48 protein-coding genes (2 of these 48 running past the window's edge) are annotated in these 57671 nt (G+C 72.6%); 26 read left to right on the forward strand and 22 right to left on the reverse strand.

Annotated features, from left to right (window positions below; translation table 11 throughout):
- The 3 genes from AC069K_RS11410 to AC069K_RS11420 form a co-directional block, all read left to right on the forward strand.
- On the forward strand, positions 1 to 741 hold the 3' portion of the coding sequence (locus tag AC069K_RS11410) for a molybdopterin molybdotransferase MoeA (protein WP_478614694.1). It extends 603 nt beyond the left edge of the window; 741 of the gene's 1344 nt are visible here — the last part of the coding sequence; its start codon lies off the left edge, out of view; it ends in the stop codon at positions 739 to 741.
- 145 nt (positions 742 to 886) lie between these two features.
- Positions 887 to 1966, forward strand: coding sequence for a potassium channel family protein (locus AC069K_RS11415; protein ID WP_478615216.1), 1080 nt, complete (start codon positions 887 to 889; stop codon positions 1964 to 1966).
- A gap of 10 nt (positions 1967 to 1976) precedes the next feature.
- On the forward strand, positions 1977 to 2954 hold the full coding sequence (locus AC069K_RS11420) for an NAD(P)H-quinone oxidoreductase (protein WP_365112189.1): 978 nt from the start codon (positions 1977 to 1979) through the stop codon (positions 2952 to 2954).
- Positions 2955 to 3151: 197 nt separating this feature from the next.
- On the opposite strand, the gene AC069K_RS11425 is transcribed toward AC069K_RS11420, so the two are convergent.
- From AC069K_RS11425 to AC069K_RS11435, 3 genes are all read right to left on the reverse strand, one after another.
- A complete protein-coding gene (locus AC069K_RS11425; RefSeq protein ID WP_358833742.1) occupies positions 3152 to 3682 on the reverse strand; it encodes a bacterial proteasome activator family protein in 531 nt (176 codons plus the stop codon).
- A gap of 93 nt (positions 3683 to 3775) precedes the next feature.
- A complete protein-coding gene (locus AC069K_RS11430; RefSeq protein WP_365113678.1) occupies positions 3776 to 4201 on the reverse strand; it encodes a hypothetical protein in 426 nt (141 codons plus the stop codon).
- Between the two features lie 74 nt (positions 4202 to 4275).
- Complete coding sequence (locus tag AC069K_RS11435; RefSeq protein ID WP_478614699.1) at positions 4276 to 5898, reverse strand: protein kinase domain-containing protein; 1623 nt, start codon at positions 5896 to 5898, stop codon at positions 4276 to 4278.
- 300 nt (positions 5899 to 6198) lie between these two features.
- On the opposite strand from AC069K_RS11435, the gene AC069K_RS11440 reads away from it, so the two are divergent.
- A complete protein-coding gene (locus AC069K_RS11440) occupies positions 6199 to 7938 on the forward strand; it encodes a protein kinase domain-containing protein (RefSeq protein WP_478614702.1) in 1740 nt (579 codons plus the stop codon).
- Between the two features lie 49 nt (positions 7939 to 7987).
- On the opposite strand, the gene AC069K_RS11445 is transcribed toward AC069K_RS11440, so the two are convergent.
- Positions 7988 to 8989 (reverse strand): phosphotransferase, encoded by a 1002-nt coding sequence (locus AC069K_RS11445; protein WP_478614705.1) that lies wholly within the window; start codon positions 8987 to 8989, stop codon positions 7988 to 7990.
- A 422-nt stretch (positions 8990 to 9411) separates the two neighbouring features.
- On the reverse strand, positions 9412 to 10071 hold the full coding sequence (locus AC069K_RS11450; protein ID WP_478614708.1) for a response regulator: 660 nt from the start codon (positions 10069 to 10071) through the stop codon (positions 9412 to 9414).
- 344 nt (positions 10072 to 10415) lie between these two features.
- Between AC069K_RS11450 and pdhA the strand changes: the two genes are divergently transcribed.
- The 5 genes from pdhA to AC069K_RS11475 all read left to right on the forward strand — a co-directional run bounded on the left by pdhA (position 10416) and on the right by AC069K_RS11475 (position 16380).
- A complete protein-coding gene (gene pdhA, locus AC069K_RS11455; RefSeq protein WP_365113668.1) occupies positions 10416 to 11567 on the forward strand; it encodes a pyruvate dehydrogenase (acetyl-transferring) E1 component subunit alpha in 1152 nt (383 codons plus the stop codon).
- Between the two features lie 2 nt (positions 11568 to 11569).
- A complete protein-coding gene (locus tag AC069K_RS11460; RefSeq protein WP_365113666.1) occupies positions 11570 to 12550 on the forward strand; it encodes an alpha-ketoacid dehydrogenase subunit beta in 981 nt (326 codons plus the stop codon).
- A 14-nt stretch (positions 12551 to 12564) separates the two neighbouring features.
- Positions 12565 to 13980, forward strand: coding sequence for a dihydrolipoamide acetyltransferase family protein (locus AC069K_RS11465; protein WP_478614713.1), 1416 nt, complete (start codon positions 12565 to 12567; stop codon positions 13978 to 13980).
- 319 nt (positions 13981 to 14299) lie between these two features.
- Positions 14300 to 14983, forward strand: coding sequence for a GntR family transcriptional regulator (locus tag AC069K_RS11470; protein ID WP_478614716.1), 684 nt, complete (start codon positions 14300 to 14302; stop codon positions 14981 to 14983).
- Positions 14980 to 16380 (forward strand): MFS transporter, encoded by a 1401-nt coding sequence (locus tag AC069K_RS11475; protein WP_478614719.1) that lies wholly within the window; start codon positions 14980 to 14982, stop codon positions 16378 to 16380. The genes AC069K_RS11470 and AC069K_RS11475 overlap by 4 nt, the downstream gene beginning before the upstream one ends.
- A 46-nt stretch (positions 16381 to 16426) precedes the next feature.
- Here the strand turns inward: AC069K_RS11475 and AC069K_RS11480 are convergent, their stop codons facing one another.
- Complete coding sequence (locus AC069K_RS11480; RefSeq protein WP_358833731.1) at positions 16427 to 17251, reverse strand: maleylpyruvate isomerase family mycothiol-dependent enzyme; 825 nt, start codon at positions 17249 to 17251, stop codon at positions 16427 to 16429.
- Positions 17252 to 17391: 140 nt separating this feature from the next.
- Between AC069K_RS11480 and AC069K_RS11485 the strand changes: the two genes are divergently transcribed.
- On the forward strand, positions 17392 to 18171 hold the full coding sequence (locus AC069K_RS11485) for a carbon-nitrogen family hydrolase (RefSeq protein WP_365113659.1): 780 nt from the start codon (positions 17392 to 17394) through the stop codon (positions 18169 to 18171).
- An 84-nt stretch (positions 18172 to 18255) separates the two neighbouring features.
- Positions 18256 to 20091, forward strand: coding sequence for an NHL domain-containing thioredoxin family protein (locus tag AC069K_RS11490; RefSeq protein WP_478614724.1), 1836 nt, complete (start codon positions 18256 to 18258; stop codon positions 20089 to 20091).
- Between the two features lie 284 nt (positions 20092 to 20375).
- Here AC069K_RS11490 and AC069K_RS11495 read toward each other — a convergent pair whose 3' ends face one another.
- Positions 20376 to 21665 carry a M18 family aminopeptidase gene (locus AC069K_RS11495; protein WP_365113655.1) on the reverse strand — a complete coding sequence of 430 codons (1290 nt, stop codon included), beginning with the start codon at positions 21663 to 21665 and terminating at the stop codon, positions 20376 to 20378.
- 121 nt (positions 21666 to 21786) lie between these two features.
- Positions 21787 to 23616: an acyl-CoA dehydrogenase gene (locus AC069K_RS11500; RefSeq protein ID WP_358833727.1), complete on the reverse strand. Its 1830-nt coding sequence runs from the start codon at positions 23614 to 23616 to the stop codon at positions 21787 to 21789.
- A 121-nt stretch (positions 23617 to 23737) separates the two neighbouring features.
- On the opposite strand from AC069K_RS11500, the gene AC069K_RS11505 reads away from it, so the two are divergent.
- The 3 genes from AC069K_RS11505 to AC069K_RS11515 all read left to right on the forward strand — a co-directional run bounded on the left by AC069K_RS11505 (position 23738) and on the right by AC069K_RS11515 (position 26905).
- Positions 23738 to 24187, forward strand: coding sequence for an SseB family protein (locus AC069K_RS11505; RefSeq protein ID WP_358833726.1), 450 nt, complete (start codon positions 23738 to 23740; stop codon positions 24185 to 24187).
- Positions 24188 to 24364: 177 nt separating this feature from the next.
- Positions 24365 to 25321: a pirin family protein gene (locus AC069K_RS11510; RefSeq protein ID WP_358833725.1), complete on the forward strand. Its 957-nt coding sequence runs from the start codon at positions 24365 to 24367 to the stop codon at positions 25319 to 25321.
- Positions 25322 to 25837: 516 nt separating this feature from the next.
- On the forward strand, positions 25838 to 26905 hold the full coding sequence (locus tag AC069K_RS11515) for an AI-2E family transporter (RefSeq protein WP_365100626.1): 1068 nt from the start codon (positions 25838 to 25840) through the stop codon (positions 26903 to 26905).
- Here AC069K_RS11515 and AC069K_RS11520 read toward each other — a convergent pair.
- Positions 26869 to 29004, reverse strand: coding sequence for a SpoIIE family protein phosphatase (locus tag AC069K_RS11520; RefSeq protein ID WP_365100625.1), 2136 nt, complete (start codon positions 29002 to 29004; stop codon positions 26869 to 26871). The genes AC069K_RS11515 and AC069K_RS11520 overlap by 37 nt on opposite strands.
- Positions 29005 to 29111: 107 nt before the next feature.
- Here AC069K_RS11520 and aspS point away from each other — a divergent pair, with 107 nt between their 5' ends.
- On the forward strand, positions 29112 to 30890 hold the full coding sequence (gene aspS / locus AC069K_RS11525; protein WP_478614731.1) for an aspartate--tRNA ligase: 1779 nt from the start codon (positions 29112 to 29114) through the stop codon (positions 30888 to 30890).
- Positions 30891 to 30997: 107 nt separating this feature from the next.
- On the opposite strand, the gene AC069K_RS11530 is transcribed toward aspS, so the two are convergent.
- The 4 genes from AC069K_RS11530 to AC069K_RS11545 all read right to left on the reverse strand — a co-directional run bounded on the left by AC069K_RS11530 (position 30998) and on the right by AC069K_RS11545 (position 35767).
- The gene (locus AC069K_RS11530) at positions 30998 to 31144 is read right to left on the reverse strand and encodes a hypothetical protein (RefSeq protein WP_358834272.1); all 147 of its coding nucleotides are present in this window, start codon (positions 31142 to 31144) and stop codon (positions 30998 to 31000) included.
- A 153-nt stretch (positions 31145 to 31297) separates the two neighbouring features.
- Positions 31298 to 32914, reverse strand: coding sequence for a methionine--tRNA ligase (metG, locus tag AC069K_RS11535; protein WP_365100619.1), 1617 nt, complete (start codon positions 32912 to 32914; stop codon positions 31298 to 31300).
- A gap of 119 nt (positions 32915 to 33033) precedes the next feature.
- Positions 33034 to 34542, reverse strand: coding sequence for a VWA domain-containing protein (locus tag AC069K_RS11540; protein WP_478614735.1), 1509 nt, complete (start codon positions 34540 to 34542; stop codon positions 33034 to 33036).
- 271 nt (positions 34543 to 34813) lie between these two features.
- Positions 34814 to 35767 carry a LysR family transcriptional regulator gene (locus AC069K_RS11545; RefSeq protein WP_365100615.1) on the reverse strand — a complete coding sequence of 318 codons (954 nt, stop codon included), beginning with the start codon at positions 35765 to 35767 and terminating at the stop codon, positions 34814 to 34816.
- Between the two features lie 175 nt (positions 35768 to 35942).
- Between AC069K_RS11545 and snpA the strand changes: the two genes are divergently transcribed.
- On the forward strand, positions 35943 to 36620 hold the full coding sequence (gene snpA, locus AC069K_RS11550) for a snapalysin (RefSeq protein ID WP_478614737.1): 678 nt from the start codon (positions 35943 to 35945) through the stop codon (positions 36618 to 36620).
- A gap of 79 nt (positions 36621 to 36699) precedes the next feature.
- Positions 36700 to 36921, forward strand: a complete 222-nt coding sequence (locus AC069K_RS11555) for a hypothetical protein (protein ID WP_478614741.1) — start codon at positions 36700 to 36702, stop codon at positions 36919 to 36921.
- Positions 36922 to 37489: 568 nt separating this feature from the next.
- On the opposite strand, the gene AC069K_RS11560 is transcribed toward AC069K_RS11555, so the two are convergent.
- On the reverse strand, positions 37490 to 37912 hold the full coding sequence (locus tag AC069K_RS11560; RefSeq protein ID WP_478614743.1) for a hypothetical protein: 423 nt from the start codon (positions 37910 to 37912) through the stop codon (positions 37490 to 37492).
- A 343-nt stretch (positions 37913 to 38255) separates the two neighbouring features.
- A complete protein-coding gene (locus AC069K_RS11565) occupies positions 38256 to 39605 on the reverse strand; it encodes an aminotransferase-like domain-containing protein (protein WP_478614745.1) in 1350 nt (449 codons plus the stop codon).
- A gap of 137 nt (positions 39606 to 39742) precedes the next feature.
- Between AC069K_RS11565 and AC069K_RS11570 the strand changes: the two genes are divergently transcribed.
- The 6 genes from AC069K_RS11570 to AC069K_RS11595 all read left to right on the forward strand — a co-directional run bounded on the left by AC069K_RS11570 (position 39743) and on the right by AC069K_RS11595 (position 48958).
- Positions 39743 to 40504: an alpha/beta fold hydrolase gene (locus AC069K_RS11570; RefSeq protein WP_478614748.1), complete on the forward strand. Its 762-nt coding sequence runs from the start codon at positions 39743 to 39745 to the stop codon at positions 40502 to 40504.
- 261 nt (positions 40505 to 40765) lie between these two features.
- Positions 40766 to 41695: an NADP-dependent oxidoreductase gene (locus tag AC069K_RS11575; protein WP_478614751.1), complete on the forward strand. Its 930-nt coding sequence runs from the start codon at positions 40766 to 40768 to the stop codon at positions 41693 to 41695.
- Positions 41696 to 41838: 143 nt separating this feature from the next.
- On the forward strand, positions 41839 to 43812 hold the full coding sequence (locus AC069K_RS11580) for an FUSC family protein (RefSeq protein ID WP_478614754.1): 1974 nt from the start codon (positions 41839 to 41841) through the stop codon (positions 43810 to 43812).
- 913 nt (positions 43813 to 44725) lie between these two features.
- On the forward strand, positions 44726 to 45700 hold the full coding sequence (trpS, locus tag AC069K_RS11585; RefSeq protein ID WP_478614757.1) for a tryptophan--tRNA ligase: 975 nt from the start codon (positions 44726 to 44728) through the stop codon (positions 45698 to 45700).
- A 176-nt stretch (positions 45701 to 45876) separates the two neighbouring features.
- Positions 45877 to 47124 (forward strand): PucR-like N-terminal domain-containing protein, encoded by a 1248-nt coding sequence (locus AC069K_RS11590; protein ID WP_478614759.1) that lies wholly within the window; start codon positions 45877 to 45879, stop codon positions 47122 to 47124.
- A gap of 436 nt (positions 47125 to 47560) precedes the next feature.
- Complete coding sequence (locus AC069K_RS11595; RefSeq protein ID WP_478615219.1) at positions 47561 to 48958, forward strand: MFS transporter; 1398 nt, start codon at positions 47561 to 47563, stop codon at positions 48956 to 48958.
- A 79-nt stretch (positions 48959 to 49037) separates the two neighbouring features.
- On the opposite strand, the gene AC069K_RS11600 is transcribed toward AC069K_RS11595, so the two are convergent.
- From AC069K_RS11600 to AC069K_RS11615, 4 genes are all read right to left on the reverse strand, one after another.
- Positions 49038 to 49592, reverse strand: a complete 555-nt coding sequence (locus tag AC069K_RS11600) for a hypothetical protein (RefSeq protein WP_358834290.1) — start codon at positions 49590 to 49592, stop codon at positions 49038 to 49040.
- A 119-nt stretch (positions 49593 to 49711) separates the two neighbouring features.
- The gene (locus AC069K_RS11605) at positions 49712 to 50995 is read right to left on the reverse strand and encodes an MAB_1171c family putative transporter (protein WP_478614762.1); all 1284 of its coding nucleotides are present in this window, start codon (positions 50993 to 50995) and stop codon (positions 49712 to 49714) included.
- Positions 50996 to 51125: 130 nt separating this feature from the next.
- Positions 51126 to 51671: a toxin gene (locus AC069K_RS11610; protein ID WP_478615222.1), complete on the reverse strand. Its 546-nt coding sequence runs from the start codon at positions 51669 to 51671 to the stop codon at positions 51126 to 51128.
- 147 nt (positions 51672 to 51818) lie between these two features.
- Positions 51819 to 52262, reverse strand: a complete 444-nt coding sequence (locus AC069K_RS11615) for a hypothetical protein (protein WP_365100593.1) — start codon at positions 52260 to 52262, stop codon at positions 51819 to 51821.
- A gap of 468 nt (positions 52263 to 52730) precedes the next feature.
- Here AC069K_RS11615 and AC069K_RS11620 point away from each other — a divergent pair, with 468 nt between their 5' ends.
- Entirely contained in the window at positions 52731 to 53168 is a 438-nt protein-coding gene (locus AC069K_RS11620; protein WP_365100591.1) for a pyrophosphohydrolase domain-containing protein, read from the forward strand.
- Positions 53169 to 53273: 105 nt separating this feature from the next.
- Positions 53274 to 54638: a cryptochrome/photolyase family protein gene (locus tag AC069K_RS11625; protein WP_478614767.1), complete on the forward strand. Its 1365-nt coding sequence runs from the start codon at positions 53274 to 53276 to the stop codon at positions 54636 to 54638.
- Here the strand turns inward: AC069K_RS11625 and AC069K_RS11630 are convergent, their stop codons facing one another.
- Together AC069K_RS11630 and AC069K_RS11635 are read right to left on the reverse strand one after the other, a co-directional pair.
- Positions 54639 to 54953, reverse strand: a complete 315-nt coding sequence (locus tag AC069K_RS11630; RefSeq protein ID WP_365100587.1) for a DMT family transporter — start codon at positions 54951 to 54953, stop codon at positions 54639 to 54641. It lies immediately after the preceding gene.
- Between the two features lie 2 nt (positions 54954 to 54955).
- Positions 54956 to 55627: an FMN-dependent NADH-azoreductase gene (locus AC069K_RS11635; RefSeq protein WP_478614770.1), complete on the reverse strand. Its 672-nt coding sequence runs from the start codon at positions 55625 to 55627 to the stop codon at positions 54956 to 54958.
- Between the two features lie 132 nt (positions 55628 to 55759).
- On the opposite strand from AC069K_RS11635, the gene AC069K_RS11640 reads away from it, so the two are divergent.
- Positions 55760 to 56431, forward strand: a complete 672-nt coding sequence (locus AC069K_RS11640) for a helix-turn-helix domain-containing protein (RefSeq protein ID WP_478614773.1) — start codon at positions 55760 to 55762, stop codon at positions 56429 to 56431.
- 701 nt (positions 56432 to 57132) lie between these two features.
- On the opposite strand, the gene AC069K_RS11645 is transcribed toward AC069K_RS11640, so the two are convergent.
- On the reverse strand, positions 57133 to 57671 hold the 3' portion of the coding sequence (locus AC069K_RS11645; RefSeq protein WP_478614776.1) for an ANTAR domain-containing protein. The gene runs 193 nt beyond the window's last position; the window shows 539 of its 732 coding nt (coding positions 194–732); its start codon lies beyond the right edge, outside the window; it ends in the stop codon at positions 57133 to 57135.

Genomic DNA, 57671 nt, shown 5'->3' on the forward strand with positions numbered 1-57671 from the left:
GCGGCGGCCGGGTACGACGAGCTGAGCACCGTGCCACGGCCCCGCGTCGAGATCTTCGTCCTCGGAGACGAGCTGCTGGCCGAGGGGCTGCCGCGCGAGGGGCTGATCCGGGACGCGCTCGGCCCGATGCTCGGGCCCTGGCTGCGCATGCTCGGCGCCGAGGTCGTCGCCATGCGGCGGCTCAAGGACGACGCCGGGGTGCTGCTCGCGGCCGTGGAGGGCTCGACGGCGGACCTGGTGGTGACGACCGGCGGCACGGCGGCCGGGCCCGTCGACCATGTGCATCCCGTGCTGCGGACACTGGGGGCCGAACTGCTGGTGGACGGGGTCGCCGTCCGTCCCGGACATCCGATGCTGCTGGCCCGGATCGCCGCCGGAAAACACCTGGTGGGGCTGCCCGGCAATCCGCTCGCGGCCGTCTCCGCGCTGCTCACTCTCGCCGAGCCCCTGCTGCGGGAGCTCGCGGGATACCCGGGCGGCGCCGCAGCCACCGGCCCGTACACCGCCGTATTGCGCGACGAGGTGCACGGGCATCCGTACGACACCCGACTCGTGCCCGTGGTGCACCGGGGCGAGCAGGCCGTGCCGCTGCACTACAACGGCCCGGCCATGCTGCGTGGGATCGCGGCGGCGGACGGACTGGCGGTCGTACCGCCGGGCGGGGCCAAGGCGGGGCAGGGCGTCGAGGTCCTGGATCTGCCGTGGGGGCAACTGGGAGCGGGGGAAGGGTGTTTCACGTGAAACATGCGGAGTCGGCGGTCGCTGCCGACTGCGGGTCGGCGCGGTGGTCACGTCGCACCGGCTCAAGTCGGCTGTGGCGGGCGGGTGTTTCACGTGAAACCACGCGGGCCTGCCTCAACTCCCATACGTGCTGGCGGTGTTTCACGTGAAACTGCCCGGCCAGGACGTGATGGCCCGGCAGGCGGGCGAGAATCTGGTCACGCGGCGGGTGAAGCTGCCGCGCCGGGTGGTGGAACGGCCGCTGCGGCAGGTCGGCAAGCGGCTGCTGATGGCGCTCGGCGTGCTGGTGCTGACCGCGTTCCTCGTCTGGATCGACCGGGCCGGTTACCACGACAACGCCGACGGCAGGCTGGATCTGCTGGACGCCTCGTACTACGCCACCGTGACGCTCTCCACGACCGGATACGGCGACATCGTCCCGTACAGCGACAGTGCCCGGCTCACCAACATCCTGCTGATCACGCCGCTGCGCGTGCTCTTTCTGATCATCCTGGTCGGTACGACTCTCGAGGTCCTCACGGAGCGGACCCGGGAGGAGTGGCGGCTCAACCGCTGGAAGGCGAACTTGCGAGACCACACCGTCGTCGTCGGCTTCGGGACGAAGGGCCGTTCGGCGATCCAGACGCTCTGCGCGACCGGGCTGAAGAAGGAACAGGTCGTGGTCGTCGACCCGAGCGCGAAGGTGATCGAGGCGGCCAACGCCGAGGGATTCGTCGGGGTGATCGGGGACGCCACGCGCAGTGATGTGCTGGTGCGCGCGGAGGTGCCCCGGGCCCGTCAGGTCGTGATCGCCACCCAGCGCGACGACACGGCGGTGCTGGTGACGCTGACGGCGCGCCAGCTCAACCGGGGGGCGAAAATCGTCGCGGCGGTGCGGGAGGAGGAGAACGCGCCCTTGCTGCGGCAGTCCGGGGCGGACGGGGTGATCACCAGCGCGAGCGCGGCGGGACGGCTGCTCGGGCTCTCCGTGCTCAGCCCGAGCGCGGGCACGGTGATGGAGGACCTCATCCAGCAGGGCAGCGGGCTCGACATCGTGGAGCGGCCCGTGCGGAAGAGCGAGGTGGGGCGGGGGGTCCGGGAGACGGAGGACCTCACGGTCAGTGTGCTGCGCGGACACCGGCTGCTGGCCTACGACGACGTGCGGGCCAGCCCGCTCCAGCTGACGGACCGGCTGATCACGATCGTACGGGCGGGCAGCGGGCACTCGGAGGGTGCGGCGGAGTAGCGTCGGCCGCATGCATGCGATCACGATTCCTGAGCCGGGTGGTCCCGAGGCGCTGGTGTGGGCCGAGGTGCCCGATGCCGTGGCGGGTGAGGGCGAGGTCCTCGTCGAGGTGGCGGCGGCGGCCGTCAACCGTGCGGATGTGCTCCAGCGGCAGGGGCACTACGAGCCGCCGCCGGGGGCGTCTCCCTATCCGGGGCTGGAGTGCTCCGGGCGGATCGTCGCGGTCGGGCCGGGGGTGTCCGGGTGGTCCGTGGGCGACGAGGTGTGCGCGCTGCTGAGCGGCGGCGGGTACGCGGAGAAGGTGGCGGTGCCGGCGGGGCAGTTGCTGCCGGTGCCCGACGGGGTGGAGCTGACGGTGGCGGCGTCGCTGCCGGAGGCCGTCTCGACGGTGTGGTCCAACGTGTTCATGGTGGCCCATCTGCGGCCCGGCGAGACGCTGTTGGTGCACGGGGGTGCGAGCGGGATCGGGACGATGGCGATCCAGCTGGCCAAGGCGGTGGGTGCGCGGGTCGCCGTCACGGCGGGCGGGCCCGAGAAGCTGGCGCGGTGCGCGGAGCTGGGGGCGGACATCCTCATCGACTACCGCGAGCAGGACTTCGTGGAGGAGGTCCGCAAGGCGACGGACGGGGCGGGGGCGGACGTCATCCTCGACATCATGGGGGCGAAGTATCTCGACCGGAATGTACGGGCGTTGGCCGTCAACGGGCGGCTGGCGGTCATCGGGATGCAGGGCGGGGTGAAGGGCGAGCTCAACCTCGGGGCGCTGATGGCGAAGCGGGCCGCGGTGACGGCGACGACGTTGCGGGGGCGGCCCGCGGGGGAGAAGGCGGCGATCGTGGCGGCCGTTCGGGAGCATGTGTGGCCGCTGGTTGCCGCGGGGCGGGTGCGGCCGGTGGTGGATCGGGTTGTGGGGATGGGGGAGGCTGCGGAGGGGCATCGGGTGTTGGAGGCGGGGGGGCACGTGGGGAAGGTGTTGTTGGTGGTTTGAGCCCCTCCCCGCCCCTTCCCTAAACCCTCCGGGGGTGGGTGGGGGTGGAGGGGGTCGGTTTTCCCGGGGACTCCGTCCCCGGACCCCTGAGCGGGGGCTCCGCCCCCTGCACCCCCGGCGGGGGCTGCGCCCCCTGCACCCCGGCGGGGGCTGCGCCCCCTGCACCCCCAGCGGGGGCTGCGCCCCCGCCCGACCTCCTACAAGTACGGGCCCCCCGTCCGTACCCCAGGGCCCTCCTCGTCGTCGTGGGAGGTGCCTGGGGGGAGGGCTCGGCGCATTTGTTCCAGTTGGGCTCGGGCCGCCATCTGCTGGGCGAACAGGGCCGTCTGGATGCCGTGGAAGAGGCCCTCCAGCCAGCCCACCAACTGGGCCTGTGCGATGCGGAGTTCCGATTCGGAGGGGATCGCCTCGTCCGTGAAGGGGAGCGACAGGCGTTCCAGCTCCTCGACCAGTTCGGGGGCCAGGCCGTCCTCCAGTTCCTTGACGGAGGAGGCGTGGATGTCCTTCAGGCGTACACGGCTCGCCTCGTCCAGAGGCGCCGCGCGCACTTCTTCCAGAAGTTGCTTGATCATGCTGCCGATCCGCATGACCTTCGCGGGCTGTTCGACCATCTCCGTCACCGGGACCTCGCGCGACTCGTCGTCACCGCCGCCGATGGCCATGCCGTCCTGTCCGACGACCAGGATGTGGGGGCTGTCCGGCGACTGTTCGTTCCTCGGCATCTCCATGCCGCCCATTCTCTCGCACACGTGCCTCACATCACGTTGTGCCCCCGGGGAGCGGTGATCCACCCCCTGGAGGGCGGTGGAGTGGGAGCCGCTTCACGGGCGGCGCAGGCGCAGGGCCAGGAACGCGAGGCCCAGGCCCGTCAGGGTCAGGCCCGCCCCCATCGACAGCACGTGGACCCGCAGGTCCGACGTGCTGGACAGGCCGGAGGGGCGGCCCTTGGGTGCCACCGCGGGCTGCGCGCTCGGCGGCGGCGGGGGCGGCGTGGGCGACGAGAACGCGTCCGCGATCGGCTGCGCCGACTCGTCCGGTACGAAGGGGAGGGTGCCCGGCGGGCGGCCGGGCCGGGCGCGGCCCTCACCGGCCCGGTTGCCCGCGAACCGCTGGTCGAGGGGGGCGGACGGCGGCGCCGGGTCCTCCGCGTACGCGGGCGGGGCGACGAGCAGCAGGCCCGCCAGCGCCGCACCCGCGCCGAGCGGCCCGAGCGCCGCCCGGAGCCGTGTCCCAAGCCCTGAAGCCATGCGGTCAGCGTCACACGGGGCGCCGGGGCGGGCACCCCGGGTGCGTCAGGCGGGTGCACCCCGCCCGGCCCGTCCTACTGCTGCGGCGGGTTGCCGGAGGAGAGCGTCAGCGTGAACTGGGCCGTCTTGGGGTCGACGTCGGTGCCGGAGGCCGGGAACTGCGTCACGACCGTGTCCTGGCCCCACTGGCCGTTGTCCACGGTGGTGGTGTCGACCTTCCAGCCCGCCGCCTGGATGCACAGCTTCACCGACAGGATGTCCTTGTAGGTGAAGTCGGGCGCCTGGACCTTCGACGGGTCGAGGGCGGACTTCTGCGGGCTGGTGCACTTGGTGGTGTCCAGCGTGCGGCTGCGCTCGGGGCCCTTGTGGCCCGCGACGGCCGCGCCCGTGGCCTTGTCGCCGCCGTCCTTGGCGTCGTCGCCCTGGTTCATCACCACCGCCGTGATCAGACCGCCGACCGCGAGCAGCGCCACCGCGATCGCACCGACGATCACCGGGGTGTTCCGCTTCGAGGAGGCGCCGGAGCTCGACGCGTTCCCGGAGGGGCCGCCGGACGGCGGGACGTTCGGGGAGATCGTGTACGGCGGCGGGGTGTGCTGCGCCGGCATCGGCGCCTGTTGCGGGTAGCCGTAGGAGGGCTGCGGCGTGGGGGCCGGCGTCGGCGGGCCGTACGGGCTCGGCTGGTACGGCGTCTGCACGCCGCCCGGGTAGCCCTGCTGGGCGGCGGAGGCGTCCAGCGGCGGGAAGACCGTCGAGCCGACGCCCTGGCCGCTGGAGACCGGGCCGCCGCCGGTGATCACCGGGGCGGCGCCCGTCTGGCCGCTGGCGGAGATCCGGGCGATCTCGTCGCGCATCGCGGCGGCGCTCGGGAAGCGCTCGTTCGGGTTCTTCTTCAGCGCGCGGGCCACCAGCGCGTCCACGGCCGGCGGGATGGACCGGTTGACCGAGGAGGGCGCGACCGGCTCCTCCTGGACGTGTGCGTACGCGATCGCCAGCGGGGAGTCGGCGTCGAACGGGATCCGGCCGGTGATCAGCTGGAAGAGCATGATGCCGACCGAGTACAGGTCGGAGCGGGCGTCCACGCCCCGGCCCAGGGCCTGCTCCGGCGAGAGGTACTGCGGGGTGCCGACGACCATGCCGGTCTGGGTCATCGAGGTGACACCCGACTGCATGGCGCGCGCGATGCCGAAGTCCATGACCTTGACCACGCCGCGCTTGGTCACCATCACGTTGCCGGGCTTGATGTCGCGGTGGACCAGGCCCATCTCGTGGCTGACCTCGAGGGCGGCGAGCACGTCGGAGGTCATCTTCAGCGCCTTGTCGGCGGGCATCGCTCCGTACTGCTGGATGTCGCTGTGCAGCACCGAGCCGAGCGGCTGGCCCTCCACGTACTCCATGACGATGTACGGCATCGTCGCGCCGCCCAGCTCGTCCTCACCGGTGTCGAAGACCGACACGATGTTGGTGTGCTGGAGCTTGGCGACGGCCTGCGCCTCGCGGCGGAAGCGCTCGCGGAACGACGCCTCCCGGCCGAGCTCGGTGTGCAGGGTCTTGATCGCGACCTGGCGGTCCAGCGCGGCGTCGTACGCGAGGTAGACCGAGGCCATGCCGCCTTCGCCGAGGAGGTCGCGCAGCTGGTAGCGCCCGCCCGCGATGGAGCCGCCCGCATAGCGGCCCTGTGCGCCGTCCTGGCTCATGACTGTGCATCCCCCTTGGCCGCGGTGGCCAGCGATGATCCTGCGAAATTTTCGAGCCAAGTCTGCCCGAGGGGTACGACACGTCAAGCCGGGTGCCCGTTCCGTGACCGTACGCGCAAGAAGCGTCTCGTAAGCGTTACAGGAATCGCATGGAATTTGCATGGGTACACGCGGAACCGATTGGATGGCCGGTCCATCCCGAACCGGCGTCCTGTACGAACGCTGTAGCGTGCACTACTGCACAACCGTAAGACCCTATGGAACCACCGCTGACGCGGCCAGACACGACGGCGAGGACTGATGGCACCCGAACCCGAGGGAAGCGGCGCCGGGATGCCCGATGCGCAGGACCACGAGTCGTGGGTCGGCGGACTCGTCGGTGACGGCCGCTACCGGCTGACGCACCGGCTCGGCCGGGGCGGTATGGCCGAGGTCTTCGCGGCGGAGGACGTGCGTCTGGGCCGTACGGTCGCGGTGAAGCTGCTCCGCGCCGACCTCGCCGAGGACCCGGTCTCCAAGGCCCGCTTCACGCGCGAGGCGCAGTCGGTGGCCGGACTCAACCACCACGCGGTGGTCGCGGTGTACGACTCGGGCGAGGACGTGGTGGGCGGCCAGACCGTCCCCTACATCGTGATGGAGCTGGTCGAGGGCCGCACCATCCGCGACCTGCTGGTGCAGGCGGAGGCTCCGCCGCCGGAGCAGGCGCTGATCATCGTCTCCGGTGTCCTGGAGGCACTGGCGTACTCGCACCAGCACGGCATCGTGCACCGTGACATCAAGCCCGCGAACGTGATCATCACGCACACCGGTGCCGTGAAGGTGATGGACTTCGGCATCGCGCGCGCCCTGCACGGCGCGCAGTCGACGATGACGCAGACCGGCATGGTCATGGGCACGCCCCAGTACCTCTCGCCGGAGCAGGCGCTCGGCAAGGCCGTCGACCACCGCTCCGACCTGTACGCGACGGGCTGCCTGCTGTACGAACTGCTCGCGCTGCGCCCGCCCTTCACCGGTGAGACACCGTTGTCGGTGGTCTACCAGCACGTGCAGGACACCCCGGTGCCGCCGTCGCAGGTGGCCTCCGTGGCGCCGCCGGAACTCGACGGCCTCGTCATGCGTTCTCTCGCCAAGGACCCCGACGACCGTTTCCAGTCCGCCGAGGAGATGCGCGGCCTGGTCCAGTACGGCCTCCAGATGCTCCAGGCGCAGGGCGGCCACACCGGCACCTGGAACACCGGTCCGGTCGAGGTCATGCACGACGTCGGCCGTACCGCGGCCATGGGCATGACCGGGGGGACCGGTGCCATGGGCCACCCCGGGCACGGGGAGACCTCGCAGTTCCACGGCCCGATCCTGCCGCCGATGAACCCGGACGACGGCGGCTACGACGGGGGTTACGGCTCCGGTGGCTACAACAACGGCGGCTACAACGGCAACGGAAAGTCCGGCGGCCGGGGCAAGGTCATCCTGTTCGTGGTGCTCGCGATCATCGCGATCGCGGCGGGTGTCGCGTTCGCGATGAAGGCGGGGGACAAGAAGGACGGCGACCAGACGCCGAAGAAGCCGGCCGTCTCGCACTCCCCCTCGCCGTCCGACGAGTCGAAGTCGTCGCCGTCGCCCGACGACCAGGCCAGCCGCGGCCAGGAGCAGACGTCGACGACCGGCGGCAACTACCCGCCGCCGTACACGCCGTCGCCCAGGCACAGCAAGAAGCGCTCGCCGTCGCCCGGCACCGACCAAGGCACGACGTCCGGGACGAGCCAGGGCACGACGTCCGGCACCGATCAGGGCACGACGTCCGGCACCGACCAGGGCACGACCTCCGGCACCGACGAGGGCACGACGTCCGGGACGACCTCGGGCACGGACCAGGGGACGACGTCGGGCACCACCTCGGGGACGAGCGCGGGCACGACGGCCGGCACCACCACCGGGACCAGCGCGGGCACCACCGCCGGGACGACCGACGGCGGGAACGGCGACACCAAGGGCACGACCGCCGGTGGCGCGACGACGGGCGGCCCCTCCCCGAAGCCCTGACCGGGGCCGCGGGCAGGCGGTGCGGGCGGGCGGTGCGGACGGTGCGGGGCTAGTCCGCGAACGCCTCGCACACCGCCTCGTACTCGCGGGTCCACCAGACCGCCAGGGCCGACGCCGCGGGGAACTGCGGGTCGGCCCTTCGGTCGTGCAGCAGATAGCGCCAGCGCAGGATCCAGAAGTCGTTGAGCCGCTCCCACCACACCCGGTGGACGGCGGCGGCGAGCTCCGCCGGGTCCGCGCCGGTCGCCTGCCGGTACGCGCGGGAGTACGCGCGCACCTTGTCCAGCTCCAGCTCCCCCGCCGGGCGTACGAAGAAGATGACCGCGGCCCGTACCGCCTCCTCCGCGCGGGGCTGGACGCCCAGGCGGTCCCAGTCGACGATCGCGGCGGGCTCCTTGCCGCGGTAGAGCAGGTTCAGCGGGTGGAAGTCGCCGTGCACCCAGGCCCCGGCCTCCTGCGGGGGCGGGCGGCGGTGGGCGTGCCGCTCGATGAGATCGCGGCGCTCGCGCAGCCGGTGCTCGGCGAGTTCGTCGAAGCTGTCGCGGGGGCGGCGCCCGCGGGCGCGGGTGAGCAGGTCGTCGATGAGGGCGAAGGTGTCGGCGGGGTCGGCGCTGGGGTGGTCGGCGGCCGGGCCGCGCCCTTCCATGACCTGCTCCAGGCAGATGTGGACGAGCCCGAGCAGCGCGCCGAGCCGCCCCGAGCCGACGGCGCCGAGCTGGGCGCCGTCGCGGTGGCGGCCGTGGACCCAGGGGTGCAGGGCGTAGCAGCGGCCGCCGAGGACGGTGACGGTGTCGCCATCGGCGTCCGGTACGGGGGGCGCGACGGGGACGCCGAGCGCCTGGAGGCGGCGGGTGGCGTCGTGCTGGCGGACGATGGCCTCGCGGTCGCCGTCGAGGTGGTGCTTGAGGAAGAACTCGCCGCGGGTGGTGGCGAGGCGGTAGCCGCGGTTGAGGAGGCCCTGGGCGACGGGTTCGCAGGTGAGGGGCTCGCCGAGGGAGGCGTATCGGCGCAGCAGGTTCCTCACGGGCGGTGTTGCATATGAGCGCGGCACGCGCCAGATGTTAGATCACGGGGCGTGGTGGGGGTGTGGCTCTAGGGAATCGGGTGGTGGTGGGGGTGGGAGGGGGTGTAGTGGGGCTGGCTGTTCGTCTGCGGAGCGCTGGGGCCTGAGTTTCGTCTGCGGGGCTGTGGTGGGTGGCTCGCGCCGTTCCCCGCGCCCCTCAAGGGTTGCATTGGCTCCGGGTGGGTTCGCCGCCCCGGGGTTTGATTTTCGTCTGCGGGGCGGTGGGGGCTTGTCGCGCAGTTCCCCGCGCCCCTGGAGGGGGTTGCGGGGCTCGGGCGGGACAGGCGTCCCCGGGGGCTTGTTGGGCGTCTGCCGACCGGTGGGGGCCTGTCGCGCCGTTCCCCGCGCCCCTGGGCGGGCGTGCTCGGGGTGCTGGAAAGGTGCGGCGTGGGGGGGCTTCCGGGCCCGGGCTAGTGGCGTTCTGCCTGGAGGCGGGCTACGTAGGCCGCTGCCTGGGAGCGGCGTTCCATTCCCAGTTTGGACAGGAGCGAGGAGACGTAGTTCTTGATCGTCTTCTCCGCCAGGTGCAGCCGCTCGCCGATCACCCGATTCGTGAGGCCCTCGCCGATCAGGTCGAGGATCTTGCGTTCCTGGTCCGTGAGGCTCGCCAGGCGGTCGTCGCCCTTGGCGGCGCCGCCGTCGCGCAGCCGCTCCAGGACGCGGGCGGTCGCGACCGGATCGAGCAGGGACTTGCCCGCCGCCACGTCCCGTACCGCCGAGAGCAGCTCACTGCCCCGGATCGCCTTGAGGACATATCCGGACGCACCCGCCATGATCGCGTCGAACAGGGCCTCGTCGTCCGCGAACGAGGTCAGCATCAGGCATTTGATGTCCTCGTCCTGCGAGCGGATCTCGCGACAGACCTCCACGCCGCTGCCGTCGGGCAGCCGGACGTCGAGGACGGCGACGTCCGGACGGGTCGCCGGGATCCTGACCAGGGCATCCGCCGCGGTACCGGCCTCGCCGACCACCTCGATATCGTCCTCGACGGAGAGCATTTCGTGGACGCCGCGGCGGACCACTTCGTGGTCGTCGAGCAGGAATACGGTGATTTTGCCTGGTTCGCGCACGGAATCAGTCTCACACATTCGCTCTTCCCGTGTCGTAGGTCACCGGGATAACGTGCCGTTGTTCCGGCGGCCTGCAAGGCTGTCATCAGTGCTGTGACCAGTGGTTGTTCCCCACTTTCTCGATTTACTTGGAAATCCAAGCAAAATCGCAGGTCAAATGGGGTTTCGCAGGAATGCGCAGCACTGGGTAACGTGCCTATGACAGGGCGCTCGCCGGGGCACCTGTCACGCCTGGTTCCCGGTGAGGCGCACCCACCCCCGTGCACCGCGACCGGAAGCAGGCGAGGAGCCGCAACTGGCCACACCGGCGAACCCGGGGGCCGGACAGACGGAGGAGCACGCACGTGACCGTGGAGAGCACTGCCGCGCGCAAACCGCGACGCAGCAGCAAGCGCACCGGTAGCAGCGCCGGGAAGGCTGTGGCCGACCCTCAGCTCGTACAGCTGCTGACGCCCGAGGGCCAGCGGGTCGAGCACCCTGACTACGACGTTGACCTGACCCCCGAAGAGCTGCGCGGGCTCTACCGCGACATGGTGCTGACCCGGCGCTTCGACGCCGAGGCCACCGCACTGCAGCGCCAGGGCGAGCTGGGCCTGTGGGCCTCGCTGCTCGGCCAGGAGGCCGCCCAGATCGGCTCCGGCCGTGCCCTGCGCGACGACGACTACGTCTTCCCGACCTACCGGGAGCACGGTGTCGCCTGGTGCCGGGGGGTCGACCCCACCAACCTGCTCGGCATGTTCCGTGGCGTCAACCACGGCGGCTGGGATCCCAACAGCAACAATTTCCATCTGTACACGATCGTCATCGGCTCGCAGACGCTGCACGCGACCGGTTACGCCATGGGCGTGGCCAAGGACGGCGCGGACTCGGCCGTGATCGCGTACTTCGGCGACGGCGCCTCCAGCCAGGGCGATGTCGCGGAATCGTTCACCTTCTCCGCCGTCTACAACGCCCCGGTCGTGTTCTTCTGCCAGAACAACCAGTGGGCGATCTCGGAGCCGACCGAGAAGCAGACCCGGGTGCCGCTTTACCAGCGCGCCCAGGGCTACGGCTTCCCCGGCGTCCGGGTCGACGGCAACGACGTGCTGGCGTGCCTGGCGGTGACCCGGTCCGCCCTGGAGCGGGCCCGGCGCGGCGAGGGCCCGACCCTGGTCGAGGCGTTCACGTACCGGATGGGCGCGCACACCACCTCCGACGACCCGACCAAGTACCGGGCCGACGAGGAGCGCGAGGCCTGGGAGGCCAAGGACCCGATCCTGCGTCTGAGGACGTACCTGGAGAACGAGGGCCACGCCGACGAGGCGTTCTTCGCCTCCCTGGAGGAGGAGTCCGAGACGCTCGGCAAGCGGGTCCGCGAGGCGGTCCGCGCCATGCCCGACCCGGACCGGATGGCCATCTTCGAGAACATCTACGCCGACGGGCACGCGCTCGTCGACGAGGAGCGGGCCCAGTTCGCGGCCTACCAGGCGTCCTTCGCCGACGGGGAGGGCAAGTAGCCATGACCGTACAGAAGCTTCCCATCGCCAAGGCGATCAACGAGTCGCTGCGCAAGGCGATGGAGACCGACCCCAAGGTCCTCATCATGGGCGAGGACGTCGGCAAGCTCGGCGGTGTCTTCCGGGTCACCGACGGGCTCCAGAAGGACTTCGGCGAGGGCCGGGTCATCGACACCCCGCTCGCCGAGTCCGGCATCGTCGGCACCGCGATCGGCCTGGCCCTGCGCGGCTACCGCCCGGTCGTGGAGATCCAGTTCGACGGGTTCGTCTTCCCGGCGTACGACCAGATCGTCACCCAGCTCGCCAAGATGCACGCTCGCGCGCTCGGCAAGATCAAGCTGCCGGTCGTCGTGCGCATCCCCTACGGCGGCGGCATCGGCGCGGTCGAGCACCACAGCGAGTCCCCGGAGGCGCTCTTCGCGCACGTCCCCGGCCTCAAGGTGGTCTCGCCCTCCAACGCCGCCGACGCGTACTGGATGATGCAGCAGGCCATCCAGTCCGACGACCCGGTCATCTACTTCGAGCCCAAGCGCCGCTACTGGGACAAGAGCGAGGTCGACACCGAGGCCATCCCGGGCCCCCTGCACAAGGCCCGCACGGTCGTGGAGGGTTCGGATCTCACCCTCGTGGCGTACGGTCCGATGGTGAAGGTCTGCGTGGAGGCCGCCGCGGCCGCCGCCGAGGAGGGCAAGTCGATCGAGGTCCTGGACCTGCGCTCGATGTCCCCGATCGACTTCGACGCGGTGCAGGCGTCGGTGGAGAAGACCGGCCGCCTGGTCGTGGTCCACGAGGCGCCGGTGTTCTACGGCGCCGGCGCGGAGATCGCCGCGCGGATCACCGAGCGCAGCTTCTACCACCTGGAGGCACCGGTGCTCCGGGTCGGCGGCTACCACGCCCCGTACCCGCCGGCGCGCCTGGAGGAGGAGTACCTGCCGGGTCTGGACCGGGTGCTCGACGCCGTCGACCGCTCGCTGGCGTACTGAGGAGACCCGTGACCATGACTGAAACTTCCGCCCGCTTCCGCGAGTTCAAGATGCCGGACGTCGGCGAGGGGCTCACCGAGGCGGAGATCCTCAAGTGGTACGTCCAGCCCGGTGACACCGTCACCGACGGCCAGGTCGTGTGTGAGGTGGAGACGGCGAAGGCGGCCGTCGAGCTGCCGATCCCGTTCGACGGGGTGGTGCATGAGCTGCGCTTCCCCGAGGGCACCACGGTGGACGTCGGCGAGGTGATCATCTCGGTGGACGTGGCTCCGGGCTCCGGCGAGCCGGCCCCCGAGGCCGCCGCCCCCGCCCAGACCCCGGTCGCCGAGGCGCCCGCCGAGCCCGGGAAGCCCCAGGGCCGCACGCCCGTCCTCGTCGGCTACGGCGTCGCCGAGTCCTCCACCAAGCGCCGCCCCCGCAAGGGCGCCCCGGTGCCCGGCCAGGCCACGGCCGCGGTGCAGGGCGAGCTCAACGGCCACGGCTCCGCGCCCGTCGCCCGCCCGCTGGCCAAGCCGCCGGTCCGCAAGCTGGCCAAGGACCTGGGCATCGACCTGGCGAGCGTGGTCCCGACCGGACCCGACGGGGTCATCACCCGCGAGGACGTCCACGCGGCGGCCGCCCCGGCCGTCGAGCAGGCCCAGCAGACCGGGCAGGCCGCGCCGGTTGCGACGGCCGGTGTTTCACGTGAAACAACTCCCGCGCCCGTCGCGGCGGTTGCGTCCCCGGGCGCGCGTGAGACCCGTATCCCCATCAAGGGCGTACGCAAGGCGACCGCGCAGGCGATGATCGGATCGGCGTTCACCGCGCCGCACGTCACCGAGTTCGTGACGGTCGACGTGACGCGCACGATGAAGCTGGTCGAGGAGCTCAAGGGCGACAAGGAGATGGCGGGCCTGCGGGTCAACCCGCTCCTGATCATCGCCAAGGCGCTGCTCGTCGCCATCAAGCGCAACCCCGACGTCAACGCGGCGTGGGACGAGGCGGCGCAGGAGATCGTCCTCAAGCACTACGTGAACCTGGGCATCGCGGCCGCCACCCCGCGCGGCCTGATCGTCCCGAACATCAAGGACGCCCACGACAAGACGCTGCCGCAACTGGCGTCGGCGCTGGGCGACCTGGTCGCGACGGCCCGCGAGGGCAAGACCTCGCCCGCCGCGATGCAGGGCGGCACGGTCACCATCACCAACGTCGGCGTCTTCGGCGTCGACACCGGCACGCCGATCCTCAACCCCGGCGAGTCGGCGATCCTGGCGGTCGGGGCGATCAAGCTCCAGCCGTGGGTCCACAAGGGCAAGGTGAAGCCCCGTCAGGTCACCACCCTGGCCCTGTCGTTCGACCACCGCCTGGTCGACGGCGAGCTGGGCTCCAAGGTGCTGGCCGATGTGGCGGCGATCCTGGAGCAGCCCAAGCGGCTGATCACCTGGGCGTAACCACACCGCCCTGAGCGCACGCCTCCGTGCCCCCGGCCGCTTCGGCGCCCGGGGGCACGGTCGTGTGGTGGTGCGGTCACGCAACCGGGTGGTGGTGTGGGCGTGCGGCGGTGCAGCCGTGCGGCGGTGCAGCCGTGCGGCGGTGCAGCCGTGCGGCGGTGCGGTGGCGTCGCCCGGCTGGCGGGCCGGCGGGCTGGCGGGCAGGCGAGGAGGCAGGCAAGCAGGCGGCAGACGGGCGGCCAGGCAGGCAGGCTACGGGGGTGTTCCGGCATCCGGACGCCCCTTTCTCACGTACACCTGTTGTATCTATCCTGTGCGCATGCCGTCCGCTCCCGCCTCCGCCGTCCCGCCCGTGCCCGCCCCCGTCAAGCAGCCGCCCGCCGCCGACCGCGTGTACATGCACGTCAAGCAGGCCGTCCTGGACCGGCGCTACGAGGGGGGCACGCTCCTCACCGAGGGCGAGCTGGCCGAAGCTGTCGGGGTGTCGCGCACGCCCGTGCGCGAGGCGCTGCTCAAGCTCGAAGTGGAAGGGCTCATCCGGCTCTACCCCAAGAAGGGCGCCCTCGTCCTCGCCGTCTCCGCGCAGGAGACCGCCGACGTGGTCGAGACGCGGCTGCTGGTCGAGGAGTTCGCCGTCCGCAGGGCGGTCCCCGCGCCCGCGCGGCTGATCGCCCGCCTGGAGGAGCTGCTCGCGGAGCAGAAGGAGAACGCGGCCACCGGCGACCTCGCCGCCGTCGCCGTCACCGACCGCTGCTTCCACGCCGAGATCGTCCGCAACGCCGGCAACGAGATCCTCTCCCGCCTCTACGACCAGATGCGCGACCGCCAGCTGCGGATGGGCGTCGCCGTGATGCACGCCCAGCCCGACCGGATCGCCAAGAACATCACCGAGCACCAGGAGATGCTGGACGCCATCAGGGCCGGGGACGCCGACCGCGCCGCGCGCTGCGTGCGCCAGCACCTGAGCTGGGTCAAGGTCCTGGTCCGGGGTGAGGAGCGATGAGTTCCGCCTCCTCCGGCTCGTCCTCCTCGTCCGACTCCTCCTCTTCCGGCTCCTCCTCTTCCGGCTCCTCCTCGTCCGGCTCCTCCTCGTCCGGCTCCTCCGGCTCCCCCGCCGGGCCCGTGCGCGCGGCCCTCGGCGGACGCCGCGCGGCCCTCGTGTGGGGCATCGGCGTCAGCGTCTACTTCGTCGCCGTCATCTTCCGCACCAGCCTCGGCGTCGCCGGACTCGACGCCGCCGACCGCTTCGGCGTCAACGCCTCCGCGCTCTCCACCTTCTCCATCCTCCAGCTGCTCGTGTACGCGGGGATGCAGATACCCGTCGGCCTCATGGTCGACCGCCTCGGCACCAAGAAGGTGCTCACCCTGGGCGTCGTCCTCTTCACCGCCGGGCAGCTCGGCTTCGCGCTCTCGCCCTCCTACGGCACCGCCCTCGCCTCCCGCGCCCTGCTCGGCTGCGGCGACGCCATGACGTTCATCAGCGTCCTGCGGCTCGGCTCCCGCTGGTTCCCCGTCCGGCGCGGACCGCTGATCGCCCAGGTCGCCGCGCTCTTCGGGATGGCGGGCAACCTCGTCTCCACCATCGTCATCTCCCGCGCGCTGCACGGGATCGGCTGGACCGCCACCTTCGCGGGCAGCGCGCTCGCGGGCGTCGTCGTCCTGGCCCTGCTGCTGCTCTTCCTGCGCGACCACCCCGAGGGCCACGAGCCGCCGCCCGTCACACACGCCGGGGCCGCCTACGTACGCCGCCAGATCGCCGAGTCCTGGCGCGAGCCCGGCACCCGCCTGGGCATGTGGGTGCACTTCACCACGCAGTTCCCGGCCATGGTGTTCCTGCTGCTGTGGGGGATGCCGTACCTGGTCAAGGCCCAGGGGCACTCGCGGGGGACGGCCGGCGAGCTGCTGACCCTGGTGGTGCTCTCCAACATGGTGGTGGGCCTGGTGTACGGGCAGGTCATCGCGCGCCACCACGCCGCCCGCGCGCCCCTCGCCCTCGGCACGGTCGGGGCGACCGCCGTCCTGTGGGCCGCCGCCGTCGCCTACCCCGCACCGCACACCCCGATGTGGCTGCTGATCGTCCTGTGCGTGGTGCTGGGCGCCTGCGGCCCGGCCTCGATGATCGGGTTCGACTTCGCCCGCCCCGCCAACCCGCCCGAGCGCCAGGGCACCGCCTCCGGCATCGTCAACATGGGCGGCTTCACGGCCTCCATGACGACCCTGCTGGCGATCGGCGTGCTCCTCGACGCCACCGGCGACAACTACCGGATCGCGTTCGCCTCGGTCTTCGTCCTCCAGGCGCTGGGCATCGCCCAGATCCTGCGGCTGCGCGGCCGGGCGGCCCACCGCGAACGGGAGCGGCTGGTCGCGAGCCGGGTGGAGGCGGTCCACGTACCGGCGTGACGCACGCGGGGGCCGGGGCGGGACGACGCCCGGCCGGCGTCCGCGCCTACGGCGTGACCGCGAAGTTCCGCAGGATCGCCGCCGCCAGCTCCTGGTCGCCCTCGGTCTTCACCCGGTCCGCAACCGCGTGCGGACGCACCCGGCCGCAGGCCAGCCGTACGAACGTCTCCCAGTCCATCGCGATCGTCACCAGCGGGCCGAGCGAGGGCGCGCCGTCGATCGTGCCGTGCCCCTCGGCGTCGACCCGTACCGTCCGCAGGAACTCCACCGGCCCGTGGATGTCGAAGACGACGGCCGAGTTCGCCGGGGCGCCCGCGTCCTTGGCGACGACCTTCGGCAGGGTGTGCAGCAGGATGTCACGGGCGACGTACGCACCCGGGGAGTCCAGGTTGCCCGGCCGGCCCAGCGCCCACCGCAGGTCCTGCTCGTGCACCCACACGTCGAACGCCCGCATCCGCAGGGCCAGTTCCAGGGTCTGCTCGGTGCCGAGCGGCGCGCGGACCAGGGTGCCGGGATCGCGGGTCTCGTTGCGCAGCTGACGCGCCCGGCGGATGACCGTGTACTCCAGCTCCGAGGTCATCTCCGGCGCGGTGTGGTGCCGGCGCACATCGACCTGCATCTCCATGTAGCGCGCGAACTCACTCTGCACATGGTAGAGATCGCGCGGCAGGGTGTGGATCGGACGCGGGTCGCCGAGCTGTTCGCACTCCATCCCGATGATGTGCGACACGATGTCGCGCACCGACCACGCCGGACACGGCGTGGCACGGTTCCACTCCCCCTCGACGAGCGGCATCACCAGCTCGGATATCGCCTCGATGGAATGGGTCCAGGCATCGGCGTAGGTCTGGAGGCTGGGATGGACGGTCACGGGACCCCTCGGCGGTTCTGTACGTACGCGGGCTGGGCGCTGTGGCAGTTAAGTTACGCTGCCGAAAGGCACCCCGGCAGTGCTTTCGTGTGACGATCGTAGGCCCGTGTTGACAACTCGAATGCCAGGACGGTGGTAGTGTGCGCGCCTCCCTCATCCAATTCGGTGTAGACCCCCAGGAATCGGTGGATTCCCGCAGGCGGCGCGCGGCGGCGCTGGTACGGGAGCAGTCGGGCAGCGACCTCGTCGTCCTGCCGGAGCTGTGGACGGTGGGGGCGTTCGCGTACGAGAGCTTCGCGGCCGAGGCGGAGAAGGCGGCTGACGGGCCGACGCATGAGGCCATGTCAGAGGCCGCGCGGGACGCGGGAGTCTGGCTGCACGCCGGCTCGGTTCCCGAACGGGGCGCGGACGGCGGCCTCTACAACACCTCCCTGGTCTTCTCGCCCGAGGGCGAACTGGCGGCCGTCTACCGCAAGATCCACCGCTTCGGCTTCGACCAGGGCGAGGCGGTCCTGATGAGCGCGGGCACCGATCTGGTGACCGTGGCCCTGCCGCAGACCACCCTCGGCCTCGCGACCTGCTACGACCTGCGCTTCCCCGAGCTGTTCCGGGGCCTGGTCGACGCGGGCGCCCAGACCTTCGTCGTCCCGGCCGGCTGGCCCGCCCGACGCCTGGCCCACTGGACCCTGCTCGCCCGGGCGCGCGCGGTCGAGAACCAGGCGTACGTCCTGGCCTGCGGCACCGGCGGCACCCACGCGGGCGTCCCGCAGGCGGGCCACAGCATCGTGGTCGACCCCTGGGGCGAGGTCCTGGGCGAGGCGGGCGAGGGCGAGGAGGTCCTCACGGTCGAGCTGGACCCGGAGAAGGTGGCGGCGACGCGGGAGCAGTTCCCGGCCCTGAAGGACCGCCGCCTGCCCTGAACCGGCCCCGCCCCATACCTCCGCGGGGCCACGGCGTCGTACGGCCGTGATCCGGTGTTCACGGGCCAATGGCAAGCTTGAAGGATGAACGATGCTGCCCCGGCGCCCACCCCCGCGCCCCGCCGTGCCCGCCTCCGTGCTCCTGAGCTGATCGGCAAAGGGGGCTGGATCAACACCGGCGGGAAGGATCTGAAGCTCGCCGACTTCCGAGGCCGCGTATTGATCTTGGATTTCTGGACCTTCTGCTGCATCAACTGCCTGCACGTCCTGGACGAGCTGCGGGAGCTGGAGGAGAAGCACCGGGACACCGTGGTGATCGTCGGGGTGCACTCGCCGAAGTTCGTGCACGAGGCCGAGCACCAGGCCGTCGTGGACGCCGTGGAGCGCTACCAGGTGCACCACCCGGTCCTGGACGACCCCGAGCTCGCGACCTGGAAGCAGTACGCCGTGCGGGCCTGGCCCACGCTCGTCGTGATCGACCCCGAGGGCTACATCGTCGCCCAGCACGCCGGTGAGGGCCATGCGCACGCCATCGCGAGGCTGGTGGAGGAGCTGGAGGCCGAGCACGCGGCGAAGGGGACGCTGCGGCGCGGGGACGGGCCGTACGTGCCGCCGGAGCCGGTGGCGGGCGGGCTGCGCTTCCCGGGCAAGGCGGTCGTGCTGCCGGGCAGCGGGAACTTCCTGGTCTCGGACACCACGCGGCACGAGCTGGTCGAGCTGGAGCCGGACGGGGAGAGCGTCGTCCGGCGGATCGGCGGCGGCGCGTTCAAGGAGCCGCAGGGGCTGGCGCTGCTGCCGGACGGGCGGGTGGTCGTCGCGGACACCGTCAACCACGCGCTGTGCGTCCTCGACCCGGTGAGCGGGGCCGTGGAGCGGGTCGCGGGCACCGGCAAGCAGTGGTGGCAGGGCTCGCCCACCTCCGGGCCGGCCCTGGAGGTCGACCTGTCCTCGCCGTGGGACGTCGCCTGGTGGCAGGGCAGGGTGTGGATCGCCATGGCCGGGGTGCACCAGCTGTGGACGTACGACCCGGAGAGCGGGACCGTCGAGGTCGCCGCCGGGACGACGCAGGAGGGCCTGGTGGACGGCCCGGCCGCCGAGGCGTGGTTCGCGCAGCCGTCCGGCCTGGCGGCGACCGAGGACAGGCTGTGGGTGGCCGACTCGGAGAACTCCGCGCTGCGGTACGTGGAGCGCGCGGATTCCGGGTCCGGGGCCGGGTCCGGACCCGGGTACGTCGTGGGGACGGCCGTCGGGACCGGGCTCTTCGACTTCGGGCACCGGGACGGCGAGGCGGGGCAGGCGCTGCTCCAGCATCCGCTGGGGGTGACGGCGCTGCCGGACGGGTCGGTGGCGGTGTCCGACACGTACAACCACGCGCTGCGCCGGTACGACCCGGCGTCGGGTGAGGTCACCACGCTGGCCACGGACCTGCGGGAGCCCAGCGACGCGGTGCTCGTCGGGGACGACATCGTGGTGGTGGAGTCGGCGCGGCACCGGCTGACGCGGCTGCGGCTGCCGGAGGAGGCGGTACGGGTGGACGCGGTGGCGCACCGTACGCGGCGGGAGGCGACCGAGGTCGCCCCGGGGGTGCTCCGGCTGGACGTGGTCTTCCAGGCGCCGGCGGGCCAGAAGCTGGACACCCGGTACGGCCCGTCGACGCGGCTGATCGTGTCCTCCACGCCGGTGGAGCTGCTGGTGGCCGGGGAGGGTACGGGGACGGACCTGTCCCGTGACCTGACGCTGGACCCGTCCGTTCCGGAGGGTGTTCTGCACGTCTCCGCGATGGCGGCGTCGTGCGACGACGACCCGGCGAACGAGTACCCGGCGTGCCATGTGCACCAGCAGGACTGGGGGGTCCCGGTCCGTCTGGTCCCGGGCGCGACGTCCCGCTTGCCGCTGGTCCTGGCGGGCCTGGACGGGTGAGCCCCTCCCCGCCCCTTCCCTGAGCCCTCCGGGGGTGGGTGGGGGCGGAGGCGGTTCTCCCGGTAGCCATGCCCCCGGACCCCTTTTGTCTGCGGACCGTGGGTGGCTGGTCGCGCAGTTCCCCGCGCCCCTGGGTAGTCAGGGGCGCCGCCAGCTGCGCGAGCAGCCCAGCACGGTCTGCGGACGAAGCAAGGGGGTCCGGGGGCGAAGCCCTCGGCAGCCCCGCCCCGACCCGCCGCCCGGCCGCCCGCCCAGGGCTCCGGGGAAGGGGCGGGGTGGGGGAATCAGCCCCGCAGGAACGACAGCAGCGCGTTCGCCAGCAGGAACGGGTCGTCCGCCCCGCACAGTTCGCGGGCGCTGTGCATCGACAGGATCGCCACCCCGATGTCCACCGTCTGGATGCCGTGGCGCGCCGCCGTGATCGGGCCGATCGTCGTGCCGCACGGCATCGCGTTGTTGGAGACGAAGTGCTGCCACGGCACCCCGGCCCGCTCGCACGCCGCCGCGAAGACCGCCCGGCCCGAGCCGTCCGTCGCGTACCGCTGGTTGACGTTGACCTTCAGGATCGGGCCGCCGTTGGCGCGCGGGTGGTGGGTGGGGTCGTGGCGCTCCGCGTAGTTGGGGTGGATCGCGTGGCCCGTGTCGGAGGAGAGGCAGACCGTGCCCGCGAAGGCGCGCGCCTTGTCCTCGTACGTACCGCCGCGCGCGAACACCGAGCGCTCCAGGACCGTCCCGAGCAGGGGGCCGTCCGCGCCCGTGTCGGCCTGGGAGCCGTTCTCCTCGTGGTCGAAGGCGGCAAGGACCGGGATGTAGGGGAGGTCCGCCTCCGTCGACGCCGCCGCGAGCGCCGCCGTGCCCGCGTGCACCGAGATGAGGTTGTCCATCCTCGGGCCCGCCAGCAGCTCCTCGTCGCGGCCCAGGTACGCGGGCGGCTCGATCGAGTGGACCATCAGGTCCCAGCCGGTGACCTCGTCCTCGGCCAGGCCCGCCTCCTGCTCCAGGAAGCGGATCAGGTCGCCCTCGGCGACGTCGCCCAGGCCCCAGATCGGCTGGAGGTGCTTCTGGCGGTCCAGCTTGAGCCCGTCGTTGGCCGACCGGTCCAGGTGGATGGCCAGCTGTGGGACGCGCAGCAGGGCGCGGTCCACGTTGACCAGGACGTGCGAGCCGTCGCGCAGGGTGAGGCGGCCCGCGAGGCCCAGGTCGCGGTCGAGCCAGGTGTTCAGGAGCGTCCCGCCGTAGACCTCCACCGCGACCTGGCGCCAGCCGAAGGCGCCGGTGTCCGGCAGCGGCTTGACCCGCAGGTTCGGCGAGTCGGTGTGGGCGCCGACGATCCGGAACGGGGTGTGCGCCGCCGCGCCCTCCGGCACGAACCAGGCGATGATCGCCCCGCCGCGCAGCACGAACTTCCCGCCCGTCGACCCGTCCCACGCGTCCGTCTCCCGCACCTGCTGGAAGCCGGCCTTCTCCAGCCGCGCGGCCGCGTTCGCCACCGCGTGGTACGGCGAGGGGCTCGCCGCGAGGAAGGACATCAGATCGTCGGTGTGTCCGCGGTCGAAGCGGGAGGGTGTGCTCATGCGTTCACCTTAACCAGGGGGTCCGACAGACAAGGGCCCGCTCCCCGGGCGGGAAGCGGGCCCTTGGTCCGGCGGCCTGGAAGGAGGCCGCCACAGGCTCGTGGACGAGCGGGAGCGTCGGCTAGAACGCGGCCTCGTCGAGCTCCATCAGGGAGTTGTCGACGGTCTCGGCCAGCGCGCGGGCGGTGCCGACGCCCGGCAGGACGTTCGCGGCGAAGAACTTCGCGGCGGCGATCTTGCCGGTGTAGAACGCGACGTCCTTGGGGGAGGCGGTCGGCAGCTTCTCGGCGGCGACGGCCGCGCTCTTGAGGAGCAGGTAGCCGACGACGACGTCACCGGAGGCCATCAGCAGGCGGGTGGTGTTGAGGCCCACCTTGTAGATGTTCTTGACGTCCTCACCGGTGGCGGTCAGGTCGGTGATCATCGTGCCGACGATCGCCTCCAGGTCCACCGTGGCCTTGGCCAGCGAGTCGAGCGCGCCGCCCAGCTCCTCGTGGCCCGACTGCTCGGCGAGGAACTTCTTGATCTCCTCGGAGAGGAGGTTGAGCGAGGCGCCCTGGTCGCGGACGATCTTCCGGAAGAAGAAGTCCTGGCCCTGGATCGCGGTGGTGCCCTCGTAGAGGGTGTCGATCTTGGCGTCGCGGATGTACTGCTCGATCGGGTACTCCTGGAGGTACCCGGAGCCGCCGAAGGTCTGGAGCGACTCGTGCGAGAGCTTCTCGTACGACTTCTCCGAGCCGTAGCCCTTCACGATCGGCAGGAGGAGGTCGTTGAGGCCGACGAGCGCCTTCGCGTCCTCGCCCGCTGCCTCCTTGACCTGGATCGCGTCCTGGACGGCGGCGGTGTAGAGGACGAGGGAGCGCATGCCCTCGGCGTACGCCTTCTGCGTCATCAGGGAGCGGCGCACGTCCGGGTGGTGGGTGATCGTCACCTTGGGCGCGGTCTTGTCCATGAACTGCGAGAGGTCGCTGCCCTGGACGCGCTCCTTGGCGTACTCCAGAGCGTTGAGGTAGCCCGTGGAGAGCGTCGCGATGGCCTTCGTGCCGACCATCATGCGGGCGAACTCGATGATCATGAACATCTGGCGGATGCCGTCGTGCTTGTCGCCGATCAGCCAGCCCTTGGCGGGGTGCTTGTCGCCGAAGGTCATCTCGCACGTGTTGGACGCCTTGAGGCCCATCTTGTGCTCGACGTTCGTCGCGTACACGCCGTTGCGCTCGCCCAGCTCGCCGGTCTCCCAGTCGAAGTGGAACTTCGGGACCAGGAAGAGGGAGAGGCCCTTGGTGCCGGGGCCGTGGCCCTCGGGGCGGGCGAGGACGTAGTGGAGGATGTTCTCCTCCATGTCGTGCTCACCGGAGGTGATGAAGCGCTTCACGCCCTCGATGTGCCACGAGCCGTCGGGCTGCTCGACGGCCTTGGTGCGGCCGGCGCCCACGTCCGAGCCGGCGTCCGGCTCGGTGAGGACCATGGTGGAGCCCCAGCGCTTCTCGACGGCGATCTCGGCGATCTTCTTCTGCGCCTCGTTGCCCTCCTCGAAGAGGATGCCCGCGAAGGCCGGGCCCGAGGAGTACATCCAGACGGCCGGGTTCGCGCCGAGCAGCAGCTCCGCGTACGCCCAGATGAGGGAGCGGGGGGAAACGGTTCCGCCGATCTCCTCCGGCAGGCCCAGACGCCAGTACTCGCTGTCCATGAAGGCCTTGTAGGACTTCTTGAAGGAGGCCGGGACGGGCGCGGTGTTGGTCTCCGGGTCGAACACCGGCGGGTTGCGGTCGGCGTCGGCGAAGGAGTCGGCCAGCTCGTTCTCGGCGAGACGCGCGATCTCGTCGAGGATGGTCTTGGCGGTGTCGACGTCCATCTCGGCGAACGGGCCGGTGCCGTACAGCTTGTCGCGCCCGAGGACCTCGAAGAGGTTGAACTCGATGTCGCGGAGATTCGACTTGTAGTGCCCCATGGCGACGGCTCCGTAAGCAGATCGGTTACATCTCTACCAGCAAGTAGCTACGATGATGCTACCCGTCGGTAATAAGACGCAACCCCTCTGGGCCCATATGTGGCGCACTACTCTTGCGCCCATGTACGGCTACGACCAGAACCAGGGTGCTCAAGCGCAGTACTCCCAGCCGCAGCCCTCCTACGGGGAGCAGCCGCTGTACCCCGAGCCGTCACCGCCCTCGCTCGCGGACGCGGTGCGGGCGTTCACCACGGGCTCGCTCTCGGCCGAGGACTTCCAGCAGATCTTCGCGGGCTCGAAGGTGTACTGCCCGCGCGGCGACAACCCCGGGTTCCTGGCGCTGCACAACACGCAGCAGCCGGTCATCCCGATGTTCACCTCGCTGAAGGAGCTGCGCCGGTACGCGGGCAAGGAGTCCAAGTACTTCGTGATCACCGGCGCCGAGGTGATCGACCTGCTGCCGACCGGGTACGGCTTCGTCCTGGACATGGAGGGGGACCACCGGATGGTGTTCGACGCGAAGGCGGTCGAGCAGATGGTGGACTTCGCCATGCGGCGGATGTACGGCTGAGGCGGCTGGGGCGCGTCGTGCGTCCGGTGTGCGGCTGAGGCGGCTTCGGCCGTCCTTTCGCGGGGGCGAGTGCCCCCGGACCCCTCTGTGAGACCCCTCGGGAATCGGTGCGCCTTGCCGACTGTTCACCATTCAACTACTTTGGATGCTGAGCATCCCCCCGAGGAGGGCCGTCCCATGCCTGCTGTGACCGTCGAAAACCCGCTCACCCTGCCGCGCGTGGCCGCGCCGGAGGGTGCGGTGCCGCGTCCCGTGCTCGCCGTGAGCACGGCGCCGGCCGGATTCGAGGGGGAGGGGTTCCCGGTGCGGCGCGCGTTCGCCGGGATCAACTACCAGTACCTGGACCCGTTCATCATGATGGACCAGATGGGTGAGGTGGAGTACGCGCCGGGCGAGCCCAAGGGCACCCCGTGGCACCCGCACCGGGGCTTCGAGACGGTCACCTACCTGATCGACGGCACCTTCGTGCACCAGGACAGCAACGGTGGCGGCGGCACGATCATGAACGGCGACACCCAGTGGATGACGGCCGGGTCCGGTCTGCTCCACATCGAGGCGCCGCCGGAGTCGCTGGTCACCTCGGGCGGCCTCTTCCACGGCCTCCAGCTGTGGGTGAACCTCCCCGCCGCCGACAAGATGATGGACCCGCGCTACCAGGACATCCGGGGCGGCCAGGTCCAGCTGCTGACCTCGCCGGACGGGGGCGCGCTGCTGCGGGTGATCGCGGGGGAGCTGGACGGCCACGAGGGGCCGGGGATCACGCACACCCCGATCACGATGATCCACGCGACGGTACGGCCGGGCGCGGAGGTCACGCTGCCGTGGCGGGCGGACTTCAACGGGCTGGCGTACGTGCTGGCCGGGCGCGGTTCCGTGGGGGCCGGGCGCCGGCCCGTGGCGATGGGGCAGACCGCCGTGTTCGGCGACGGGGGGTCGTTGACGGTACGGGCGGACGAGCGGCAGGACGGGCACACGCCCGACCTGGAGGTCGTGCTGCTGGGCGGGCGGCCCATCCGTGAGCCGATGGCGCATTACGGGCCGTTCGTGATGAACACGCGGGATGAGCTTCAGCAGGCGTTCGAGGACTTCCAGAAGGGGAGGCTGGGGACGGTGCCGGCGGTTCACGGGATGTGACCCCCCCGGGCCCCGGGTGCCTGCCCCGTCGTTCTCCGTCTGCGGGACGGTGGGTGGTTGCTCGCGCAGTTCCCCGCGCCCCTTGGGGGTCCGTGTTTGGCTGCGGGTCGGTGGGTGGCTGGTCGCGCAGTTCCCCGCGCCCCTTGGGGGTTCGTGTTTGGCTGCGGGTCGGTGGGTGGCTGGTCGCGCAGTTCCCCGCGCCCCTGGAAGTCTGTGGCTGAGCTTCGTTTCCCGGCTGACGGAGTCCCCCTGAGGGGCGCGGGGAACTGCGCGCCCAGCCCGCACGGACCTGCAGACGCATACGGGCCCCCAAGGGGCGCGGGGAACTGCGCGCCTAGCCCCCACGGAGCCGCAGACGCACACCGGCGGAGGCATCTTTAGGGGCGCGGGGAACTGCGCGACCAGCCCCCCCACCGCCCCGCAGACGAACACCCGGCCGGGGCCGCCCCCCGTAAGGCCCCCCAGGCGGGTGTACAGCGGGCGCGGAGTGGGGGTGGGGCGTGGTGGCGTGGAGGGGTGACGTATGGCAAGCCCCTCCTCCCCGAGTCCGCGCGGCGTCTCGCCGCGTGGTGTGTCGTCGTGCTGCTCGTCACCGGGGTCGCCGCCGTCGCCGTCTGGCTCTGCGTGGTGTTCAAGACCGCCGTCACCCCCGTCCTGCTCGCCCTGCTGGGCACGGCCCTGCTCGGGCCCGTCTTCCGGCAGCTGCTGAAGCTGCGGATGCGGCGCTCGCTCGCGGCGGGGCTCACCTGTGTCGCGCTCGTGGCGGTGGTCGGCGGCGCCGGATACGTCGTCGTCAGCGCCCTCATCGACACCGGGGACCAGATCATCGCGTCGCTGCGGCAGGCCGGGCGGTGGCTGGCCGACCACTTCGGGATCGCCGGCGGCGACGGCGTCTCCAGCCTCGCCGACAACGCCAAACCGCTGCTCGGCAAGTTCGGCGCCACCGCCGCCTCGGGGCTGCTCACCGGGCTCAGCGTCGTCGGCTCGCTCATCGCGACCGGTGTGCTGTCGCTGCTGCTGACGTTCTTCTTCCTGAAGGACTCCGACCGGGCCGTCCACCTGGCCCACTCCCTCGCCCCGCGCGGCACCGGGCCGGTCGTGGAGGCCATGGCCCGGCGGGCCTTCGAGGCCGTCGAGGGGTTCATGCGGGGCACCACGATCATCGCCCTCATCGACGCCCTGTGCATCACCGTCGGGCTGCTCGTCCTGCGCGTGCCCGGCGCGGTGGGTCTGGGCGCCCTGGTCTTCATCGGCGCGTACATCCCCTACCTCGGCGCCTTCGTCTCCGGGGCCGTCGCCGTCCTGGTGGCGCTCGCCGACCGGGGGTTCGGGACCGCGCTGTGGACGCTCGGGGTCGTCCTGGCCGTACAGCAGCTGGAGGGGCACATCCTCCAGCCGGTGATCCAGAGCCGGACCGTGCAGATGCACCCGGCCATGGTCATGATCGCCATCACGGCGGGGGCGAGCGTCGCCGGGCTGCTCGGGATGCTGCTCGCCGTGCCCGTCGCGGCCGCCGCGTTCGGCGTCCTCGGCGAACTGCGCGGGCGTTACGCCGAAGGGGAGTCCCCGTCGGGCCCCTCGTAGAGCTCGAACCAGATCGACTTGCCCTCGCCCCGGGGGTCCACCCCCCACCGGTCCGCCAGCATCTCCATCAGCACCAGGCCCCGCCCGCTGGACGCCATCTCGCCGGGGCGGCGCTTGTGCGGCAGGTCGTCGCTGGTGTCGGCCACCTCCACGCGCAGACAGCGGGACCCGGGCGTGCCGGTGGCCTCCGCGACCAGGAGCGCGTCGCCGTCCGTGTGGACCAGGACGTTGGTGACCATCTCGGAGACCATCAGGACGGCCGAGTCGACCTGCTCGTCGTCGGCCCAGTCGTGCAGCAGCTCGCGCAGCTGGCGGCGGACCCCGGCGATCCGGTGCGGCTCGGCCTGGGCGACGGTCACGGCGGTGCGGCGGGCCGGGACCGGCCGGGTGGCGGGGTCCGTACCGCAGCCGCACACGTCGCTGTTGCGGCACAGCAGCAGCACCGCGATGTCGTCCTCGCGGCGGTCGGCCAGCGGCCCCACCGTGTGGTGCGAGGGCGGCCCGTGCACCGCCTGGACCAGCGCGTCCGCCAGCTTCTCCAGGCCGTCTCCGGTGTCCTCCTCCAGGACCGGCCGCAGCCGGGTCCAGCCCGAGGCCATGTCGTGGCCGCCGGTCTCGATCAGCCCGTCCGTGCAGAGCATCATCGTCTCGCCCGGCTCCAGGACGAGCCGGGTGGTCGGGTAGTCCGAGTCCGCCTCGATGCCCAGGGGCAGCCCGCCCGAGGTCTGGCGGATCAGCGCGGTGCCCTCGGCCGTACGGATGACGGGGTCGGGGTGGCCGGCCCGGGCGATGTCGAGGGTGCCGGTGCCGGGGTCGACCTCGATGTAGAGGCAGGTCGCGAAGCGCGGGTGCTCGTCGCCCGCCTCGTAGGACTCCCCGTACGACTCGGTGATCCCGTAGAGGAAGCGCGAGGCGCGCGAGAGGACCGCGTCGGGGCGGTGGCCCTCGCTCGCGTACGCCCGCAGCGCGATGCGCAGCTGCCCCATCAGCCCCGCGGCCCGTACGTCATGGCCCTGGACGTCCCCGATGACCAGGGCGAACCGGCCGGACGGCAGCGGGATCATGTCGTACCAGTCGCCGCCCACCTGGAGTCCGCCACCGGTCGGCACATAGCGCGCGGCGACCGTCATGCCCGGGATCTCGGGGCCCAGCGTCGGCATCATCGAGCGCTGGAGGCCGAGGGAGAGCTCGCGCTCGGACTCGGCCTCGCCCGCCCGCGCCAGGGCCTGGGCGAGCATCCGGGCCACCGTGGTGAGCACCGACCGCTCGTCGGGCGTGAACGCCACGGCGTGCTTGAAGGCCGCCATCCAGGTGCCCATGGTCTTCCCGGCCACGATCAGCGGCAGGAACGCCCAGGACCGGCGGTCGAAGCGCCGGGCCAGCGGCCAGGTGGCCGGATAGCGGCGGCGGTACTCCTCGGGGCTGGAGAGGTAGATGGCGCGTCCGGTCCGTACGACGTCCGCCGCCGGGTAGTCCGTGTCCAGCGGCATGTCCGCGAAGGGGCCGTCGTCGCCGGGGTTGTGCCCGTGGTGGCCGATGATCGACAGGCGGTCCCCGGCGACCCCGAAGACGGCGAGGCCGTCGGGCGAGAAGCCCGGCATGGACAGCGAGGCCGCCACCCGCAGCACCTCGGCCGTGGAGCGGGCCTCGGCCAGCGCCCGGCCCGCGTCCAGCAGGAACGCCTCCCGCGAGCGGCGCCAGTCGCCGGTGATGGGGGTGTGCGCGGCGATGGACGGCTGCGGCTCCGCGACCTCCTGGAGGGTGCCGACCAGGACGTAGTCCACGCCGTCGGCCGTCTCCTTGCGCAGCGGCTTGGAGCGGCTGCGCACGGTCCGCAGCACCCGCCCGCTCTCGTCCATGATCCGCATCCGGGCCTCGGCGAGGGTGCCCTCCGCGACGGCCAGCGCCACGATCTGGTCGACCTCGTTCCAGTCGACCGGGTGGAAGCGGGAGCGCACGGCGGCCTCGCTGAGCGCCACCCGCTCGGGGGGCAGGCCGAGGAGGCGGGCGGCCTCGGCGTCGAGCGTGACCGTTCCGGACGCGTTGTCCCAGCGCCACAGCCCGGTGGCGATCGCAGCCAGGACGTCCTCGGTGCGCATGATCCCCACTCTAGGCAGCCCGTTTTGTACCGGCGAGAGCTGCTGGGCCCGGCCGGTAACCTGGAGGGACTGTTTCCCGCCTGTCACGCGAAGAACTGGATGAAGAAATGCATCGGTACAGGTCCCACACCTGCGGCGAGCTCCGCGCCTCCGACGTCGGCGCCGACGTCCGGCTGAGCGGCTGGCTGCACAATCGCCGAGACCTGGGCGGCATCCTCTTCATCGATCTGCGCGACCACTACGGCATCACCCAGCTGGTCGCCCGCCCGGGCACGCCCGGCGCGGAGGTCCTGGACAAGCTCTCCAAGGAGACGGTCGTCCGGATCGACGGCAAGGTCGTCTCGCGCGGCGCGGAGAACGTGAACGCGGACCTGCCGACCGGCGAGATCGAGATCGAGGTCGGCGAGGTCGAGGTGCTCGGCGCGGCCGGCCCGCTGCCGTTCACGATCAACGCCGAGGACGGCGTCAACGAGGAGCGGCGCCTGGAGTACCGCTTCCTCGACCTGCGCCGCGAGCGCATGCACCGCAACATCATGCTGCGCTCGGCCGTCATCTCGGCGATGCGCCACAAGATGACCGCGCTCGGCTTCAACGAGATGGCGACCCCGATCCTCGCCGCGACCTCCCCCGAGGGCGCCCGCGACTTCGTCGTCCCCTCCCGGCTGAACCCCGGCAAGTTCTACGCGCTGCCGCAGGCCCCGCAGCAGTTCAAGCAGCTGCTGATGATCTCGGGCTTCGACCGCTACTTCCAGATCGCGCCCTGCTTCCGCGACGAGGACGCCCGCGCGGACCGCTCGCCGGGCGAGTTCTACCAGCTCGACGTCGAGATGAGCTTCGTCGAGCAGGAGGACGTCTTCCAGCCGATCGAGAAGCTCATGACCGAGCTGTTCGAGGAGTTCGGCGGCGGCCGCCACGTCACCTCGCCGTTCCCGCGCATCCCGTTCCGCGAGTCGATGCTGAAGTACGGCAACGACAAGCCGGACCTGCGCGCCCAGCTGGAGCTCGTCGACATCACCGACGTCTTCGCCGGATCGGAGTTCAAGGCGTTCGCGGGCAAGCACGTGCGCGCGCTGCCGGTGCCGGACGTCGCAGGCCAGTCCCGCAAGTTCTTCGACGGCCTCGGTGAGTACGCGGTGGAGCACGGCGCCAAGGGCCTGGCCTGGATCCGCGTCGGCGAGGACGGCACCTTCGCGGGCCCGATCGCCAAGTTCCTCACCGAGGAGAACGTCAAGGTCCTCACCGAGCGCCTCGGCCTCGCCGCCGGGCACGCCGTCTTCTTCGGCGCGGGCGAGTACGACGAGGTCTCCAAGATCATGGGCGCGGTCCGCGTCGAGGCCGCCAAGCGCGCCGGCCACTTCGAGGAGGGCGTCTTCCGGTTCTGCTGGATCGTCGACTTCCCGATGTACGAGAAGGACGAGGAGACCGGCAAGATCGACTTCTCGCACAACCCCTTCTCCATGCCGCAGGGCGGTCTGGAGGCCCTTCAGACCCAGGACCCGCTGGACGTGCTGGGCTGGCAGTACGACATCGTCTGCAACGGCATCGAGCTGTCCTCGGGCGCGATCCGGAACCACGAGCCCGAGATCATGTTCAAGGCCTTCGAGGTCGCCGGGTACGACCGGGAGACCGTGGAGCGCGAGTTCGGCGGCATGCTCAAGGCGTTCCGCCTCGGCGCCCCGCCGCACGGCGGCATCGCCCCGGGCGTGGACCGCATCGTGATGCTCCTCGCCGACGAGCCCAACATCCGCGAGACCATCGCGTTCCCGCTCAACGGCAACGCGCAGGACCTCATGATGGGCGCGCCCACCGAGCTGGACGAGACGCGGCTGCGCGAGCTGAACATCCAGCTGCGCAAGCCGGTCGCGCCCAAGAACGCCGACAAGTAGCCGACAAGTAGCGGACAGCAGCCGCCGGAGCAGCCGTTTCCCCGGGCTGCTCCCCGGGCCGCCCCGTACGGCGACGGGCCCGGATCCCCCGCGGATCCGGGCCCGGGTCAGTCGTCGGCCGGGTCCACCGGGTCCGGCGCCGGCGGCCCGTGCGGACGCCTGGCGCTCTGCCGGTTCGCCTCGCGGACCTTGGCCAGCAGCTCCTCGCGGCGGCGCTCCTCCTCCGCCTGCGGCTGGTCGGTACTCCTCGTCACTGCGCGCACCCCCTCCGTACGTCACCCATGTGCGCAGCGTGCGCGCGCGGGACGCGGCCCGCAACCCGGGCAGGACACGCGAAAGGCCCGGAACCGCACGGCTCCCCCGCTCCGGAGAGCGGGGAAGCCGGGTTCCGGGCCTTCACGCACGCGTTACGCGGGCTTCTCCTCCAGACGCGGGAACAGCACCGCGCCCTTCGTCACCGTCGCCCCGGCCGGCAGCAGGCCCCAGGTGCCGACGTCCCCCATCCGCTGGTCGGCCAGCGCGCCCAGACCGGCCGCCTCGGCGCCCAGCGACTCCCACAGCTTCTGCGAGGTGTCGGGCATGACCGGGTTCAGCAGGACCGCGACCGCGCGCAGCGCCTCGGCGGCGGTGTAGAGGATGGTCGCCAGGCGCGCCCGGCCCTCCTCCGACTCGTCCTTGGCCACCTTCCACGGCTCCTGCTCCGTGATGTAGCCGTTGACCTGCTTCACGAAGTCGAAGACGGCCAGGATGCCGCCCTGGAAGTCCAGCTCCTCGCCGATCTTCCGGTCCGCCTCGGCCACGGCCTTCGCCAGGCCGTCGGCGATCGCCCGCTCGGCGTCGCCGGCGGCCGTCGCCGCGGGCAGCGCGCCCCCGAAGTACTTGCCGACCATGGCCGCCACGCGCGAGGCGAGGTTGCCGTAGTCGTTGGCGAGCTCCGAGGTGTACCGGGCGGTGAAGTCCTCCCAGGAGAACGAGCCGTCCTGGCCGAAGGCGATCGCGCGCAGGAAGTACCAGCGGTAGGCGTCCACACCGAAGTGCGAGGTCAGGTCCTGCGGCTTGATGCCGGTGAGGCTCGACTTGGACATCTTCTCGCCGCCGACCATCAGCCAGCCGTGCCCGAAGACCTGGCCGGGCACGGGCAGGCCGTTGGCCATCAGCATCGCGGGCCAGATGACCGCGTGGAAGCGGAGGATGTCCTTTCCGACCAGGTGCACGTTGGCCGGGAAGGTCTGCTCGAACTTCTCCTGGTTGGCGCCGTAGCCGACGGCCGTGGCGTAGTTCAGGAGCGCGTCGACCCACACGTAGATGACGTGCTTGTCGTCCCAAGGGATCGGGACGCCCCAGTCGAAGGCCGACCGGGAGATCGACAGGTCCTGGAGGCCCTGCTTCACGAAGTTCAGGACCTCGTTGCGGGCCGACTCGGGCTGGATGAAGCCCGGGTTCGCCTCGTAGAACTCCAGGAGCTTCGGGCCGTACTCGGACAGCTTGAAGAAGTAGTTCTCCTCCTTGAGGATCTCCACCGGCTTCTTGTGGACGGGGCACAGCTTGGTGCCGTCCTCGGCCTCGATGAGGTCCCCGGGGAGCTTGTACTCCTCGCAGCCCACGCAGTACGGGCCCTCGTAGCCGCCCTTGTAGATCTCGCCCTTGTCGTACAGGTCCTGCACGAACTCCTGCACCCGGTCGGTGTGCCGCTTCTCCGTCGTCCGGATGAAGTCGTCGTTCGCGATCTCCAGGTGCTCCCAGAGGGGCTTCCAGGCCTCCTCGACGAGCTTGTCGCACCACTCCTGCGGGGTGACCCCGTTCGCGTCGGCCGTGCGCATGATCTTCTGACCGTGCTCGTCCGTGCCGGTGAGGTACCACACCTTCTCGCCGCGCTGACGGTGCCAGCGCGTGAGCACGTCGCCTGCGACGGTCGTGTAGGCGTGGCCCAGGTGAGGAGCGTCGTTGACGTAGTAGATGGGGGTCGATACGTAGAAGGACTTCACGTCGTTCGCCCCCTGCTTCTCGGATCCAGTGGCCGCCATGGTCGAAATCCTAACGGCCGCGGGGAGATCCACTCACCCGCGTAAACGCGCGGGGCGCGGGGGACCGGGGCGCGGGGGACCGTGCGACCGGTCCTCCCGCGCTCCCGGGCCGCGGGGGATCAGTCCCGCTGGGCGAACCCGGCGAGGAGGCCCTGGTAGAACGCGGAGTCGGGCACGTCACTGGGCGCGGGCCCCGCGTGCAGGAACGCGGCGTTGGGAGCGTCCAGCTTCCGCAGGAAGTCGAACGCCTTGCTGTCGTCCTCGCCGAACGCCACGAACTGCCAGAACAGGTCCTTGCCGGCCGCGTCGGCGAGCGCCTCCCGGGCGGCCACCTTGGCGTCCGGGGCGCCGTCGGTCTGGAAGACCACCAGCGCGGGGCCGTCGCCGCGGCTCTTCTCGTAGTGCTCCACGACCGCCTCGACGGCGCACTGGTAGCTGGTGCGCCCCATGTGCCCGAGCGCGGCGTGCGTCTCGTCGATGACGCCCTCGTACGAGGTGAGGGAGAGGTCGGCGGTGCCGTCGAGCTCGGTCGAGAAGAACACGGTGTGGACGGCGGCGTCCTCGTCGAGGTGCGCGGCGAGCGCGAGCACCCGCTCGGCGAGGTGCTGGGCGCTGCCGTCCTTGTAGTACGGCCGCATCGACCCGGACCGGTCCAGCACGAGGTACACCGCGGCCCGCGCGCCGTTCAGCCCGGCCTTGCGCAGCTGGGCCCCGGCGGCCTTGTAGTGGTCGACGAGACCGGGGGCGCGGGACTTGAGCCGGGGGAGGGTGACGGCGGGGGACGCCTTGGCGGGGGATGCCTCGGGGGCGTCCTTGGTGTCGGCGCCGGCGCCGGCCTTGGCGTTGGCGGGCTCGGGGTCGTCCTTCGCCTTGGGCTTGGCGTTCACTGGCTCGGGCTTGCCCTTGGCCTTGGCCTGTACGGCTTCCGGTTCGGGGGCGGGCTCGGGCTCGGCGGCCTTGGGCTCCGGCTTCGGCTCGGGCTCGACGGCCTCGGGCTCCGGCTTCGGCTCGGCGGCCTCGGGCCCGGACTCCGCCTTCGGCTCGGCGGCCTTGGGCTCGGACTCCGCCTTCGGCTTCGGCTTGGGCTCGACGGCCTTCGTCTCTGGCTCGGGCTCCGGCTTGGCCTTCGGCTTCGACTTCGGCACGACGACTTCGGCCTCCGCCTCATCCTGCGCCTCGGCCTTGGGCGGTTGCGGCTTCGGCTCGGCCTCCGTGGTCTTCTCCGCCCGCGGGGACTCCGCGCGCGGCTGCGGGACCTCGGAGGCGGCGGGCTCCGGCTTCGGCTCCGCCTTCGACTCCGGGTCCGCCTTCGCCTTCGGCTTCGGCTTCGACTCCGGGGTCGGAGCCGGGGCCGGTGCCGACTGCTCGGCCGGGGACGCGTCCTCCACGGGTCGCGTCGGCGCCGGGACGGCGGCCCGCGGCGTCGCGTCGAACGCCGCCGCGACCAGTTCCTCCGCGGGGGACAGGTCGCGCCGGGCGGGCGCCGGGACGGTCGGGGTGGGGTTCGTGGACGCGGCCGGTGCCGACTCCTCGGCGGGGGCCGGTACGGCCGCCGCGGCCGGGGCCGACTCCTCCGCCGGAGCCGCCGTCAGGTCGGCGCTCTCCGCGTCGCGATCGCGTCCGAACACTTTGCGCAGCAAGCTCCGAATGCCCATGGGCGAGGCCTTTCGCATGAGTTGGGTGCGATGTGCGGTGCAGGGTGGTGCAGGGCGTTGCGTACCCACGCCGCGTGAGCGGGAGCACGAGCGTGGACACGTAAGGTTAGCGATCCGATCCGGTCAACCTCGGCAGGGGGCGGACGACGCCGTACCGCTTACGCCCCGGACGGATCCGTCACCGATCGGTCTGCTGCCCCGGATCGCCCGGGTACACGCGGGGTCCGCGCCGCGCCGGGCACCGTCAGGGACGCAGGGCCAGCGGGCCCGACAGCCAGGTGCGGTACGGGGCGGACTGCCGCGCCGCCTCCCAGTACGCCGCGTCCAGCGCCGAGTGCACCGTCCCGTACACCCCCGACTCGTACGCCCCGGCCCGCGCCGCCAGCAGCAGCCGCACCGCCAGCGGGTCCCCCCGCAGCGGGCGGATCGCCATGTCCGCGCGGGGCCGGGACGTGGGCTGACAGGGCGTGACGACCTCGCCGGACGCCACCAGGGACGCCGCCGTCAGGTAATCGCCGTGCAGCACACGGGGGTTGAGGCCCGCCTCCGCGAACACGCGCCGCAGCCCGTCCCATTCCCCGTCCACACTGGGATCCACCATCCAGCGGTCCCCCGCCAGATCGGCGAGGTCCACCACGTCCTCCTCGGCCGCCGGATGGTCGGCCGCCAGGGAGATGAACTGCGGTTCGCGCTCGACGAGCACCCGCACGTCGAGTCCCTCGGGCACCCGCAGCGGGCACCCCTCCACCTGGTGGACGAAGGCCACGTCGAGCTCGCCCGCCGCGACCAGGTTCAGCAACGCGTGGGCGGAGACGTCGACATGGAGCTGCGTCTCCGTGCCGGGCAGCCGCTCGCGCAGCCGCCGCAGCCACCCCGGAATGGCCCGGCTGGCGGTGGACCCGATCCGCAGCCGAGGCCGCCCGTCCACGCCGTCGACGGCCGCGCGCACCTCCGTGAGCAGCGCGTCCATCCCCGCGAGCAGCGGCCGGGCGCGGCTGAGGACGGTCCGGCCCAGCGGTGTCGGGCGGCAGCCGGTGCGCTCCCGGGAGAAGAGCAGGCCGCCCAGTGAGTGCTCGATCCGCCGGAGCTGGGTGGTCAGGGCCGGCTGGCTGGTTCCGAGCTGCCGCGCGGCCCTGTGCAGACTGCCGGTGTCGGCGATCGCGCACAGCGCGCGGAGATGCCTCACGTCGAGCTCCATGGCCCGAGCGTAAAGCGCTTGTCATGTCCCGCACTAGACGGCCGAATCCGGGCGGATAACGCGGGGTTATCGCCGGTTGTCATCATCCCCGGGCACATCCGGCTCCCCGACACTCGCCCTTGCCCCCGGCAACCCACCGGGGACACCCCCACGAATGAACGAGCAGGAGCCCCCCATGAGACACCAGAGGACTGTCGTCCTGTCCGCCGCCCTGGGTCTGGCGCTCGCCGGCCTGGGCGCGATCCCCGCCACGGCCGCCGCCCCCTCCGCCGCTTCCCTGTCTTCCTCTTCGTCGTCCTCTTCCGCGTACGTGCACGGCGCGTCGTACGCCGGGTCCGCCAAGGAGGCGGCCAACAACAAGGCGTTCTACGACGCCGTGATGAAGTCCGTGGCCAAGAAGCGGGCCGCCAACCCGCTGGCGGCCTCCGTCACCGTCTACTACAGCACCCGTAACGCGCCGAGCTTCCGTTCCCAGATATCGCAGTCCGCGCAGATCTGGAACTCCTCGGTGCAGAACGTCCGCCTCGCCGAGTCGTCGTCCGGCGCGGACTTCTCGTACTACGAGGGCAACGACCCGCAGGGCTCGTACGCGTCCACGGACGGGCACGGCGGCGGGTACATCTTCCTGGACTACCAGCAGAACCAGCAGTACTACTCGGTCCGTGTGGTCGCCCACGAGACCGGCCACGTCCTCGGGCTGCCGGACCACTACTCGGGTCCGTGCAGCGAGCTGATGTCCGGCGGCGGGCCGGGCACGTCGTGCCGGAACGCGTACCCGAACAGCACGGAGCGCTCGCGCGTGAACAGCCTGTGGCGCAACGGGCTGGCGTCGGCGTTCAAGCCGGCGGCGTAGCTCCTGGCCCGGCATGCGGCCGGCTGCCCGACGGGTCCGCTCCGCCCCGGTTGTCGTACCCCTCTGGCAGCATGGCCGCATGCCGAGTGTCTCTCCCCGCCGTTCGTGTCCGTCGTGCGGCCGTGCCGTGGCTGTGGTGGCGGGGCGGTATGTGCGCCATGATCCGCGGGCGCGGGTGGCGGGTGGGGGCGAGCTGACGCTGTGCCCCGGCTCGAAGCGCCCGGCCCCTCCGGGCCTGGGCCAGCCGACCCTGGACGGCTACGAGGTGGCCCCGTTCCCGGGGCAGTTGCCGCTGTTCTGAGGGGGGACCCTGCGGGGCGGCTGTGGGTAACGGGTTGCCGGACCGCGCAGTTCCCCGCGCCCCTTTTGCGCCCGGCCTTCGTCTGCGGACCGGTGGAGGCGCACCCGCGCAGTTCCCCGCGCCCCTGAAGGGCCGGGCCGTCGTGTGTCTGCGGGTCGTGGTGGGTTGCTCGCGCAGTTCCCCGCGCCCCTGGGGGTCTGTGGCCGAGCCGAGTTCACCGGCTCAGGGTGGACTACCTAGGGGCGCGGGGAACTGCGCGACCAGCCGTCCACGGTCTGCAGGCGAAGAGTAGGGGGTCTGTGGCCGAGCCGCGTTCACCGGTTCAGGTGGACTACCTGGGGGCGCGGGGAACTGCGCGACCGGCCATCCACGGTCCGCAGGTGAAGAACAAGCACCCGGGGCCGAGCCAGGATTCGCCGCTCAGGCGGACTACCCAGGGGCGCGGGGAACTGCGCGGTCAGCCCCTACTCGTCCGCAGACGAAGGCCGGGCACCAAGAGCGGCGCGGGGAACTGCGCGGCCAGCCCCCCACCGGGCCGCAGGCGAAGGGCGCACCCCGAGCGGTGCCCTCACTCCCGTGTGTAGAACACATAGAACGCCGCCAACCCCATCCCCGCCCCCAGCACCGCCCCCATCCCCGCCGCCCCCAGCACACTCTCGCCCGACTGGGCATACAGGAACCCCGTCCCCGCGCCGAACAGCGTTCCGAACGCCAGCGCCCGGAGTTCGCGGGGCAGGCGGCCCTGGATCAGCAGAAGGCCGAGGCCCAGGGCCGCGATCACCGCCCCGGACACCAGGCCCAGCGCGATGTTCCCGCCCGTCACCTCCCCGCCCCTGCGGCTGATGGACGCGGCCCAGAAGCCGTAGAAGACGCCGGTCACGAGCGGCAGGGCGGTCAGGGCCGGCGGCAGGCCGAGCCGGGACGGCCTGCCGGTGGCGCGGCTCGGCCTCGACGTCGGCCGCCTCCTCGGCATCGCTGCGTGTGAGGACATGGCGGGCTCCTTCCCACGGCACCTTCCACAGCACCTTCCACGACACTTCCCCCATACAGCCCACACCCGCGCGCCCCACCCGGCAACCCGGGGTTGGCTGGACCCGTGCGCCCCCACGTCACCGCCGTCGGCCTCGGCATCGCCGCAGGCGGGCTCGGGCTGCGCGCGCTGGTCGCCCTCGGCCGGGTCCTGACCCTCGCCGACCTCCCGCCCCGCGCCGACCCCGGCACGGCGGCGGGCGTGTACGACGCCCTCACCGCCCTCCTGCGCACCACCGCCTGGGCCGCCGTCGCCGCCGGTCTCGCGCTGGCGCTGACGGCGTGGCTCAGCGGTCGCGTACGGCTCAGTGGTCGCGTACGGCCCGGTGGTCGCGTACGGCGAGCTCCGCCAGCCGGCGAAGCGCCGCGTCCAGCACCGGCCGTGGCGGCGACGCCAGACCCACCCTGACCGCGTCCGGCGCCGACCCCGCGCCCACCGCGAACGCGCTCCCGGGCGTCACCGCGACCCCCAGCTCCCGGACGGCCGCCGCCACGAAGGTCTCCGCCCGCCACGGCTCGGGCAGCTCCCACCAGCAGGAGAAGGAGCAGGGGTCCGTACGGACGGAGAAGGCGCCCAGGTGGCGCGCGACCAGCGCCTGCCGCGCCGCCGCCTCCGCCCGCTTCGCCGCCGTCACCGCCTCCACCGTCCCGTCCTCCACCCACCGCACCGCCGCCTCCAGGGCGAACCGGGCCGCCGTCCACGCCCCCGACCGCAGCGCCCGCGCGGCCTCCTCCCCGTACGCCTCGGGCACGCTCAGGAACCCGACCGTCAGGCCCGGCGCCAGCCGCTTGGAGAGGCTGTCGACGAGCAGGGTCCGCTCCGGGGCGTACGCCGCCAGCGGTGCGGGCGTTCCGTCCCCGTCCGCCAGGAACGCCCAGGTCGTGTCCTCGACGGCGGCGAGCCCCGACTCCCGCAGGACCGCCGCCAGTTCCGCCCGCCGCGCCCCGGGCATCGTCAGCGACAGCGGATTGTGGAGCGTCGGCTGGACGTACACCGCGCTCAGCGGCGTCCGCCGGTGCACCGCCTCCAGCGCCGAGGGCAGCATCCCCGACCCGTCCGTCCCGATCGGCACCAGGGTGACCCCCAGCCGCTCCGCCACCGCCTTGACCAGCGGATACGTCAGCTCCTCCACGCCCACCCGGGCCCCGGGCCCGGCCAGTGACGACAGCGCCGCCGCGATCGCCTGACGGCCGTTGCCCGCGAACAGCAGCCGGTCCGGGTCCGGGCGCCAGCCGGGGCGGGCCAGCAGCCGGGCCGCCGCCGCCCGCGCCTCGGGCGTACCGTCCGCCGCCGCCGGGCGGGTCGCTCGAAGGAGCACGTCCGGGCGGGACAGAGCCGTGAGGGCACGGCCCATCAGCTCCGACTGGCCGTCCGCCACGGGGTAGTTGAGCTCCAGGTTCACCGGCGTACGGCCGCTGTCCTCGGCGAGCACCGACCCGGGGTGCGGCGGCGCCGCCCGGACGAACGTGCCGCGCCCGACCTCGCCCACCACCAGGCCCCGCCGCACCAGCTCCCCGTACGCCCGGATCGCGGTGGAGACCGCCACCCGGTGGCGGCGCGCGAACGTCCGCTGGGGCGGCAGCCGGTCGCCCGGCCGCAGCCTTCCGTCGGCTATCGCCGCCGCGACCCCGTCCGCCAGCCGCAGGTAGTCCATCGCACCTCCAGATCCCGCCCGCAGTGCACCGGGAGCAGCAGCAGTGCCCCGGGAGCAGTCTTGCACCGAGACGCCACATTGCACCGAGAGCAAAGATCTTATTGCACCGAGGGGTTGGGCCCGCCTAGCCTCCTGACATGCCCACCACCTACACCGACCGGGGCACGGGCGACGCCCTGCTCCTGGTCCACGGCCATCCCTTCGACCGCACGATGTGGGACCGGCAGACCGAGGAGTTCGCGCGCTCGCACCGGGTCGTCGCCCCCGATCTGCGCGGCTACGGCAGCGCGCCCCGCACCCCCGGCGCGACCACCACCCTCCTCTCCGACTTCGCCGAGGACGTCCTGGCGCTCGCCGACCGGCTCGGCCTCGGGCGCTTCCTCCTCGGCGGGCTCTCCATGGGCGGCCAGATCGTCATGGAGTGCTACCGCCTCTTCCCCGAGCGGATCAGCGGTCTGCTCCTCGCGGACACCTTCCCCGCCGCCGAGACCCCGGCCGGACGCACCGCCCGCCGCGAGGCGGCCGACCGGCTCGTACGCGAGGGCATGAAGCCGTACGCCGACGAGGTCCTGGAGAAGATGGTGGCGCCGTACGCGGACGCGGCGGTCAAGGCGCGGGTGCACCGGATGATGACCGCGACCGACCCTGAGGGGGCTGCCGCCGCGCTGCGCGGGCGCGCCGAGCGGCCCGACTACCGGGAGCTGCTCACCACGGTCACCGTTCCCACCCTGATCGTGGTGGGCCGCGACGACACGTACACCCCGGTCGCCGACGCCGAGGCCATGCACGCGGCGGTCCCCGGGTCCGCCCTGGTGGTCGTGGAGCGGGCGGCCCATCTGCCCAACCTGGAGCGGCCCGAGGAGTTCAACGCGGCCGTGCGCGCCCATCTGACGGGCTGAGCGCACCGCGGACCGCTCCCCGGCGGGGACAGCGGCCCGCGACGCCAGGCTCGGCGACTCCGTCGGCCCCGCGAACCCGTCGGCCCCGCGAACCCGTCGGCCCCGCGAAACCCGTCGGTCCGGCGAACCCGTCGGCCGGGCGGGTCCCTTCGCGGGGCGGGCCGGGTTGCCCGGGGTGCGGGCGGCGCGCTCCTGGGTGAGGATCGGACCGTCCGGAAGCCCGGTTGCAGGGGGGCCTAGCCGAGCAGGAGGCGTCAAGGTATGCGCGCTGTCGCGGTTCAGGCCTTCAGGGCCACGCCGGAGGTCATCCATGTCCCCAAGCCGGAACCCGGCCCGGGCGAAGTGCTGGTGAAGGTCGCGTACGCGGCCCTCAACCCGTTCGACTGGCAGGTCGCGGACGGCCTCCTCGACGGCCGGGCCCCGCACGTCTTCCCCCTGGTCCTCGGCGTCGACTTCGCCGGCCGTGTGGACGTGGTCGGGCCCGGCGAGAACCGGTTCGTGGTGGGCGACGCGGTGTACGGGCAGGCGGCGCGGCCACCGGTGGGGACCGGCACGTACGCGGAGTACGTGACGATGCCGCACGACGCGACCATCGCCGGGGTGCCCGACGGGCTCGCGCTGCGGGCGGCCGCGGCCCTGCCCACGGCCGGGATGACCGCGCTCCAGATCCTGCGCACGGGTATGGCGCTCGAACCGGGCGACTCGATGCTCCTGGTGGGCGCGGCGGGCGGGGTCGGCAGCGCGCTGACCCAGTTGGCGGCGGCGCGGGACATCCGGGTGGTGGCGGTGGTGCGGGGCGCGGAGCGGGAGCGGATGCGGGCGCTGGGCGCGGCCCTGGCGATCGACTCCACCGAGGAGTCGGTGCGCGAGGCGTGCGAACGGGCCGTGCCGGGCGGGGTGGACGCGGTGGTGGACCTGGTGTCGGCGGACGCGGAGGCCTTCGAGGCGTACGCCCGGCTGATGCGTCCGGGCGGCGCGGCCCTGAGCACCCGGGGCGCGGCCCCGTCCGACAGGGGAGTGAACTTCCAGCTCACGGCGTCGGGCGCGCTGCTCGACGCGCTGGCGGCCGCGGCACTGGCGGGTGACGTGCACGTGCCCGTGGAGGCGGAATACCCGTTGGAGAAGGTGGCGGAGGCGATGGAGCGGAACCGGGCGGGCGGGGCGCGGGGGAAGACGCTGTTCGTGCCGTAGACGTGCCGTAGATGTCCGTTTTCTCGGGGTGGGCGGGAAAGTTTGTCCACAGGGTGTGGATAAATATTCGCCCGCACGGCTCTCTCCCGGCACGGGTAGACCCACCCAAAAGGTTCTATTCACCGTGATCGCATACTGATGCCATGGGTGCACAGCTCGACGTGGACAAGGGCCCGGGCGGCCGGGGACGGGTGCGGCTCGCGCCGCCGCAGTGGCTGGTCAGCGGGTTGCGCCCGCAGAGCACCCCGATCGTGTGGCCCGGAGTCGCCCGGGCCGGCATCGCGCTGGCGGCCCCGCTGGCCGTGGGCTTCGCCACCGACCAGCCGACGTACGGCGCGCTGGTGTCCATGGGCGCGCTCTCCGGGGTCATCGGCGACACCGCCGACGCGTACCGGATGCGGGTCTTCAACATCGCCGTGCCGCAGCTCTTCGGCGCCCTCGGGGTCACCCTGGGGACCCTGGTGTACGGCGAGGGCTGGTTCGCGGTCGCCGCGCTCACCCTGGTCGCGCTCGTCTCCGGAATGATCTCGTCCATCGGGGCGGTGGCGTCCGTGTCCGGGCTGCTGCTCCTGCTGAACGCCGTGGTCGGGGCCGGACTGCCGATGCCCTCGCCCTGGTGGAAGGCCCCGCTGCTGCTCTCCCTCGGCGGGCTCTTCGTCCTGCTGCTCACCCTGCTCGGCTGGCCGCTGCGCAACCGCGTCCCGGAACGGACGGCCGTAGCCTCCACCTACCGGGCGGTGGCCGATCTCCTCGAAGCCGCGGGCACACCGGCGTACGACGCCCGGCGGCAGGCGGTCACGCAGTCGCTCAACCAGGCGTACGACCTGGTGCTCGCGCGCCGCACCCGCGACCACGGACGGCGCAGCCCCCTGGTGCGGCTGCTCGCCCAGCTGAACGTGGTGATCCCCCTGGTGGAGGCGGCCCCCGCGGCGCATCTGCGCGGGCGTCCGCTGCCGCCCGAGATCCCCGCGGCCGTACGGGAGCTGGCGACGGCGGTGGAGCGGGCGCGCACCGGACCGGTGCAGGACCTGGCCCTGCCGGAGGCGGCCGCGCCGTCGGAGCGGGCGGTGGACGCGGCGCTGCGGCACGCGGCCGTGGTGGTCCACAAGCCGGACCCCGACCCGTACAACGTCGACGACCGGCTCGGGCGCCCGGCGGCGCTGCGCATCCGGGTGCGGCGGGGCGCGCGCAACGTGCTGTTCTCCCAGGCCTCCTGGCGGTACGGGCTGCGGCTCGCGCTCTGCATCGGGCTCGCCCAGGCGCTGGTGTCGCTGGTGGCGGTGGAGCGCTCGTACTGGGTGGCGCTGACCGTCACGTTCGTCCTGAAGCCGGACTTCGGGTCGGTGTTCTCGCGGGCGGTGCTGCGCGCGCTGGGGACGGCGGTGGGTCTGGTGACCGCGGCGGCCGTGCTGGCGGAGGTGCCGCGCGGGTGGTGGGACGTGCCGGTGATGGTGGTACTGGCCGCGCTGATCCCGGCGTTCTCGGCGAAGGGGTACGCCTTCCAGACGGCGGCCATCACCCCGGTGATCCTGCTCCTGTCGGACCTCCTGAACCACCAGGGCTTCGGCCTGGTGCTGCCGCGCCTGTGGGACAGCCTGATCGGCTGCGGGATCTCGCTGGTGGCGGGCTATCTGCTGTGGCCGGAGAGCTGGCACACCCGGATCGGGGACCGGCTGGCGGACGCGGTGGCGGACGCAGCGGGGTACGTGGAGTGCGCGTTCGGCGGGGAGGGCCAGGACCAGGCGGAACGGGTGCGCCGGCGCCGCCGGATCTACCGCGACCTGTCGGTGGTCCGCTCCGAGTTCCAGCGCGCGCTGACCGAGCCGCCGCCGACAGGGGCGCGGGCGGCGGCGTGGTGGCCGCTGGTGGTGGCGGTGGAGCGGATCGTGGACGCGACGACGGCGGCACGCGTACGGGTCAACCACGGCGCGGCCCCTCCGGCGGAGGAGGAAGTGGAGGCGGCGGTACGGGAGTTGCGCGGGCTGGCGGACGGGCTGCGGGCGTCGTCCACGCTGGTGGAGGTACGGGCGTCGCTGACGGGCCCGGAGGAGGGGGTACTGGGCCCCCTCCGCCAGGAGGTCCGAGCGGCTCGGGCGATTGCTTCGCCAAGGGGTTGAGGGGGGCGGGAGTGTTTGCCCACCCGCCCGCCCGTGCGGCGGGGCTGGGAGGGCCCGGGCCTCTGGTGGGTGCCTCCGACCGGAGGGCGTCCGCGGGCCGGCGGGCGACACCCCGCACGGCCCACCCGCCCGCCCGTGCGGCGGGGTTGGGCAAGCCCGGGCCTCTGGTGGTCGGCTCCGACCGGAAGGCGTCCGCAGGCCGTGATCGGCGCGCCCCCATGACCCACCCGCCCGCCCGTTCGGCCGGGTTGCGCAGGCCCGGGCCTCCAGGCAGTGGCCCCCGCCGCTGGCGGCCGTGCGCCGCCGTTGCATCCGACACTGCCGCACCACTGTCGCCCACGGCTCCGCTGCGCGGATCGGTAGCCCTTCGGCTGCGGGCCGGTGGGGGCCGTTCGCGCAGTTCCCCGCGCCCCTGAGGCAGCCCCCCGCAACCGGGAAACCCTGCTCGGGCACGGCCCCTTGAGGGGCGCGGGGAACTGCGCGGGCAACCCTCCACGGTCCGCACGTGGGGGAGGGTCCGGGTGGATCAGGCCGCAGCCGCAGTCCGGGGTGGCCTACAGGGGCGCGGGGGCCCGCCCGGTTTCGGTGGGCCCACCGGGGTGCGGGGAACGGATACCCCCACCCCGCCTGCGCGGTCCCTGCCCATGGGGGCCGACCAAGGACCAGAAGTCGCTACCCCCTATTTCTCACCCCCGTTACACTCCCCCCATGACCCCCGCGCAGCACTCCACCTGGTGGCGCTCCTCCTAGGAGCGGCCACCGGATCTGCGCGTATGCGCGTTCGCGAAAAGGGCCGTTCGGTATCGGACGGCCCTTTCGCATGTCCCGCCTCGCCCCTTCCGCGAGGAGGCAGGGAGACGGCCGTCCCCCCGGACCACGGCCTCCACCCACCTCCCCAGAAGGGCACAGACCCATGACCCGCATGCTCACCGGCGACCGCCCCACCGGCCCCCTCCACCTCGGCCACTACTTCGGCACCCTCCGGAACCGCGTCCGCCTCCAGGACAGCGGTGCCGAGATCTTCGTCGTCGTCGCGGACTACCAGGTGATCACCGACCGCGACATCGCCGACGACCTCCTCGGCCACACCCACCGCCTCGTCCTCGACTACCTCGCCGTCGGTATCGACCCGGCCCGCGCCACCGTCTTCACGCACAGCGCCGTCCCCGCCCTCAACCAGCTCCTCCTCCCCTTCCTCAGCCTCGTCTCCGTCGCCGAGCTCGGCCGCAACCCCACCGTCAAGGACGAGATCGCGCACTCGCGCCAGTCCGCCGTCAGCGGGCTGATGTTCACGTATCCGGCGCACCAGGCCGCCGACATCCTCTTCTGCAAGGCCGATGTCGTCCCCGTCGGGCAGGACCAGGTCCCGCACCTCGAAGTCACCCGGACCATCGCCCGGCGCTTCAACGACCGGTACGGGACCGTCTTCCCGGAGCCCGAGGCCATGCTCTCCGCCGCGCCCGTCCTCCTCGGCACCGACGGGACGAAGATGAGCAAGTCCCGCTCCAACTCCATCCCGCTCTCCGCCACCGCCGACGAGACCGCCGTCCTCATCCGCCGCGCCACCACCGACGCGGACCGCCGCATCACCTACGATCCGGCCGGGCGTCCCGGCGTCTCGGGGCTGCTCCAGCTCGCCGCGCTCTGCCAGGACCGGGACCCGCACGCTGTCGCCGCCGACATCGGTGACGGGGGCGCCGCCGCGCTCAAGCGGGCCGTCACCGAGGCCGTCAACACCCGGCTCGCGCCGCTCCGGGCGCGCCGTGCCGAGTACGCGCGCGACCTCTCGTACGTACGGGACGTCCTCCACGAGGGAAACAAACGCGCCAACGCCGTCGCCGAGGCCACGCTCGACGAGGTGCGCGCCGCCATGGGGGGTTTTCGCTAAAGGTGGGCATTCACCTGCCGAGTTCGGAATTGCGGGCCGGTGAAGCCGCCGTGCCGCGCATTGCGGAGACGTTGTCACCTGGGTGAGTAATCCGCCATCCGGCGTGGCGGCAGAGCCCCGGAAGGCAGGCATCACGGCTATTGACTGGCGAGTAACAACCGCTCATACTCGCACGCATGGCCGGGCCATGGGCCGCTCTGCCGCGCACGCTCGCGGCGGAGCTGCGAAAGGAACAGAGTTCCACGGCGGCCGAGGTGATCCGGCAGATACGCCAGCACGTGCCGGAATTCTCCAGGCCGCTGCACGGGAAATTCGGGCACGGAATCCAGATGGGTGTGGAAACCGCTCTCGCCGAATTCGCGGATCTGGTGGAGGGCGGCGCCGGCGCGTCCGCCGACCCGGGCGGCGAGCGCTGGCGGGTCTACTGGGTGCTGGGGCGCGGTGAGTTCGCGGAGGGCCGCAGCCTGGACGCGCTCCAGGCCGCGTACCGGCTCGGCGCCCGCGTCGCCTGGCGGCGGTACGCGCGCGCCGCGCGGCGGGCCGGGGTCGGGGCCGACCAGGTCGTCCTGCTCGCCGAGGCCGTCTTCGCGCACATCGACGAGATCTCCGCCGTCTCGGTGCGCGGCTACGCCGAGGCGCAGGCCGACAAGGCGGGCGCGCTCGGGCGGCGGCACCACCTGCTGGAGCGGATCGTCTCCCGTACCACCGGGCCCGCCCTCGAACAGGCGGCTGCGGCTGCGGGGTGGACGCTGCCGGACACGGTGGCGTGCGTCGCGCTCGGGCCGCCCGCCGAGCGCGACCGCATCCACCGCAGGCTGCCGCCCGACGTCCTCGCCGACCTGGAGGGACCGGAGCCGTTCCTGCTGGTCCCGGAGCCGGGGACGGCCTTCCGGGACCAGGTGTTCGCGGGGGCGCTCGACGCGCGCGGCGCGGTGGTCGGACCGGCCGTGCCGCTCGCGATGGCGGCGGACTCGCTGCGCTGGGCGCGCACCCTGCTCGCCCGCCTGGAAAAGCCCGGGGGGATCGTCGGCAAGCCCGAGGGGATCGTCCGCTGCGAGGAGCGGCTGCCGGAGCTGCTGCTCCTCGGGGACCAGCCGCTGGTGGGGCTCTTCGCCGACCGGCGGCTCCGGCCGCTGGACGACCTCACGCCCAAGCAGGCCACCCGGCTCGCCACCACCCTCCTGGTGTGGCTCCAGTGCCACCGGGGCAGCGCTCCGGAGGTGGCGGAGCGGCTGGAGCTGCACCCGCAGACCGTACGCCAGCGGCTGCGCCGGATCGAGCACCTCTTCGGCGCCGCGCTCGACGACCCGGACGCCCGCTTCGAACTCGAAGTGGCCCTGCGGTTCCGGCTGTTGGCGGGGGTGGGGACGGGGACGGGGGCAGAGCTGGGTGCGGCGGGCGGGCGGACGGCTTCGACGCCGTAACCGCCGTAACCGCCGTAACCGCCGCGCGACCCCTCCGAGTCGCTCCCGGCGTTGCCCGGCACTTCCCGTCGTTGCCCGCGCATGATCGTCTCCGCCGGGGCGTTCACCCCACCAGCCCCCCCGCGTCACTCGCGTGGCGGAACCCCGTACCTCCCCTTAGCGTGATGAAGGGCGCGTATCCCCTCGTAAGGAGACGTACGCCATGGGTCGTCATACCAAGGACGCCGTCGAAGAGGGCAGGGCGGAACGCATCGCCGCCGCTTCGGCACCGGAGGCGAGCGCCGAAGCGGCGGGCGGGGCGAGTCCCGACGGGCCGCCCCGGCGCGGTGAGGGCGCGGCCACGGCCGCCGCCGCGGCGGCCGGGCGCACCGGCCACCAGGGCGCCGCCCATGAACACCGCTGGCTGGTCCTCGCCGTCATCGGCCTCGCGCAGCTCATGGTGGTGCTGGACGCCACCATCGTGAACATCGCCCTGCCCTCCGCGCAGAGCGATCTCGGCTTCAGCGACGGCAACCGCCAGTGGATCGTCACCGCGTACGCCCTGGCCTTCGGCTCGCTGCTGCTGCTCGGCGGACGCGTCGCGGACCTGGTGGGCCGCAAGGCCGTCTTCCTGACCGGTCTGGTCGGCTTCGCGGTCGCCTCCGCGATCGGCGGCGCCGCGCCCAGCTTCACCGTGCTCGTCCTCGCCCGCGCCCTTCAGGGCGTCTTCGGCGCGCTGCTCGCGCCGGCCGCGCTCTCGCTGCTCACCACGACGTTCACCGACCCGAAGGAGCGCGCCAAGGCCTTCGGGATCTACGGCGCCATCGCGGGCACCGGCGGCGCGGTGGGACTGCTGCTCGGCGGTCTGCTCACCGAGTACCTCAACTGGCGCTGGTGTCTGTACGTGAACCTCATCTTCGCGGCCATCGCCTTCCTCGGCGCCCTGCGGCTGCTGCACCCCGGAGCCCCGGCCGACCGTCCCAAGCTCGACATCCCCGGCACGCTCCTGGTCTCGGCGGGTCTGTTCTGCATCGTCTTCGGTTTCTCCAACGCCGAGAAGCACTCCTGGAGTTCCGCGCAGACCTGGGGGTTCCTGGCGGCGGGCGGTGTCCTGCTGGTGGCGTTCGTCGCGTGGCAGCGGCGTGCCGCGCACCCGCTGCTGCCGCTGCGCGTCGTCCTCGACCGGGACCGCGGTGCCTCGTTCCTGGCCATGTTCATCTCGGGCGCCGGGATGTTCGGGGTGTTCCTGTTCCTCACGTACTACCTGCAACAGGTGCTGCGCTACTCGCCCGTGAAGACCGGACTCGCCTTCATCCCCATGGTCGTGATCATGATCGCGTCCTCGGTGATCGCGCAGAACCGGTTCGTGCCCAGGGTGGGCGCCAAACCGATCGTGCCGCTGGGGATGGGCCTGGGCGCGGCGGGCCTGGTGTGGATGACGGCGCTGGACGTCGACAGCACGTACGCGCCGCACGTCCTGCCGCCGCTGCTGGTGATGGGGTGCGGCATGGGCCTGATCTTCGCGCCGGCGATGAACCTGGCCACGGCCGGGGTCGCCGCCCACGACGCGGGCGTGGCCTCCGCGATGGTCAACACCAGCCAGCAGGTGGGCGGTTCGGTGGGCACCTCGCTCCTGAACACCCTGGCCACCAGCGCCGCCACCCACTACCTGGTCGGCAGGCAGCCGACCCCGCAGGTCCTCGCCAAGGCCCAGCTGCACAGCTACGCGACGGCCTACTGGTGGTCGGCCGCCTTCTTCGCCCTCGGCCTGCTCCTCACCGTGATCCTCTACCGCAAGGGCCCGCCCCGGGTGCCCCCGACGGAGGGCGGGGACGCGAGCCCGATCCACATGTGAAGGTGTGAAGGCGGAGCCGGGCGCGCCCCAAACGCCCCGGACGCCCCGGACGGCTCGCGGCCGCCCGGGGCGCTCGGCGTCAGACGAACAGGAACGCCCCCGCCGTCGCCGCCCCCAGCGCCGCCCCCGCCACGGTCTGCCCCACGGTGTGGTACCGCAGGGCCACCCGCGACCAGCACACCGCGACGGTGAGGGTGTGGAGGAGCAGCCACAGCGGCTCGTGCGTGACGGCGGCGAGGAGCGCCACCACGGCCGACGCCACCGACGCGTCCACCGAGATCTTCCACACCGTGTTCACCGCGAGCAGCCCGATCGTCATCACCCACAGCGCGAGCATCGCCGCGAGGATGCCGACGGGCGCGTCCCCGAGGACCATGACCAGCGAGCCGGTGCCGATCGAGCCGAGGATGACGAAGAAGATCGGCGCCCGTTTCGTACGGTCCACCACATGCCGGTCGCCCCAGGTGCCGCGTCCGCGCTCCCACTCGATGTAGCCGGCCGGGATCAGTCCCGCGCACAGCGCGCCCAGGAACCCCCACAGCAGGCCGGTCCAGTCGCCCGCCGCCGCGTACCCGATGCCGAGCATGCCGACGAGCAGGCAGTTGCGGGGCTGGAGGACGTTGGTGACGGCCAGGGCGACGGGCCGCCGGGCCGGGTCGTCGAGTCCGGTGGTGCGGCTGTCGGTGGTGTGGGGGTCAGGGGTGGTCCTGTCGGTGGTGCGGTGGTCGGGGGTGTTCCTGTCGGTGGTGCTGGTCACGCGGTGCTCTCCCGGGCTCCGGTCCGCGCCGACGCGAGGACCTCGCGGGCCCGGTCGTGCGGAATCGTCTGGTACGCGGCGGCCACCCGCACCAGCCAGGCGACCTCGCCGTCCTGGTCGGTGGCGTGCTGCGGTTCGATGGCGGCGGCCCGGCCGGCGGGGGCGCCCCCGGTCCTGGCGGCGAGCGCCGCCTTGATCCAGTACGCGTCGGCGAGCGGGCCGACGGCCTCGCTCCCGGCCGCCGCGCTGTCTGCGGCCCCGGCCCCGCCCCCGGCGGCCCGCTTGGCCGCGTCGAGGAGCTCGTCCGGCACATAGTGGCGCAGCTTCTCCACCGCGTCCGCGATGTCCGCGGCCCACCGGTCGATCCGCAGGTCGGCCGGGGTGTCGAAGCGCGTCAGCTCCCGGACCAGGGACCGGGGCGGCTCGAACGGCTGGTCCGGGAAGGCCGTCATCAGCTCGTACCAGAGCGGGTGGAGCCGGGCCTGCGCCCGCCACAGCCGCACCCGCCGCCAGCCCTTGTGGCACGCGGGGATGGACGCGCCCAGCGCGAAGAACGCGAACAGCACGATCTGCGAGGCCTCGGTGACCTCGTCGAAGCGGAGCGCGAACGACTTGCCCGGCCGGTCCACGACGCTCACCCACAGGAACAGCGTCCGGCTGAGGGTGTAGGCGACGCCGATGAACATGGCGAACGTCATCATGCCGAGCCCGAGGCGCAGATGGCGCACCCGGGCGTTGCCGGTGGCCAGCGCCCACTGGTAGGCGCAGACGGCCGAGGACGCGCCCAAGTACAGGTAGAACACGCTCATGTAGAGCGTCGCGCCCCATTGGCCCGCGTGGTCGGAGACGAAGCGGTCGGAGGGCACGGACCGGTCGACGACGGTGAAGAACAGCACGGTCAGCAGGACCAGGGTGGCCGCCGACGCCTTGGCGGCGACCCGCTGCACGGTCCGCGCGAACCGTACGTGGCGGGGGACGGCGCCCTCGTCCGGGAAGTGGCCGTAGATCGCCACGATGTAGCTGAGGATCGCCAGGATGGCGATGGTGGCGGTGTAGTGCTTGATGAGGACGGCGAGGTCGGTGACCTCGCTGTCGTTGAGGGTGATCCGTACGAACTTCGTCTTGGTCCACAGGGCGACGGCGAACCCGGCGTAACAGCCCCACAGGGCGCGCCGGCGCTTGTCCTCCTCGTCGCCCCACAGGGCGGCGGGCATACGCCACAGGGCGACGGCGGTCATCAGCGCGGCTATGAGGTAGCCGGCGAGGTCGAGGGGGCTCACGGGTTCCTTCGTGGGGAGCGGGGGGAGCGGGGGACTTCCAGGGGGCAGGTCGCGGGGACGAGGACGGGGACCGGCACGGGGACGAGGACGGGGAGGAGCGCGGGGACGAGCACGGGGGACCAGCGCGGGGTCAGTCGCGGCGGAAGAAGCCCCGGCGGCGGTGGGCGACCGGCCGCGAGAGCGAGTCGGAGAGCCGTCCGACCATGTCGTCGCTGGTCACGTCCAGGGCCATCCGGGGGATGAGGGAGGCGCCGAACTCCGCCACGCGCTCGTCGTGGGTGTCGTACTGGGCGCGGGCCTGCACGGTGGCGCCGGACTTCAGCATCCGGTCGACGAGGGAGCTGTCGAAGACCGGGAGCAGCGCCGCGAGCTGGTCGGCGTCGAGGGAGGTGCCGTGGTCGAACCACTCGTGGCACAGCTCGTGCAGGATGACGTGCTGGGTCTGGTAGTCGGTGGGGCGGCGCCGGTAGAGGACGAGACTGGTCCCGCCGGCCTTGAGCCGCAGCCCGCAGGCGGCGTTGACGCGCGCGAGGCGTTCGGGCAGCTCCCGCAGCACGATGGTCCGGCCCCGGGCCTGCTCCATGTTCGCGACGAGCGCCGGGATGCTGAACGGGGCGGGGATCGGCAGGTCCGCAAGCCCCGCTTCGCACTCTCTCCGCAGCTCGCGCATGGACATGTCGGCCTCTGGGTCCCTCTGGGGCGTGGTCACGCGGTCGTATGGCATGCGATGGATCGGCGCATCTTAACGAACGGGCATGAACACGACCACGGTCAGGACCGGGTGACCGGGGGTAGGACTCCGCTCCCGGGCGGAGGGGCCGTCCTAGCTCCCGGTGGTGCCTGCGGCGCCCTCGCCGCCCTCGGCGCCCTTGGTCTCCTCAAGGAGGGAGAGGGCGAACTGGAGGAGTTCGGCGGAGAGGCCCTCGTCGTCGAGCCCGCGCCCCGCGAGCCCGCTGATCTCGCCCGTACGCCGCTTGGCGAGGAACTGGAGTCCGGCCACCACGTCGTCGACGACCTCGGACTCCTCCTTGAAGAAGCGCCAGTCGACTCCGAAGCCGAGCCCGAGCGCCTTCAGGATGTCCTCGGAAGGGTGGGTGACCTTGCCCGCGAGGATGTTGGAGAAGTAGCTGTGCGACAGATGCCCGCCGCGCTCCTTCACCAGGTCGGAGAACGCCCGCCCCGAGACGGTCTCGCCGGGGAAGGTCTTCTCCACCATGTAGGCGACCTTCTGCTGCAGGGTCGTCAACTCAGGCGTGCGGTCTTCCATCTGTCCCCCCACCCCGTCTGGTCGGAACTGGGCTTGCACAAACACTCTACGCCAATGTTAACTCGAAAAAACACGGGCAGGGGGCCACGAGGGGAGTCCCTTGCCCGTGTGAAGGCCACGCCATGCCCGGAACCGGGCAGAGCCGCGTGCGGCCGCGCTCGGGCGTGCCCGGACAGAGATGTAGCCCTTCGCGACGGGGGATGCACGAAGGGCTACCCATACATTATGACACCGAGTCAGGCGCCAGGAACAGTCGCCCCGCCGATAGCGCGTGCGTACGTGTGTACGCAGCCGTCCTTCCCCGGCCCCGGCGACCCGGGCGTCGGGAGCCCCCGAGGCGGGCCGCACCGATCGCAGATGCACAGATCCACTCCCTCCTGGCCGCAGATCCACTCCCTTCTGGCCAGGGAGTAACGGGCGTACGGGAGCGACGGGTTGGCCTGGGGCGGGGAACGTAAAGTGGGGCGAATGAGCACCCCCGTACAGCGAACCGAAGCCTCCGCTTCCACCGGCGCGCCGAGTCCCGCGTCCCTCGTCCGGGAATTCCACACCACCTTCGGTCTGGACGCCCGTACCACTCCGGCCGAGATCCCCGAGGAGCTGGCCGCCCACCGCCGCGACCTCCTGGTGGAGGAGGCGGCCGAGGCGGCGGAGGTCTCCGTGGCGGGCCCCCTGGACCACCTGGCCCACGAGCTGGCGGACGTCGTGTACGTGGCGTACGGCACCGCCCTGGTCCACGGCATCGACCTCGACGCGGTCATCGCGGAGATCCACCGCGCCAACATGACGAAGCTGGGCCCCGACGGGCGTCCCGTGCTGCGCGCCGACGGCAAGGTCCTCAAGGGCGAGCACTACCGGGCGCCGGACGTGGCGGCGGTGCTGCGCGCACAGGGGTGGCGCGGCTGAGAGGGCCGCGCCCTGCCGCAGGGCCAGGGTGCCGAGGCGTGGGGCGGGGGTGACTCCCGGCCGCGCTTCCCCTCCTCGTGGGCGCGGCTCGCGGAGGATGAGCGGATGACCGTCTCCGTGGCGCTGTTCACCGCCGACCTGCGGCTGCACGACAACCCCGCCCTGCACGCCGCCGTCCGCGAGGCCGACGAGGTCGTGCCGCTGTTCGTGTACGACGACGGAGTGCGCGCGGCGGGCTTCGACGCGCCCAACCGCCGGGCCTTCCTCGCCGACTGCCTCGCGGACCTCGACACCGGCCTGCGCGAGCGCGGCGGACGCCTGGTGGTGCGCTCGGGGGACGTGGTGGAGCAGGTGCGCGCCGTGGTGGCCGAGACGGGCGCGCGCCGGGTGCACCTGGCGGGCGGCCCCAGCCGGTACGCGGTGCGGCGCGAGACGGCGCTGCGCGACGCGCTGCCCGGGGGCGCGCTGGTGGTCCACGACGCGGTCGTGACGGCGCTCGCCCCGGGCGAGGTGACCCCGGCGGGCTCCGACCACTACGCGGTGTTCACTCCGTACCTGCGCCGCTGGACCCAGGAGGGCGTACGGGACGTGGTCCCGCCGCCGCGCCGGGTGCGGGTCCCCGAGACCGCCTCGGAGCCGCTGCGTCCGCGTACGGACGTGGAGGGGACCTCGCCCGGGCTGGCCCGGGGCGGCGAGCGGGCCGGGCGCGAGCGGCTGCGGTCGTGGCTGGCGTCCGGCCTCGACGGCTACGCGGACGGCCACGACGACCTCGCGGCCGACACCACCTCCCGCCTCTCCCCGTTCCTGCACTTCGGCGCCCTGTCGGCGGCTGAGCTGGCCCACCTGGCGAGGAGCAGGCCCTCGCCGGGCGCGGAGGCGTTCGTACGGCAGCTGGCCTGGCGCGACTTCCACTACCAGGTCCTCGCGGCCCGCCCCGAGACGTCGCACAGGGACTACCGCGCCCGGGGCGACCGCTGGCGCGAGGACGCGCGCGAGATCGAGGCGTGGCGCGCGGGCCGCACGGGCTACCCCCTGGTCGACGCGGCGATGCGCCAACTCGCCCACGAGGGCTGGATGCACAACCGGGGCCGGCTGCTGGCGGCGAGCTTCCTCACCAAGACGCTGTACGCCGACTGGCGCGTCGGCGCCCGCCACTTCCTCGGCCTCCTGGTCGACGGGGACATCGCCAACAACCAGATGAACTGGCAGTGGGCGGCGGGAACGGGGACCGACACCCGCCCCAACCGCGTCCTCAACCCCGTGACCCAGGGCAAACGCCTCGACCCGCGCGGTACGTACGTGCGCCGCTGGATCCCCGAACTCGCGGACGTACCGGACCGCCACATCCACGAACCGTGGAAACTCCCTCCCCGGGAGGCACGGGCCACGGGCTACCCGGGGCCGCTGGTGGAACTGGAGGAGGGGCGGGACCGGTTCGAACGGGGGCGACGGCACGGCGGAACCCGGTGATCACGCGGTCAGCCGGGCCAGCGTGAGCCCCGCCACGATCAGCAGCAGGGCCGCGACCCGGCCCGGCCCGAGCGGCTCGTGCCGGACCACCGCGCCCAGCACGATCGCCCCGACCGTGCCGATGCCGGTGAACAGCGCGTACGAGAGGCCCGCGGGCAGCTCCGCCATGGCGCGGGACAGCAGGTAGACCGCGCCCACCATGAGGAGCAGGCAGAGCAGGGTCTGCGGGACCCTGGTGAAGCCCTGGGTCGGCCCGATGCTCTGCGACCAGGCGACCTCGACGGCGCCCGCGAGCAGCAGCCAGATCCACGGCACGGTCAGTCCTCCCGGGCGACGGTGAAGTGGGCGAGCTTCTCCGCGAGTTCACGGGCCTCGGAGGTGGCGGCGGCGTACGACTCCCGCTGCTCCCCGCGGCGCGCGGCCAGCGCGGGGTCCACGCCCGCGTTGACCAGCTCGGCGCTGATGACCTCGGCGTCCTCGACGGCGTAGTGACCGCGGAAGAAGTCGAGGAGATAGCGGCCCTGGTGATCGAACGGCTCGCGGGGCAGGCCGGGGCCGTAGGCGCCGCCGCGCGCGGAGACGACGACGAACTTGCGCGGCGCGAGCACCATCTTGGGAAAGGTGACCTGGTCGATCCAGGCCTTGAGGGCGGCCGGGACGCCGAAGTTGTACATCGGCGCCCCCACGAGGACGACGTCGGCGGCGACGAGTTCGCCCAGGAGCGGCCCGACGACCGCCCAGGCCGCCCGCTCCTCGTCGGTGCGCACGGCCTCGCCGTAGCGGTGGATGTCGGTGATGCCCTCGCGCAGGAGGGTGTCGCAGATACGGGTCCACGCCTCCCCGATCGGCGGCACGGGTTCGGCGGCGAGGTCCCGGTACGTCACGGTGCCTCCGCCGGCGGCCCGCCACGCGGCGACGAAGGTCGCCCCGAGCCGTCGGGAGAAGGAGTCGCGGCGGGCGCTGGAGTCGAGGTGGAGGAGGTGCGGCATGGGGGCTCCTTGGCAGGTGGAGGGCGTGATGACGACCGACGACAGGCTAAGTGGACACACCGTCCACTTAGCCTCGGTCCGGACCGTACGCCTAATTGGACACCTTGTCCACTTCCTGCCTACGGTGCTGCCATGAGCGAACCGACACCGCCCCGGCCGCTGCTGCCGCTGCTTCCCGGGGCCGGGGCTCCCGCCGCCCCGCCCGAGCGGGCGGACGCGGCCCGCAACCGGGCCCGGATCCTCGCGGCGGCCGCACGCCTCTTCTCCGAACGCGACCCCGCCTCGGTGACCATGGAGGACATCGCGAAGGCCGCCGGGGTCGGTCGCGGGACGCTCTACCGCCGCTATCCCGACCGGGCGGCGATCGCCCGGGCCCTGCTGGACGAGCACGAGCGGGCGCTCCAGGAGAAACTGTTGCGCGGCGCATCGCCGCTGGGCCCCGGCGGCGGTCCGGGCGAACGGCCCGCGCCCCCGGCCGAGCGACTGGCCGCGTTCTACGCCGAGATGACCACGCTCCTGGAGGCGCACCTGCCACTGGCCCTGGGCGCGGAGACCGGGGCGGCACGGTTCGGCACGGGCGCGTACGGCTTCTGGCACGTACACGTCACCCACCTCGTACGCGAGGCAGCCCTCCCCGACCCCCAGCCCCTGGCGGACCACCTGCTGGCCCCCCTGACCCCCGAACTCTTCCGCCACCAGCGCGAACGGGGCCTGAGCAGGGAGCAGATCGCGGAGGGGCTGGGGGCGTTGGCGCGGCGGGTGCTGGGGGGTGAGCCGCCGGGGGCTCTGGATGCGCCGCTGTGACCGGAGCCCCCCCGTCCGCCACATCCTCGGCCGCCCGTCCGCACCCGCCCCCGGCCACATCGAGGACGGCTGATTCAGAGCCCTGTCAGGCGGGCCCGCCGGGGCTACCGTGGGGCTGTGCGGCCCAGGACCCCGGTCGACCCACTGCCTCCCGAACGCCTTCCGGGCTCTTGTTCCGCAGCCCGCCGTACCGGTTGAGGCGTACCACCCGAGACCTCGCGGCGGGCGCGCGACGCGTCCGTACGACCGGGCGCGGCGCGTCTGAGACCGCAGCGGTCGGCTGAATCCCCCGGTGACGCCCGTTGCGTGTGAGGGCCGCCGCCGGAGGCATGGGCTGACATCGGCGACGGCCACGAGTGCGGGAACGGCACGGTCCCCCTCCGTGCGGTCCTCGCACCACCGTCCTCACCGGCACCCGGAGTGCGCGGGAGTACACCCCGGCTCGAACGCGCCAGGAGGACGACAGGCCGGAACCGCCGTGACGCGGTGCATGCGCGGTTCCGGCCGCTCAGAGCGTGGAGAGTGCTGAGGGCCCGGGGACCGGGGGCCGGATCAACGGGGGACGCACCGGCCGACGGTGGGACACGGTCCGGCGCTCTCCGACACCCCACATGCTAGGAGGCCGGGCAGCGGGCAACACCACGTGAACCGGCCGTGTTCCGCCGCCCCGGATGCGAGGCAGCGGGGCCGCGGCGCGCGGTTCACCGATCGGTGAGACCGGGATCCGCGCGGCCCTCGATCACTTCGAGCGCCACGTCCTTCAGCGGCCGCTGCCGTGAACGGGCGTGTTGGCGCAGAAGTTCGAAGGCCTCATCCAGGGGAACCGCCCGGCGGGTCGCGATCACGCCCTTGGCCTGTTCGATGACCACGCGGCTGGCCAGCGCCTGTTCCAGCTGAGCGGCGAGCGTACGGCTGCGGTCGGCCTCGCGGGCGCGTTCCATGATGACGGCCGTGAAGTCCGCGAGCGACCGGCTGAGGACCAGCGTCGCGGGCGGGAAGGAGTGCTGTGCACCGGACAGCAGGGTGAGCACGCCCCTCGTCACGGCGTGCTCGCGCAGGGGGAGGGTCACGACGTGGGTGTAGCCCAGCGTCAGCGCCCGCGGGGTGTAGTGCGGCCACCGCTGCCTGATGGGACGGCTGGTGAGAGCCGTCTGGGACCAGGGACCGGTGCCGGCCCGGTGGCAGTCGTGACCGGGGCCCTCGCGCCAACCGATGGCCTCGTGTTCCAGGCGGGACACCT

This window comes from Streptomyces sp. NPDC043908 (genome assembly GCF_056435525.1).

Bases quoted from the DNA above. Each gene is read 5' to 3' on its own strand.
- AC069K_RS11420 (WP_365112189.1), top strand. From the start codon at position 1,977: ATGCATGCGATCACGATTCCTGAGCCGGGTGGTCCCGAGGCGCTGGTG.
- AC069K_RS11425 (WP_358833742.1), bottom strand. From the start codon at position 3,682: ATGGAGATGCCGAGGAACGAACAGTCGCCGGACAGCCCCCACATCCTG.
- AC069K_RS11430 (WP_365113678.1), bottom strand. From the start codon at position 4,201: ATGGCTTCAGGGCTTGGGACACGGCTCCGGGCGGCGCTCGGGCCGCTC.
- AC069K_RS11435 (WP_478614699.1), bottom strand. From the start codon at position 5,898: ATGAGCCAGGACGGCGCACAGGGCCGCTATGCGGGCGGCTCCATCGCG.
- AC069K_RS11440 (WP_478614702.1), top strand. From the start codon at position 6,199: ATGGCACCCGAACCCGAGGGAAGCGGCGCCGGGATGCCCGATGCGCAG.
- AC069K_RS11460 (WP_365113666.1), top strand. From the start codon at position 11,570: ATGACCGTACAGAAGCTTCCCATCGCCAAGGCGATCAACGAGTCGCTG.
- AC069K_RS11465 (WP_478614713.1), top strand. From the start codon at position 12,565: ATGACTGAAACTTCCGCCCGCTTCCGCGAGTTCAAGATGCCGGACGTC.
- AC069K_RS11470 (WP_478614716.1), top strand. From the start codon at position 14,300: ATGCCGTCCGCTCCCGCCTCCGCCGTCCCGCCCGTGCCCGCCCCCGTC.
- AC069K_RS11475 (WP_478614719.1), top strand. From the start codon at position 14,980: ATGAGTTCCGCCTCCTCCGGCTCGTCCTCCTCGTCCGACTCCTCCTCT.
- AC069K_RS11490 (WP_478614724.1), top strand. From the start codon at position 18,256: ATGAACGATGCTGCCCCGGCGCCCACCCCCGCGCCCCGCCGTGCCCGC.
- AC069K_RS11495 (WP_365113655.1), bottom strand. From the start codon at position 21,665: ATGAGCACACCCTCCCGCTTCGACCGCGGACACACCGACGATCTGATG.
- AC069K_RS11500 (WP_358833727.1), bottom strand. From the start codon at position 23,616: ATGGGGCACTACAAGTCGAATCTCCGCGACATCGAGTTCAACCTCTTC.
- AC069K_RS11505 (WP_358833726.1), top strand. From the start codon at position 23,738: ATGTACGGCTACGACCAGAACCAGGGTGCTCAAGCGCAGTACTCCCAG.
- AC069K_RS11510 (WP_358833725.1), top strand. From the start codon at position 24,365: ATGCCTGCTGTGACCGTCGAAAACCCGCTCACCCTGCCGCGCGTGGCC.
- AC069K_RS11520 (WP_365100625.1), bottom strand. From the start codon at position 29,004: ATGCGCACCGAGGACGTCCTGGCTGCGATCGCCACCGGGCTGTGGCGC.
- aspS (WP_478614731.1), top strand. From the start codon at position 29,112: ATGCATCGGTACAGGTCCCACACCTGCGGCGAGCTCCGCGCCTCCGAC.
- metG (WP_365100619.1), bottom strand. From the start codon at position 32,914: ATGGCGGCCACTGGATCCGAGAAGCAGGGGGCGAACGACGTGAAGTCC.
- AC069K_RS11545 (WP_365100615.1), bottom strand. From the start codon at position 35,767: ATGGAGCTCGACGTGAGGCATCTCCGCGCGCTGTGCGCGATCGCCGAC.
- snpA (WP_478614737.1), top strand. From the start codon at position 35,943: ATGAGACACCAGAGGACTGTCGTCCTGTCCGCCGCCCTGGGTCTGGCG.
- AC069K_RS11555 (WP_478614741.1), top strand. From the start codon at position 36,700: ATGCCGAGTGTCTCTCCCCGCCGTTCGTGTCCGTCGTGCGGCCGTGCC.
- AC069K_RS11560 (WP_478614743.1), bottom strand. From the start codon at position 37,912: ATGTCCTCACACGCAGCGATGCCGAGGAGGCGGCCGACGTCGAGGCCG.
- AC069K_RS11565 (WP_478614745.1), bottom strand. From the start codon at position 39,605: ATGGACTACCTGCGGCTGGCGGACGGGGTCGCGGCGGCGATAGCCGAC.
- AC069K_RS11570 (WP_478614748.1), top strand. From the start codon at position 39,743: ATGCCCACCACCTACACCGACCGGGGCACGGGCGACGCCCTGCTCCTG.
- AC069K_RS11575 (WP_478614751.1), top strand. From the start codon at position 40,766: ATGCGCGCTGTCGCGGTTCAGGCCTTCAGGGCCACGCCGGAGGTCATC.
- AC069K_RS11580 (WP_478614754.1), top strand. From the start codon at position 41,839: ATGGGTGCACAGCTCGACGTGGACAAGGGCCCGGGCGGCCGGGGACGG.
- trpS (WP_478614757.1), top strand. From the start codon at position 44,726: ATGACCCGCATGCTCACCGGCGACCGCCCCACCGGCCCCCTCCACCTC.
- AC069K_RS11590 (WP_478614759.1), top strand. From the start codon at position 45,877: ATGGCCGGGCCATGGGCCGCTCTGCCGCGCACGCTCGCGGCGGAGCTG.
- AC069K_RS11595 (WP_478615219.1), top strand. From the start codon at position 47,561: ATGGTGGTGCTGGACGCCACCATCGTGAACATCGCCCTGCCCTCCGCG.
- AC069K_RS11610 (WP_478615222.1), bottom strand. From the start codon at position 51,671: ATGTCCATGCGCGAGCTGCGGAGAGAGTGCGAAGCGGGGCTTGCGGAC.
- AC069K_RS11615 (WP_365100593.1), bottom strand. From the start codon at position 52,262: ATGGAAGACCGCACGCCTGAGTTGACGACCCTGCAGCAGAAGGTCGCC.
- AC069K_RS11620 (WP_365100591.1), top strand. From the start codon at position 52,731: ATGAGCACCCCCGTACAGCGAACCGAAGCCTCCGCTTCCACCGGCGCG.
- AC069K_RS11625 (WP_478614767.1), top strand. From the start codon at position 53,274: ATGACCGTCTCCGTGGCGCTGTTCACCGCCGACCTGCGGCTGCACGAC.
- AC069K_RS11635 (WP_478614770.1), bottom strand. From the start codon at position 55,627: ATGCCGCACCTCCTCCACCTCGACTCCAGCGCCCGCCGCGACTCCTTC.
- AC069K_RS11640 (WP_478614773.1), top strand. From the start codon at position 55,760: ATGAGCGAACCGACACCGCCCCGGCCGCTGCTGCCGCTGCTTCCCGGG.